The organism is Streptomyces sp. NPDC030820 (assembly GCF_055572075.1).
Map to the genome: position 1 here is coordinate 1 of NZ_JBVIEB010000022.1, position 57,671 is coordinate 57,671.

Here is a 57,671-nt window from a genome sequence, read left to right on the forward strand (position 1 = left end):
GCCGAGTTCGTCCCGGTCAAGGGCACCACCGAGGCCGAGGTCGCCGACGCGGCCCAGCTGTCCTCGCTGGCCGACGAGACGCCCGAGGGCCGCTCGATCGTCGTCCCGGCCAAGGAGAGGTACGGGCTGCGCGAGCGGCACCAGGGCGAGCTGGTCGGCGCCGAGTGGATCGAGTTCACCGCCCAGACCCGCATGTCGGGTGTGGACGTCGACGGCCGGAAGATCCGCAAGGGCGCCACCGCCTCGGTCATCGCCTGGGTCGAGGAGCAGGGCGGCACCGTCGCCAAGGACGCGGACGCGGCAGCCAACCGCATCTCCGAGGCTGGCGGCACCCCGCTGCTGGTCGCCGTGAACGACGACAAGGGCGCCCGCGTCCTGGGAGTCATCCATCTCAAGGACGTCGTCAAGGACGGCATGCGGGAGCGGTTCGAGGAGCTGCGCCGCATGGGCATCAAGACCGTCATGATCACGGGTGACAACCCGCTGACCGCGAAGGCGATCGCCGAGGAGGCGGGCGTCGACGACTTCCTCGCGGAGGCGACTCCCGAGGACAAGATGGCCCTGATCAAGCGGGAGCAGGCGGGCGGCAAGCTGGTCGCGATGACCGGTGACGGTACGAACGACGCGCCCGCGCTCGCCCAGGCGGACGTCGGCGTGGCGATGAACACCGGTACGTCGGCCGCCAAGGAGGCCGGCAACATGGTCGACCTCGACTCCAACCCGACCAAGCTCATCGAGATCGTGGAGATCGGCAAGCAGCTGCTGATCACGCGCGGTGCGCTGACCACCTTCTCCATCGCCAACGACGTCGCGAAGTACTTCGCGATCATCCCGGCGCTGTTCGCGGCGGTCTACCCGGGCCTGGACAAGCTCAACATCATGCACCTGTCCTCGCCCAACTCCGCGATCCTGTCGGCCGTCGTCTTCAACGCGCTGATCATCATCGCCCTGGTGCCGCTCTCCCTGAAGGGCGTGCGGTACCGGCCGATGAGCGCCGACAGGATGCTGCGGCGCAACCTCGGGATCTACGGCATCGGCGGCCTGATCGCGCCCTTCATCGGCATCAAGATCATCGACCTGCTCATCTCCCTCATCCCCGGAATCGGCTGATCGCCATGAACAACTCCGTCACGAACACCGCCCGGTTGCTCGGGGCGGGCCTGCGCGCCCTCCTCGTGCTGACCCTGGTGACCGGTGTCATCTACCCGCTGGTCGTCACCGGCATCGCCCAGGGGCTGTTCCACGACAAGGCGAACGGCTCCGAGATCAAGGCGGACGGCAAGGTCGTCGGCTCGTCCCTGATCGGGCAGTCGTACAACCTGCCGCTGAAGAAGGGGCAGCAGACGCCGGACGTGGACCTGAAGTGGTTCCAGGGCCGCCCGTCGAACGGCCTCGGCAGCAACAGCGTCAACACGCAGTACAAGCTGATCCTGTCGGGTGCCACCAACCTGTCAGCCGACAACGGCGCGATCGACGGCAAGTGCACGGACAAGTCCCCGGAAGGCTCGCTCTGCGCCCAGGTGCGGGACGCCAAGGCCGCCGTAGTGAAGGACAACTCGGTGTCCGGCTACAAGGTGAAGGACTCCGACGTACCCGCGGACGCGGTGACCTCCTCCGGCTCCGGTCTGGACCCGGACATCTCCCCGGCCTACGCCGAACTCCAGGTCCACCGGGTCGCCGCGAAGAACGGCCTGCCGCTCGCGCAGGTGGAGAAGCTGGTCGAGGACCACACCGAGGGCCGGACCCTGGGCTTCATGGGCGAGCCGCGGGTGAACGTCCTGGAGCTGAACATCGCGCTCAAGGACCTTGTGGCGAAGCACTGATGGGATAACGCGATACGCGCGGGAGTCGCCGGGCCGGGAGGCATCCTGGTTCCGTCGGCTCCCGCGGTCTTGACGTCGGTTGCCTCGCGTCCGGCGCCCCCCGGCCCGACGTACGAGAGGAAAGGCACACACCCATGACCAGGGTGCTCGTGGTGGAGGACGACCCGCAGCTGGTGCGGGCCCTCGTGATCAACCTGCAGGCACGTCACTACGGCGTGGACGCCGCCCCCGACGGCGCCACCGCTCTCCGCCTGGCCGCCGCCCGCCAGCCGGACGTGGTGATGCTCGATCTCGGCCTGCCGGACATGGACGGCGTCGACGTCATCACGGCCCTGCGCGGCTGGACCCGTGTCCCGATCCTGGTCCTCTCCGCCCGCCAGGCGTCCGACGAGAAGGTCGCGGCCCTCGACGCGGGCGCCGACGACTACGTCACCAAGCCGTTCAGCATGGACGAACTGCTGGCCCGGCTGCGGGCCGCCGTCCGCCGCACCGAGGACACCCCGCTGGTCCCCGAGACGACTCTGGTCGAGACGGAGCACTTCACCCTCGACCTGCTGGCGAAGAAGGCTGTACGGGACGGGCGGGACGTACGCCTGACCCCGACCGAGTGGCACCTGCTGGAGATCCTGGTGACGAACCCCGGCCGGCTGATCACCCAGAAGCAGCTGCTGCAGGAGGTGTGGGGCGTCTCCCAGAGCAACAAGACCAATTACCTGCGCGTCTACATGGCCCAGCTGCGACGCAAACTGGAAAAAGACCCCTCCCACCCCCGTTATCTCATCACCGAGCCCGGCATGGGCTACCGCTTCGAAGGGTGAACATGGCACGCGGCAAGCTCCGGATCTACCTCGGCGCGGCACCCGGCGTCGGCAAGACCTACGCCATGCTCTCCGAGGCGCACCGCCGGGTGGAGCGGGGCACCGACTGCGTCGTCGCCTTCGTCGAGCACCACAGGCGGCCGCGCACCGAGGTGATGCTGCACGGCCTGGAGCAGGTGCCGCGCAAGGACATCACGTACCGGGACAGCACCTTCACCGAGATGGACGTCGACGCCGTCCTCGCCCGGCGCCCCCAGGTCGCCCTGGTCGACGAACTCGCGCACACCAACGTCCCCGGCTCGCGCAACGTCAAGCGCTGGCAGGATGTGGAGGAGCTGCTCGCCGCCGGGATCGACGTGATCTCGACGGTCAACATCCAGCACCTCGAATCGCTGGGTGACGTCGTGGAGTCGATCACGGGGGTGCGGCAGCGCGAGACCGTGCCGGACGAGGTGGTACGGCGAGCCGACCAGATCGAGCTGGTCGACATGTCCCCGGAGGCGCTGCGCCGCCGGATGGCGCACGGCAACATCTACAAGCCGGACAAGGTCGACGCGGCGCTCTCCAACTACTTCCGCCCGGGGAACCTGACCGCCCTGCGCGAGCTGGCGCTGCTGTGGGTGGCCGACCGGGTCGACGCATACCTGACCGAGTACCGTGCCGAGCACCGCGTCTCCACGATCTGGGGCTCGCGCGAGCGGATCGTGGTCGGGCTCACCGGGGGCCCGGAGGGGCGCACCCTCATCCGCCGCGCTGCCCGGCTCGCCGAGAAGGGAGCCGGTGGTGAGGTACTGGCGCTCTACATCTCCCGCAGCGACGGCCTGACCTCGGCCTCCCCGAAGGAACTGGCCGTCCAGCGCACCCTGGTGGAGGATCTGGGCGGCACCTTCCACCATGTCGTCGGCGACGACATATCGAACGCCCTGCTGGACTTCGCCCGAGGTGTCAACGCCACCCAGATCGTCCTCGGTGTCTCCCGCCGCAAGGGCTGGCAGTACGTCTTCGGGCCCGGCGTCGGCGCGACGGTGGCCCGGGAATCCGGCCCTGACCTGGACGTCCACCTCATCACCCACGACGAGGTGGGCAAGGGCCGCGGTCTGCCCGTCCCCGGCAGGGGCGCGCGGCTCGGCCGGGCCCGGCTCATCTGGGGCTGGCTGACCGGCCTCGGCGGCCCGCTGCTGCTGACCTGGCTCCTGAGCAGCCTCGTCCCCGAGGTGGGGCTCGCCAACGACATGCTGCTGTTCCTGACCATGACGGTGGCGGCGGCCCTGCTCGGCGGACTCTTCCCCGCCCTGGCCTCGGCGGTGGCCGGATCCCTCCTGCTGAACTGGTACTTCACCCCACCGGTCCACACCTGGACGATCGCCGACCCGAAGAACATCGTCGCCATCGCCGTGTTCTTCGGCGTCGCCGTGTCCGTCGCGTCCGTGGTGGACCTGGCCGCCCGCCGCACCCACCAGGCGGCCCGGCTCCGCGCCGAGTCGGAGATCCTCTCCTTCCTCGCGGGCAACGTCCTGCGCGGCGAGACCACCCTGGAAGCACTCCTGGACCGGGTCCGCGAGACCTTCGGCATGGAGTCGGCCGCCCTGCTGGAACGCGAGAGCGACATCGCGCCCTGGACCTGCGCCGGCAGCGTCGGCCCCCGCCCCTGCACCACCCCCGACGACGCGGACGTCGACGTCCCGGTCGGCGACCACATGTCACTCGCACTCTCCGGCCGTGTCCTGCCCGCCGAGGACCGCCGCGTCCTGGCCGCGTTCGCCGCGCAGGCCGCCGTGGTCCTGGACCGCCAGCGCCTGCAGCAGAAGGCCGACGAGGCCAAGGAACTGGCCGAGGGCAACCGCATCCGCACCGCCCTGCTCGCCGCCGTCAGCCACGACCTGCGCACCCCGCTCGCCGGCATCAAGGCCGCCGTCACATCCCTCCGCTCGGACGACGTCGAATGGTCCCCCCAGGACCAGGCCGACCTCCTGGAGGCCATCGAGGAGGGCGCCGACCGCCTGGACCACCTCGTCGGCAACCTCCTCGACATGTCCCGCCTCCAGACCGGCACGGTCACGCCGATCATCCGCGAGACCGACCTGGACGAGGTGATCCCGATGGCCCTGGGCGGCGTACCGGAGGACAGCGTGGACCTCGACGTCCCGGAGACGCTGCCCATGGTCGACGTGGACCGCGGCCTGCTGGAGCGCTCGGTCGCCAACGTGGTCGAGAACGCGGTGAAGTACAGTCCGCCGGGGGAGCGGGTCCTGGTCTCCGCCAGCGCGATCGCCGACCGCGTGGAGGTCCGGGTCGTGGACCGCGGGCCCGGCGTCCCGGACGAGGCCAAGTCCCGCATCTTCGAACCGTTCCAGCGCTACGGCGACTCACCGCGCGGCGCCGGAGTCGGCCTCGGCCTCGCGGTGGCCCGCGGCTTCGCAGAGGCCATCGGCGGCACCCTCAACGCCGAGGACACCCCCGGCGGCGGCCTCACCATGGTCCTCACCCTGCCGACGGCACCCCAACGCCGCCCGGAGGAGCCCGACCGCGCGTCCGCGGTCCCGACATGAGCCGCCGAGCTTCCGAGAGATTCAGGCGCCGGGCGGAACCGTGGCGAACTCCTTCGCCGTGGGCGACGGAACCGTACGACTGGGCCCCGGGGCAAGCGGACGGCTCGCAAGCGACCGGGAGTGCAGATACTCCGCTGAGGGCGCCAAGGCAAGCGCGCGCCTGGGGCGTGACGCTCGTTTGACGCTCCGAGGGTCTGACCGCTCGCGCCGTGCGTCCCGCCTGCGGCTTTGCGCAGCGATACGCGGATGAGGAGTGCTTTCCCTCTGCTTGTGAGGGTGGTTGGGGAAACGTCTTGACGCTCGTTCGACGCTGTCCCTGACGGAAAGTCATAGTGCTCGTTCAGCGACTATCGAGTAGAAGGTCCTGGCTGTCCCTCTGTCCTTCCTTGGGCCGGTCGGCAGGCAGCCGGCATTGCAGGCGCCGGAGTAAGCACCGCCCTGCCGACAGCTGTCGACCGACTGCGGCTTGCCCGACATCGTCCCGGCCCGTCGGCGGGGACGTCATTGACGCAGAACGCAAGCCGTTCCTGTCGTAGGAGCAGCCGATCGAAGACCGGTTGCCGGCTCGGGGCCAGGGAGTCTTGCCGGGCCGCGGTGTTGTTGTTGCGTGCTCGGTCAACCGGTTTGCACGCGGTGCCGATGCCCTCCCCGGCGAGCCGCGGAAGACTGGACGCCTCCTTCTGGACCGATGAGGAGGCGGCGCGCGGTGCGGATCGTCTGTGTCGACGGTGGACGCGAGTGGGACGTGGAGGTGCGCTTCGGCCGCCCGGACGCCACCCTCGCCGATCTGGCCGCGGCCGTGGGAATGCCAGGCCATGTGCTTGCCGTCGACGGCCGGGTGATGCCCCCCGAGACGGTGGTGAACGAGTCCGGTCTCGTGCACGGGTCACGGGTGGCCGGTGCCCGTGGGCCTGTGGCCGGCGGACTACGGAAGCCGGCGGTCATCCTGCGGCTGGTGGGAGGTCTGGAGGCGGGCCGCAGTCTCCCGCTGGCGGCGGGCCGCACGATCGTCGGGCGTGGAGCGGAAGCGGACATCCGTGTTGTGGCCACGGGCGTGTCACGGCTCCATGCCGCGTTCGATGTCCTGCCCGACGGCCGGGTCACCGTCACCGACCTCGGCTCGGCGAACGGCACGGACGTCGACGGCGTGAGGATCCACGATGCGGTCCCCGTCCATGCCGACGACCTGGTGTCGCTCGGCGGTGAACTGCTTGTCCGGGTGCTGCCCGCTGACCGGCTCGGTCCGGTGCAGCGGATCAACGCCGTCCGCGAGGCCGGGCCCGGTGGGTCGCTGCCGTTCAACCGCCCGCCGAGGGGCGGGCGTCCGGCCGGCTCGGTGTCGATCGTCGTCCCCGCGCCGCCGGCTCGCACCCACAAGGCTCCCTTCAGCCTTGCAGCCCTGCTCGGCCCGCTGGCCATGGCCGCCGCGACCGTTGTGCTGACCGGCGATCCGCGCTATGCGGCCATCGCGGCGCTCACCCCGCTGATGTTCCTGGCCAACTTCGCCGAGGAACGCCTGCGCGGCAGGTCCGCGCTGCGCCGGGGGAGTCGTGAATACGCCGCCCGGCTGGCGGAGTTCGAGACGGCGGTGGAGCGCCGGCACACCGAAGAGATACGGTCCCGCCGCGCGGCCCACCCCGATCCGGCCGAGGTGCTCTACCGGGCGACTGCCCCAGGGACCGCGCTGTGGGAGCGGCGCCCGGCCGCGGACGACTTCCTCCAGCTCGTGGCCGGGACGGCCGACCTGCCCTGGGACCCGCCGTTGGAGCAGGGCTCCACCGAGCCGGCACCGGAACCCGCGGCCGTACTCGCGCGCAGGTCCGTACTGCCGCAGGTGCCCGTGGTGGTGGGTGTCTCGGCGGGTGAGGCCGTGGGCTTCGAGGGCAACCGGAAGGCGTGCCTGGCCGTCGCCCGGTCCCTGCTGTGCCAGGCCGTGGTGGGCAGCGGGCCCGCGGACGTCACAGTCGCGGTGTTCACCGATGCCGACCGGCTCGCCGACTGGGACTGGACCAAGTGGCTGCCGCACGGAGCCGACGTACGATCCGGGACGACACGGCTGGTGGCGGTCGGTCCGGAGCAGGCCGACACGCTGGCCCAGCACCTGCTCGCCGCGGGGCCGCCCGCACAGGCCGCGGCCGGTCGGCCGACCACGGGCCCGGTGCTGCTCGTGGTCGTGGACGGGGCCACCTTGCTGGAGGGCCGCCCCAACCGGCTGCGGGACCTGATCGCGGGCACGTCCGTACGCTGCGGGGCGCTGGTGCTGACCACCCGCCTGCCCGCGCTGTGCACCTCCGTGGTCACCGCCTCGCCCGTGGGCATCGGGCAGGTCCGTGACGTGGCCCTGGGCGTCACCGTGGAGCGGGTGCTGCTCGACGGCGTTCCGTTGTCCGAAGCTCGGGACACCGCGCGGGCGCTGGCCCGCTTCGAGGACCCGGAACTGCGGATCGAGGGCGCCGGACTGCCCGACCGGATCTCTCTGCTCCCCCTGCTGGACCTGGAGAGCGTGGACGGCGCCGCGGTGGCCGGCCACTGGAAGAAACGGGTACCCGAGCTCCGGGTCCGGGCGGTGCTGGGCGTCACCGAACGCGACCTGTTCACCGTCGACCTCGATGACGACGGTCCGCACGCGCTCATCGCCGGGACGACCGGTTCCGGCAAGAGTGAACTGCTGCGCACGCTCATCGCGAGCATGGCGGTCGACGCGGACCCGGAGCACCTCACCTTCGCGCTGATCGACTACAAGGGCGGCGGCGCTCTGGACGAATGCGCCGCACTGCCGCACACCGTCGGCCTGGTCACCGACCTCGACGAGCAACTCAGCGAACGTGCCCTGCGTTGCCTGGAAGCCGAACTGCACCACCGCGAACGGCTGTTGCGCGAGACGGGCCTGAGCCACGTGCGCGACTACCAGCGGCTGCGGGATACCGGGCGGACCGAACTCGAGCCGATGCCGCGGCTGGCGGTGGTCATCGACGAGTTCGCCACGCTGGTCAAGGCGCTGCCGGACTTCGTGGACGCCCTCGTCGGCATCGCGCAGCGCGGCCGCAGCCTGGGCGTGCATCTGATCATGGCGACGCAGCGGCCCGCCGGCTCCGTCAACGACGCGATCAAGAACAACGTCAAACTCCGCATCGCGCTCCGGCTGGAATCCACCGGCGACTCGCAGGACGTCATCGACAATCCGGCCGCCGCCGCGATCGGCAGCCGGCAGTGGGGCCGCGCCTTCTACCGGCTCAGCGCTCGTGAAGTTGTACCGGTGCAGACCGCTCTGTCCACCGGCGTCACCCCCGAGACGGCCGTCACGGCCCCGGCGACCGCGGGCCCCTTCCTGCTGGCCCTGCCCGCCGCCGAGCCGAGCACGGCGGAAACCGACGGGGCAACCGACCTGCAGCGCCTGGTCGCGGCCGCCAGGGAAGCGGCAGGGTTGGCCGGTTTCGCCGAGCCACGGCGGCCCTGGCCCGACCCCCTGCCCGCTGTCGTACGCGCCGCCGATCTGCCGCCCCTCGCGGAACGCGGTCTGCAGACGGAGGCCGTCGGCCTCCCCACGTACGCCCTCGCTGATGACCCCGAGCGGCAGCGGCAGTACCCGGTCGGCTGGGATCCCGCAGCGGGAAACGTCCTGATCTACGGCGGCGGCGGTTCCGGGACGTCCACCGCCCTGGCCGCCCTCGCCCTGGCCTACGCCGGCGCCGAGCCGCCGGAGCGGTGCCACATCTTCGCCCTCGACATGGGCGCGGGCGACCTGGCGCCGCTGGCCGGCCTGCCGCACACCGGGGCCCACATCGGGCCGGCCGAACGCGAGCGGCAGGTCCGCCTCGTCCGGTTGCTGCGCCGGGAACTCGACGAGCGCAAGACGCGCGGCGTCGCGGCGTCCGGCCAGGGGGTATCGGCCCCGGACTGGCTGGTACTCCTGGACAACCTCGGGGCGCTGCTGTCGGACTTCGACAAGGACATCGCCGGGATGAACCTCATCGACGAACTGGCCCGGGTCTACGCGGACGGGCCGGCCGTCGGCATCCGCTTCGCCGTCACCGCCGACCGCTCCGGCGCCGTGCCGTCCGCGTGGGCGGCACTGACCCAGCAGAAACTGCTGATGCGCATGGCCGATCCCGGCGAGTACGGCTACTTCGACGTGCCGCGCGGCGCGGTCCCCGGCTACGTACCCGGACGCGCGCTGGTGGCCGCGACCCGCCAGGTGATCCAGATCGCCCTGCCCGCCGAGGACCTCGCCACCGCGGTGGCCGCCTGCGCCGCCCGCTGGCCCGGCGCCGCCACCACCGCGCCCCGCGTCGGCACGCTGCCTGCCGAGGTCACCCTCGGCGCCCTCGCGGCACCGGCTGCGGTGGCCGCCGAGCCCTGGTACATCCCGGTCGGTCTGGACGCGGACACCCTCGGCGGCACGGCCCTGCGGCTGTACGAACAGGAGCACGCGCTGATCGCCGGGCCACAACGGTCCGGACGCTCCAGCGCCCTGTGCACGATCGCCCGCCAGGTGACCGCCGCGGCGGACCCGCCGGCCGTGGTCGCGTTCGCCTCCCGCCGCTCGCCGCTGCGCGAACTGCCCGGGCTGACCGCGCTCGTCATCGAATACGGCGCCCTCGAAGCGGCCCTCACCGCGCTGCCGGGCCCCACCCTCCTCCTCGTCGACGACGCGGACACGGTCGAGGACGACCTCGGCGTCCTGGACCGCTGGCTGTCCGCGGCCGGACCCGGACACCACCTCGTCGCCGCCGGGCGCGCCGACGCCCTGCGCCGTACCTACGGCCACTGGACCCAGCGCGCCCGTGACAGCCGCTGCGGCGTCCTGCTCGCCCCGGACCACGACCTCGACGGCGACCTGCTCGGCACCACCCTGCCCCGGCACGACCGCCTGGCGGCTCTTCCGGGCCGTGGCTATCTGGTCATCGACGGCGTCGCGGGTGGGGTGCAGGTGGCGTGTTGACAATCCCTGCGCGCAGCGTCAACGGGTCTGCGCTGGACATCAACGACAGGGCGAATTCGGCAGCGGAGAATTTTGGCGACAGCAGTGGCCTGTGAGAGGAGTAGGAAATGGCGGTCACGTCCACCGATACCGCACACGCGGAAGCCACGAAGATGATGAGCATCATCACGAACGAGCTTCCCGGAATCATCGGAAAACTCAACAGCCACGGCCGGACCCTCAGCGACCCCAAGCACTGGGACGGCCCACTGGCGCAGAAGTTCCGCGGCGAGGTGTGGCCCCAGGCCAGCAGGGATCTGGACAAGATCCACAACGCGCTGCGTGAACTCCAGCAGCAGGTGCAGAAGATCCTCACTGCCATCGACAAGGCCGGCGGCAAGTAAGCGTCAACAGCCGCGCGGGACCTGCAGATCAGGGGATCACTGATGTCCGAGACAGAGCCGGCGAAGGCCGCGGGAGGCCGGCAGAGGACGACCGAGACGCCGACGGGCGAGCTGTCCGCGGACGACCTGGCGCTGCTCGGTGCCGAATCGCTACGCAGGTCCGACCCGCCGGACATCGGCCCCTACCGGGTGCTCGCCCGGCTGGGCGGCGGGGGGATGGGCCGGCTGTACCTCGGCCGGGAGGCCGAGGCCGAGGGCATGTATGGGGCGCGCTCGCTCGTCGCAGTCAAGGTGATCCGCTCGGAGTACGCCGAGGACGAGCGGTTTCGCCGCCGCTTCGAGCGCGAGGTCGAGGCGGTGCGCCGGGTGCATGGCACGTACACCGCCGAACTCCTCGACTCCGGCTACGACCGCGACGAACTGCTATGGATGGCCACGGCCTACGTACCCGGGCTCAACCTGGGCGACGCCATCGAGCGGTGCGGGTCCCTGCCCGCGCCGGTCGTGTGGCGGCTGGCGTACGAGATCGGGCAGGCGCTCACCGCGATCGCCACTGTAGGCATCGTCCACCGCGACCTCAAACCGTCCAACGTCCTGCTGGGCCCGGACGGTGCGCGCATCATCGACTTCGGGGTCGCACACACCGCCGACGCGAGTTCGCTGACCATGACCGGCCAGCACCTGGGTACACCGGCGTTCATGTCCCCGGAGCAGGCAGACGGCCGGGAGGTGGGCACGGCCTCGGACGTGTTCTCCCTCGGCTCGGTCCTCGCCGTGACGGTCACGGGTTCGGCTCCCTTCGGGGAGGGAAGCACCGGCGACGTCATCCACCGGATCATCTATGCGCCGCCGAGCGAGCAGGTGCTCGCCGAGGTCGCACGCCGCGATCCCGGCCTCGCCGAACTGATCGGCCGGTGCCTGGACAAGGACCCGCGGCGGCGGCCGAGCCCGCAGGACGTCGTCGAGGCCACACGGGGGCATGCTGTCGACGGGGAGTGGCCGGACGCGGTCGCCGAGACCGTCGCCGCACGGGCGGGCTGGCGCGGGACGGCGGTGGCGGTGCCGCCCATGGACCAGTTGACGATTCTGCGCCGCACCAAGCCCGAGGACCCGGGGAAGGAGGCGTCCGGCCGACGCCGGTGGCCGCTGGTGGTGGGCGCGGCGGCAGCGGTCGCGATCGCGGGAGCGGCTGTCGCCCTGGCGGCTTCCGGAGGAGACGCCGCCCGCCAGGTGGCCGCGACCACGTCCGCCGGGTCACATTCCTCCGCCACCGCCACGAGCTCCCCGCGCGCCAAGCCGGCCTCTCCGCGGCCGCAGTCCCGGCCCAGGACGTCCGCGACCGCGACTGTCGCGGCTCCACCCCCGCCGGGGAACCCGCCGGCCGGCGGCGCCACGGACCCTGCCCAGCCGCAGCAGCCCTACGATCCCCCGCCGGCCACGCGGCCCACCAACTCGGCCCCGACCACGAAACCCGCACCTCCGCCCACCACCCCCGCCGAGCCCTGGAAGTCCTGCACGTACTACTCCGGCACCACCCTCACGGTCTACGGCCAGAAGGGCTCCCGCGTGAAGGAAGTCCAGTGCATCCTCAAGGCCCGCGGCTACAACATCGGCCCCAGCGGCGTGGACGGCATCTTCGGCTACGACACGCTGACCGAGGTCAAGAAGTTCCAGAGCAACAACCACCTCCGGGTCGACGGCGAGGTCGGCGTCAACACCTGGGCCGCGCTACGTGCGTGAGATCCGAGGAAGGCCCTTGCCGAATCCGAGCCCGCCAGTCAAATACAGCATCGCCGCAGCTTGTCTCCTGTGCGGTGGCATGGTTCCAGCGGCGGTGGGCCTGGACGGCTTGGTGCTGGTGACGGCGGCGCCGGGCGGACCAGTGCAGGACGTGCCCGAGGTCGCGGCGAACTGCTGGAAGAGCCGTGACGCGGAGCACCGTGAGCAGTTCGCGGGGCCGGCGGGGATGAGCGCGATGCAGGCGGCCGCGGCGGCGGTGCGGGAGCGCCGGTGAGGTCCTTCGCACCCTCGAAGTCCTCTTCACCCACCTGGTGCAGATGATGCCGACGAGGCCGACAAGGCTGACGGGAGTGGTGGATGGCAGCGGTGGAAGGACAGTTCACGGGTGCAGCAGTCGCGGTTGTGCTCGGCCTTGGCGGCCAAGGCGTAGTCGAAACCGAGGGTCCGGGCAGTTCGTCTCAGCTCCTGCCGCACCATGCTGCCTTCGGTCATTTCCCGCACCAGCAGCCGCGCATCACGGCGCGGGAAGCAGTCGGCCGTTCTCACAGAACTTGATTGGAACCTCTGCGGCCTGGGCGCAGGCAGGTAGCGGCGTGTTTCGTACGGCGTCCAGGGCCAGACGCATCAGCCTTACCGTGGGTTGTGCGCTGATGGTCAATCACGCGGCGTTCGCAGTCAATGACGGGTGGATGCCGCTCCAGCAGCATCGTTATCGGCCTCTTTGGCTGAGGCTTCTCAGGATCCGACAGCCGGTGCACGACTTTTCGGACGGATGGTGGGCAGGTGACGCACCAGCAAGGAGAGGTCGCATACGACTTCACCGCGGCGGAAGACCTCAGCTGGGCTCTCACGTATCTCAGTAACAGGCTACGAGAACTGGCGGCGCTCCGAAGCAGGCTCAGGTCGAAGGACCTGGAGTGTCCGGACGCGCCACCTGTCACCGTGCCATGGCGCGGAAGTCATTGGCATGACTTCAGGTCGCATTTCGACACCGAGCAGGCCGCGCTGGCTGGTTTCGCCGAGGATGCGATGAGGCTGAAGGCACGGGTGGACGCGGCGACGGAGGCGGCCCGCAGGGCACGCTCCGGTAAACACTGAGGGGCCCGGCATGGGAACGGCCTCTGCGACCCCCGAAAAGCTCATTGAGTACTCCGTCCAGGCCACCGGTGCCACGGGGGAACTCGCGGCATGGCTACGCGGCGGCTTCAATCAGTATCTCGTCGCCTACCAGGCCGGGGCTGTGGACTTCGGCAACGACATCCTCGGACTCACCGGATCCCATCGCGGGACGGACACCATCGGCGTCGAAGTAGACGCGCTACTGACCCGAATCTACTCGACCGACGAACACGTGAGGGTGGTCGGCAACGCTTTCGCTCTGGCGGGCGGCTATTACCGGTTCGTGCTGCCGGCGCGGAGCGTGGGGCCCGTCAAGACTTTTGACCTGGCGGTCCAGACTCAGGAGTCCACCGCACAGGCCCAGCAGCCAATCGTACCCACCGAAGGCCTTCAGGGTCCGGTAGCGACGCTGAGCGGCCCGGACCCGGGGCTCGCCGGGGACCGGGTACTGACGTACAACGGGCAAGATTATCGGATCAGTGACCGGGAGATTAATAGAGATCCCGTCGAGCGGCAGGTTCTCGACTACCTGAACAACGGTCTCAAGGTGAATGGTAAATACGCGGAAGAGGGTGGAAGCGGAATCCAGTATTTGCCCATGGTGCGCCGTGGCGGCCGCACTGCCGACTTGGTGCGCGTCAGATGGGACGGGCCGAATATCGTTGAAGTGACGAGGGTGGATATCGTTAGCCGGAGCAACAACAAGGTCAACGGTGCCATCATGCGACTCAAGGATAAGGCGGGCCAACTCGGCAAGGCGCGGCAGGCGGATTCGGTGGTGCTCGATCTGCGGGGAGTGAGTGAGGAGGACGCCAACAAAATCCTGGCGGAGGCCCGCAAACAAGGGGTCGATCTCGACGCGGTACGGGTGATCAGGATCGACGGCGAGAGCTCCTACGACATGACGGAGGCACTCAAGAGTGGCGGATCGCGCCTCTCGGACGTCGATCCGGTCGTCGGCGCGGGCGGGAGCAGAAGCGGGAGCGGCATGCTTCCGGAGCAGGGCCGCAGGCCGGGGCGCAATCCTGAGGAAGGCGGATTCCCTGGGGGAGCCCCCGAACCTGTGGAGCCGATAGACCCCATTGAGCCCGTTGAATGACTGCGCTAGGCTCGCCGACCGAGTCGCCGCACTGGAGGAACCGTGAGTATTAAATGCCCCTGTGGGAAGCTGTTCAGTGGATCGGGGAATCCGGGCGAAGAATTCCGAATGGTGCCCGACGAGTTCTTCGATCTGATCGCTTATCCAGAGGCTTCCGAATTGCAGAGCAATGAACGTCAGGCGGCGATCGAGCAATCTTTTTCATCACTCTTCGTCTGCGGCAACTGCGGGCGGCTACTCTGGGAGAACAAGGACGGTGATGTCGTCCCTTACGCCGTAGAGGTGACCCCGCCCCGCGTGTGGGCGGACTTCTCCGACCTCGACGAACTGGGGCGCGTGCGGCTGCGTCACCCCACGAGCCTGGCCGACATCAAACGTCAGAAGCTGCTCTTGAACCCGCCGTTGCGTCTCATCCTCCACGACGGTTCGGGCAACGAACACCCGGGTGAGGCCAATTTCGGGCTCGACGCGTCGGGCAGCCTCGATGAGAACCTATGGGCGGTCACGCTCGACGCCGATCTCCCTTAGCTTCAGCCGTCACGGATCGGCGGGGCGGTTGTTCGCGGGGTACCGGGTGGAATCCGGGATCACGCCACCGGGCCGACCACGCTCTCCGGCTCCTGCTGGCCGACGAGTTGGTGGGAAAACCCGGCACGTCCGGCACTTGAGGCGGCAGCGTCCAGGTACCGCACAGGCCGCAAGACGGCGCTGACCGGATCACCCGCCGCGTCCGTGACCGTGGGACCGGCCCCGGCGTTCGGAATCTCGACGGCGACGGATTCCGAGGGTCCAGTGCGGATGACACGGCGAAGCCGCCGGCTCCGAGACCCTGGACACCGCGGTTATGAAGGCGGGTTCGGCCGTCGTCGCCTTGGACCACTGGGCCGACAGCGTCGGTCGCGAGTTCGAGGAGGCCGGTCGGAATTTCGGTCTCACCCCGTCGGCGGATCTGCGGCTCGGACGGAGCGGTGGCATTCGCCAGGATGTATCCGCCGCAGAAGTTGACGTCGTTGTTCAAAGGCGGTTCCAACGAGCAGCGGGCCGCGTGCCTCGCGTTCTTCAACGCGGACCTGCTGGGCGATCCTCGGCAGGCCGATTCCCTCCCGGCCGGTGGGGCAGCCACGTCACAGGTCACTGCCGTACCCGCCGACCCTGCCCCAGCCGCTGCTCGCGGTACGTGCCCGGCGTGACCCCGTAAGCCGACTTGAACGTCCGGTTGAACACCGCTGGGTCGCGGAAGCCCCAGCGCCTCGCGATCTCGCACACGCTGCGCTGCGCCTTGGCGGGGTCGGACAGATCGGCCCGGCAGTGCTCCAGGCGTCGTTCGCGCAGGAATGCGCCGACGGTGCGCCCGTCCCGCTGGAAGAGGTGGTGCAGGTAGCGCAGCGAGATGTGGTTGGCGGCGGCGATGGAGGTGAGTGACAGATCGGGGTCGTGCAGGTGGTGCTCGATGTACGTCTTGATGTCGCGGAGCAGCAAGTCGGTGGCGGAGGGGGCAGGTTGCGGGCAGGTGGGTAGCGGTTCGGTCGGGCGTGGGCCGGTCCGGCCGCCCCGAAGCAGTGCGATCTCGCTGTCGAGGAAGGCCGTCGCGAGGTTGACGGCGGCGGTGCCCAGCCAGGCGGTGTGTCGGTCCTCGGCGGAAGGCACGTGCGTGGCCAGCCCGAAGACGAAGGACGCGAGGAGGGCCGCCGGGCCCGACCCGGTCGGCGCGGGACGCCCGGAGACGTCGCGCAGCACCTCGCCGGGCAGCGGCAAGGCCGCTTCGGGCAGGTGCAGGACCAGCGCGCGGACCGGGTCGGAGTCGGCGGACGCGACGGCGTAGAGCCGGAACGGCTCGGTGGGCTCCCACAACATCACGCTGCCGGACTCCAGCCGGATGAGCCGCCGATCGCGGCGGAGGACCAGTGGCCCGCGGGGTGCGAAGACCATGTGCCAGGTCAGCGGCAGGCCGCTGGCATACCGGTCTCCCATCTTCTGAACGGCTGGTGGCGCGGGCAGGCTGAGCAACGACAGCCGTACCGGCCCCAGATCGACATGGCGACGGTCCGTGGGGTCGGGCACGGCCGTCCGTACCGGAACCTGAAGCTCGCCGGGCAGGGCGGTTGCCAGAGCTTCCGGGCGGTCGGCGGCGGCGTGGTACCGCCGCCCAGCGCCCAAGCCCGGCCTTCTGGCGGCAGGCGGCCGACGGCGCCTGCCGGGGGTGGTCGACGTGGTGTTCGCGATCTCCAGCTCGTCCGTGCCGGGCGAGCTGCCGTTGGCCGTCATGTCGGAATTCCCCCGCAGCGTGCATAAGTGGCGTGCGCACCCGCAGCGGCCGGACCGGAAGCCCGGGCGTGGGCCGAAGGCTTCCGCGTCCAGGGCGTCACGTGCCGCCGCACGGTTCCTCTCCCGGGGCGGCGAGGGCGGCCGATCCGCGGCCGTCGTGCAGGTGCCTCTCCGAGTCTGGGGCGGGCGGACGGCTGCGGGCCAGAGCCGCCCGCCAGTTGCCTCAATCGTGGGACTGACGCCCTTCTGACCTGCGGAGACGTCCGGCGGATGGGTCGCGGGACGGGACGCCTGTGAGATAGTGGGCCCTGCACGGGAAGGGGGACGCCGTCGTGGGACGCTGGCAGCCGCTGCGGGGCGACCTGCCCGCCGAGGTGGCCCGGCTGGTGCGAGAACTGCGCCAGTACGTGGACCGGTGCGAGATGAACACCATGACCGTCGCGGCCAAGACCGGTTACAGCCGTAGTTCCTGGCTGCGCTACCTCAACGGCCGGAGACTGCCCCCTTGGACGGCGGTCGCCGAGCTCGGACGGCTGGCACAGGTAGACGCCGAGTTCCTGCGTGTGCTGTGGGAATCGGCGGCCCACGCCTGGACGGGAGAGCGCCCGGCCGACGACACCGACCCGTCACCCGCACCGCTGCGTCCGGCAGGTGACGTACGGGCCCCGGATCCCCCGGACGCCGTGCCCACAGGCCCCTTACCGGCTGAGGACCGGCCGTCCTCGCGTGGCTTTCGAGTGCCGCACGCGGGCGTACTGGCCGCAGTCGCCGCTTGCTCGCTGCTGGCCATCCTGCTGCTCGCCCGGCCATGGGACAGCTGGACCAGCGGGACGGAGGCCGGCCGCCTGCCGGCCGGCGCTCCATCCGGAGCGCCGGCCTGGCCGTGGCCCTTGCACAGCGCGGCGGACGGGGCGGCCGCAGGGTGTCGGGCGGCCGGCTGCCGGGGCCTGGACCCCTACCGCGAAAGGTGTGACCGGGACAGTGTCGTCGTCCACCGGCTGCGCGCGTACGGCCGCGTCCTGACGCTTCAGTACAGCCCCGCCTGCCGGGCGAGCTGGGCGGAGGTCGACACCGCGGCGGCGACGGCAGGGTTGCGGATCGCCACGACGGGCGGCGACCAGCAGACGGCCACCGGCGGCGGGGCGTACACGGCGATGGTGGCGAGCGGGCCGGACGCGGCACGTGCCACGGTCGTCGTTCATGGCCGACAACTCGGCGTCGCACAGTACGACAGCTGGATCGACGCCGTCAGCGGCAGCGCGTGAGGGTCACGGAGTCCGTGTGCAGCCGATGGAACCGCCCGGCGTCATAGACCTCGTAGACGCCGTCCGGTGCCTGGCGCAACGGGAGGCCGTAGCGTTCGCCCTGATAGACCATCCACTGCCCGACGGGGACCATACGCTCCGCTGCGGCGCCCCAGGTGGCCGGCCCGACGATCCCGTCCGCGGACAGGTGGTGATTGCTCTGCCAGACGCGGGTGGCCTCGGCCGTCGCCTCGTCGTACGTGCAGGTGACCCCGGAGCGTGCCGAGTATCCGTCGGCCCACAGCACGCTCTGCCACAGGCCGATCAGGTCGCTGCGCCGGCTGCGGCCGACCGCCAACTGCTGTGTGGCTCCAAGCCCGTCGGCGACGAGCACGCCGCCACGCCGGTCGCGGGACTGGTGGTCCCGCGGGGCTCCGGACCCCGCACATACCACCGCCAGAATCACTACGCACAGCGCGGCGCGCGCCGTCGTCCCTTCGCCCATGGCACCGCCTCACCGTCGTGACGTCAAATGCGTTGTATGCGCGCCCAGTTGTGCAAAACCAGCGGTTCCGCGATCGCCCGCGTAGATACAGTAGGGAAGAAAGTGATGATCCCGGAGAGCACTGGCCCGGAGGGCGTACGTGACTGACTGGAAGCCGTTACCCGGCGGCCTCGCCTCGGACGTCCGGCATCTGGTCGCCGAACTGCGGAACTTGAAGGACCACGCCGGGCTGAGTCTGGCCGTACTCGGCGGCCGCACCCCGTACAGCAAGTCCTCCTGGGAACGCTATCTGAACGGCAAGGCACTGCCACCGCAGCACGCGGTGACCTCCCTCGGAAAGCTGGCCGACGCCGATCCCGCCCGGCTCGTGGCGCTGTGGGAACTGGCGAACACCGCTTGGCACGACCATGGAACCAGTGAAACGGACGGGCCCCGCGATGCCGCCGACGGCCACGACCGGCCGTTCGAGGAATCCGCTCCCATAACGGAGCGCGCTCCCGCCGCACAGGCCGAAGAGCCGCCGTCCGTGAGCCGTCGGTTCGGCCGGCGGCAGCTGATCCGGACGGTGGTCGCCCTGGCCGCCGTCGTTGGCCTGTCCGTCTCGCTTTACGGCGCTTTCGGCCGGCATTCGGGCGCGCACGGCGACCGGGACGGCGCCGTGGTCAAGGACGCACCGACCAGGCAACTCGACGTGAACTGCTTCGCGGACAGCTGTGCCGGAAAAAACCCCGGACAAACCGGCTGCGGCGGCGACGCCTGGACCGCTGCCCTGTACAAGGTCGCCGGGGTCTACGTGGAGCTGCGCTACAGCGATGCCTGCAAGGCTGCCTGGTCCCGTATCAGCTGGGGACACCCCGGCGACATCGCCCGGGTTGTCGGCGAGGGGGGCCGGACATACCAGAACAAGGTCCACTACGACACCGACACGTTCAGCGCTATGGTCGCCGCGCCGAGCCCCTCAACGGCCAAGGCGTGTGTTCTGCTCACCTCCGGGGTGCACGCCTGCACCTCCCCGGGCGGCACCCAGCACCTCACCGAGCCCCCGAACCCGCCCACCCCGGCCACCACCTCCGTGACGGACGGCCCGAGGTAACACTCCGGCGGGGGCGTTACACATCCGTTAGTAGGCGTGCCGGTCGGGCTTCGTCTCCCAGGCTTCGTACGCGCTCGCGCCCAGCTCCGGATGGATCTGCTCGATGTGGATCCGGCGCTGGTCCAGCGGCTTCTGGAAGTCCTCGTACTGGAAGATGTCATCGAAGCCGATCTTCCGCGTGGCGTCCAGGTCGCAGCTGAAGTAGACGTTGTCGATGCGCGACCAGTAGATGGCGCTCATGCACATGGGGCACGGTGCGCCACTGATGTAGATCGAACAGCCCTGGAGCATCCGGGCCCGCTCCGGGACCGGGTCGGGGGAGCCTTCGGGGCGCGGCACGTATTCCAGGGTGCCCTCGTTCTGGTGCTCTTCCGAGATGGTGGGCGCCTCCTCGTTGAGGAGCTGGGACGCCTTGCGGATGGTCTCTATCTCGGCATGTGCGGTCGGGTCGCCGGTCAAAAGGACGCGGTTCTGGCCGCGGGCGATGATCTCGCCGTCCCGGGTGAGCACGGCACCGAACGGGCCGCCCCAGCCGTGCTCCACCGACTCCGTGGCCAGCCGTACCGCTTCCGCCATGCACTCCTTGTGACCCATGACGACCTCCACTCCGCACCGGCTCGGGCATTCCGATCGATTGCACAGGATTCGGGGAGCTTGATGACATTTTCTCCATTTGTCTCATAAGTCCCTTTATGGCTACGCTACTCCGTATGAGCGCCAGCGCAAACCGCGGCCGTGGCGCCGCCGGAGCAACCGTGGTGACCTCGCAGAAGGTCGTGCCCGGTCGCGAGGAGGACTACAAACGCTGGCAGGAGCAGGTGAACCGGGCCGTACGGGCCTTCGACGGCTTCGAGGGATCGGAGCTGTACCCGCCCGACTCCGCCGAGGACGACCAGTGGGTCGTGGTGTTCCGCTTCTCGGACGTCGACCGGTTGAGCGCCTGGCTCGGGTCGGCGACTCGCCGGGAACTCCTCGACGCCAGCCGCGACTTGTTCGAGGAGGAGCCCTCCCAGGAGGTTCTGCGCGGAGGGCAACCGGCTGAGGAAGCCGTGACGGCCGTCGTCTCCCACACGGTGCGGCGAGGTCGCGAGCAGGACTTCGAGCGCTGGCAGGACAAGGTCCTGAGGGCCCAGCACAAGTGCCCGGGTTTCATGGGGGCCGAACTCTTCTCGCCCGTCGAGGGCATCCAGGACCGCTGGGTCGTTGTGTTCCGGTTCGACACCCGCGAACACCTCGACCAGTGGCTGCAGTCGGATGTCCGCAGGAAACTGCTGGACGAGGGGCGCGACTACTTCGCCGACTACGACGTGCGCAAGATCGCGTCGGCCTTCAGCGGATGGTTCCGCTTCGGCGAAGGGGAGCAGGCGGGTGTCCCGCCCAACTGGAAGCAGGCCATGTCCGTTCTTCTCGCGCTCTACCCCACCGTCATGGTGCTCAACCTCACCGTAGGCCGCGCCCTCACGCATGCCGGCGTTGCGGGGTACCTCGGCCTTTTCATCTCGAACGTGCTGAGTGTTTCGCTTCTGACCTGGCTTCTGATGCCACGGGTCGTCAACCGTGCCCTGGCCTTCTGGCTGGCACCCGACCGACCGCGTTCGCGCCGCACCGATCTGGTGGGTGCGGCCGTCGTGGCGGTGTGTTACGCGGCGCTCCTCGCGGTTTTCGGTCTCACCGGCTGAGATCAGAGGGCGTATCGCCCACCCTCAACCGCCAAAGTGAATCAGCGGCTTGATGATGCCGTCTGCCCTGGCTTCCATCATCCGGAATGCCCTTTCGACCTCGTCGAAGCCGAACGCGTGGGTCGTCATCGGGGTGGGGTCCACCCTGCCGTGCTCCATCAGCCGGAAGATCCGCCTCAGGCGCTCCCTGCCTCCTCGGTTCAGCCCGCCGTGGACATGCTTGTCGGACATCCCGTATCCGAAGGGCTCCAGCGGGATCCTCAGTGGTTCAGGAACCTCGCCGTGGTAGCCGACATTGGAGATGTGGCCGCCCGGCTTGGTGACGCGGAACGTCGCCTCCCAGGTACCCGGTGTGCCCAGCGCCTCGATGGCCGCGTCCACACCCTGCCCGTCCGTCAGTTCAAGGATGCGCTCGACGGGATCGCAGTGCGTGTGATCGACGATCACATCGGCACCGAAGTGACGGGCCAGTTCCTGGCGTTCGGGCCGCGATTCGACGGCGATGATGAATCCGGCGCCGCGCAGCCGGCACCCGATGGTGGCCGAAAGACCCACCGCTCCCTGAGCGAAGACGGCGACGGTCTGCCCGAAGTCGAGCTCAGCGTGTTCGGCGGCGACGAACCCGGTCGACAGCATGTCCGTCGCGTACAAAGCCTGGTGGTCGGACAGTGTCTGGGGAATCGGAGCGAGATTCGCCTGTGCGTCGTTCACCAGGAAGTACTCCGCCAGGTTGCCGTCCCGCTGCACGGTGAACCTGGCTCCACCCATCATTCTGCCTCCGCATTGCGAGGACAGACCGCGCTGACAGAATTCGCATTGAAAGCAGGGCGTGACTCCGCCCACCGCCACGCGTTCACCTTCGGTGAGTCCTTCCACCGCGGAGCCGAGCGCATGGATCGTTCCCACGGCCTCGTGCCCCAGGGTGACATCCGGGGCTACCGGGATCGCTCCCCTCACCGTATGGACGTCGGAACTGCAGATCATCGCGGTGGTCGTACGCACCACGGCCTCATTCGGTCCCGGTTCCGGAACACGTTTGTCGAGGACGGCGACCTCGCCGACGTTCCTCATGACGAAGCATTTCATGGTGTCTGTGGGCCATCCCTGCCGGTCACGAGTCGTTTCCCCGCGGGCTCCGCGGTAAACTGTAAAGGCCCGAACCGCCCTGGCTCATCACTGAACAGCGACGTCCTTTCAGCGTCGTGTACATCGGCGGTCTCCGCAACTCCTCTGCCCGAGGGCGTGCAGACCGCGGGTGACGGGGCAAGGAGTGCAGGATGAGCCGCTACACGCAGATTCGCGGTCTCGGGGAACTGTCGGTACGGCGGAAAGACGCCGGTTACGAGGACATCCGCAGGGCCGTCGTATGGAACGCGCTCACACCGGCGCGGTTCCCGGACGTCATCGTTCGCGTGGCGTCGGCCGGTGATGTCGTGGAAGCGGTGCGCCTGGCCCGGTCCCAGGGCCTTCAGGTCGCCATACGGTCGGGGGGACACAGCTGGTGCGGGTCGGCCCTGCGCGACGGGGGCATGCTCATCGACCTGTCCGGGCTGCGCGGCTGCGCCGTCGACCCCGCCTCCGCGACGGCGACGGTGCAGCCCGGCGTCACCGGCGTACAGCTCAGCTCGGAACTCGGCCGTCACGGACTCGCTTTCCCCACAGGCCACTGCGGGTCCGTCGCCGTCGGCGGATATCTCCTCAGCGGAGGGCTCGGCTGGAACTCCGGGGCCCGTGGGCCGGCGTGCGCCAGTGTCGAGCAGATCGAAGCCGTGACCGCGGACGGGGAGCCGGTCACCTGCAGCGAGAACGAGCACAGGGACCTGTTCTGGGCGGCCCGGGGAGCGGGTCCCGGCTTCTTCGCCGCGGTCACCGCCTTCCGCCTCAGGCTGTATCCCCACCCCGGCGCGATCACGAGCACCAGCTGGACCTTCTCCCTCGCGAACGTCACCGAGGTGACGCAGTGGGCCACCGAGCTGGCCGTGGGGCTCTCCCCGAACGTCGAGTTGAGCTTCTCCCTCGGCACGGTGGACCCCGGCACAGAGCCGGGCCGCAGAGCGGTGACCGTCACCGGTACCGCCTTCGCCCCGTCGCGACAGGAAGCAAGCGAGTTCCTCCTGCCGCTGCGCGACTGTCCCCTGCGCCGAGGCTCCCTTTCCCATCAACTGGACGAGCCGACGACGTTCGAGGCCCTGTACGACTCCTCCGCCGCCCTGTGGCCTCCGCAACTCCGCTATGCAGCGGACACCCTGTGGTCGGACGCCGGCTTCCCCACACTGCTCGGCGAGCTCGCGGATGTCGTGGACTCGGCCCCTTCGAACAGATCGCTGGTCCTCGCACCGTTCTCGCCCGCAGGCCGGCCGCCGCCGGACATGGCCTTCTCGGTGCTCGGGGAGAGCTATGTCGTGCCCTACGCCGTCTGGGACGACCCCCGCCAGGACGCCGCCAACATCGGCTGGCTGCGGGAAGCGATACACAGGGTGGAACCCTTCGGAACGGGGCACTACATCGCCGAGGCGGACCTCACCGCGGCATCGTCCCGTGCCCGCCGCTCCTTCACCGCGGACGACTGGCAGCGCCTGGGGAACCTGAGAACGCGGTACGACCCGGACGGCGTCTTCTGCTCCTACCTGTCACCGGACGAGGCCGCGCCGTAGTCGACCCCTCTGTGCGACGGCCACATCTCGCGCCTGCGCAAGGGGGGAGAGATTCCTCCCAGGAAGTTTCCCTCCCGGGATGGATTTCTCCGCTTTTCGCGGCGCGCTGAGCACCTCCGCCTTCAACACGGGCATCGCCGCCGGATCCGCGATCGCCGGTACGGCGCTGGAGTCCTCCCTCGGCCCGACCGGACCGCCCCTGGTCGGCGCCGGCATCGCCGTACTCACCCTGCTGCCGCTGACCGCCCTCGCCGTGCGCGGCACCGCCACCACGACACGGATCGTGGCCCAGCGCACCCCCGCCCCCGAGCAGACCGGCGAAACCGCCCGGACACCGGCACACCGCTGACCGCACCCGACAGGCCACACCCAGCGAAACCACCGCGTGTCGGCAACCGAACCGGACTCCTGCACAGCCGAGGGTCAGGTTGCCGGTCCAGCCGTCCTGTCGGCCGTCGGCGGAGCCGTACGCCCCCCGAACGCCTCCAGAATCCGTTCCGCCGCCAGTGTCGCCGTCAACCGGCCTTCCCTGACCTGTCGTTCGAGGTCCGGCGCGGCCTCCCGCACCGCCGGGTCGGCGTGGAGGCGGCCCAGCAGTTCGTCGCGAACCATCGCCCAGGTCCAGCGGACCTGCTGGTCGCGCCGCTTGGCGGTCAGCCGGCCGGTGGAGTCGAGCAGGGTGCGGTGCTGTTCCAGGCGCTCCCAGACCGTGTCGAGGCCCGACGACTCACGGGCGCTGCAACTGAGCACCGGCGGGCTCCAGAACGCCTCCTTGCCGTGCATCAGACGCAGCGCGCCCGCCAGTTCACGGGCGGCGGCCTTCGCGTCGCGCTCGTGCGGTCCGTCCGCCTTGTTGACGGCGATCACGTCGGCCAGTTCCAGGACGCCCTTCTTGATGCCCTGCAGCTGGTCGCCGGTGCGGGCCAGGGTCAGCAGGAGGAAGGAGTCGACCATCTCCGCGACCGTCGTCTCCGACTGGCCCACGCCGACCGTCTCGACGAGGATCACGTCGTAGCCCGCCGCCTCCATGACCACCATCGACTCCCGGGTGGCCTTCGCGACCCCGCCCAGCGTGCCCGCGCTGGGGGAGGGGCGGACGAAGGCCGCGGGATCCACCGCCAGGCGCTCCATCCTCGTCTTGTCGCCGAGGATGGAGCCGCCGGTGCGGGTCGAGGAGGGATCGACCGCCAGGACCGCGACCCGGTGGCCCAGCGAGGTGAGCATGGTGCCGAACGCGTCGATGAAGGTCGACTTGCCGACACCCGGCACCCCACTCACGCCGATCCGCCGCGCCCGGCCGCTGTGCGGGAGCAGCTGGGTCAGCAACTCCTGCGCCAGCGACCGGTGCGCGGGGCGCGTGGATTCCACGAGCGTGATCGCGCGGGCCACGATCGCTCGCTTTCCGTCCAGCACGCCCTTCACATACGTGTCGAGATCGATCACCGCCACCCCGCAAGCCCCCGCTACAGCTCGTGGCCGAGGTCGGCCGACAGCCGCTTCACCAGGCCGTACGCAGCGTCCGGGATCACCGTCCCGGGCAGGAACACCTCCGCCGCGCCCATCTCCCGCAACGTCGGCACGTCCTGCGGCGGGATCACCCCGCCGACCACGATCATGATGTCCTCGCGACCCTCCTCCGCGAGCTTCTCGCGCAGCGCCGGGACCAGGGTGAGGTGACCGGCGGCCAGCGAGTTCACGCCGACCACGTGCACGTCCGCCTCGACCGCCTGCCGGGCGACCTCCTCCGGGGTCTGGAACAGCGGGCCGACGTCGACGTCGAAGCCGAGGTCGGCGAAGGCGGTCGCGACCACCTTCTGGCCGCGGTCGTGGCCGTCCTGGCCCATCTTGGCGACCAGGATGCGCGGGCGGCGCCCCTCGGCCTCCTCGAAGGCGTCCACCAGGGCACGGGTGCGGTCCACGGTCGGGGACTGGCCTGCTTCGTTGCGGTACACGCCGGAGATCGTACGGATCTGGCTCGCGTGCCGGCCGTACACCTTCTCCAGGGCGTCGGAGATCTCGCCGACGGTGGCCTTGGCGCGGGCCGCGCGCACGGCCAGTTCCAGCAGGTTCTCCTTGCCCTCGGCGGCCCGCGTCAGCGCGTCCAGCGCGTCCCGGCACGCGGTCTCGTCCCGCTCCTCCCGCAGCCGGCGCAGCTTCTCGATCTGCTGGGCGCGTACGGCGGAGTTGTCGACCTTGAGGACCTCGATCGCCTCGTCGTTCTCCACGCGGTACTTGTTGACGCCGATCACCGGCTGACGGCCCGAGTCGATGCGGGCCTGGGTGCGGGCCGCGGCTTCCTCCACGCGCAGCTTCGGGATGCCGGCGTCGATGGCCTGCGCCATGCCGCCCGCCTGCTCGACCTCCTGGATGTGCGCCCAGGCCTTGCGCGCGAGGTCGTACGTCAGCTTCTCCACGTACGCGCTGCCGCCCCACGGGTCGATGACCCGGGTGGTGCCCGACTCCTGCTGGATGAGCAGCTGGGTGTTGCGGGCGATGCGCGCCGAGAAGTCGGTCGGCAGGGCCAGGGCCTCGTCGAGGGCGTTGGTGTGCAGCGACTGGGTGTGGCCCTGGGTCGCCGCCATCGCCTCCACGGCCGTACGCGTGACGTTGTTGAACACGTCCTGCGCGGTCAGCGACCAGCCCGAGGTCTGCGAATGGGTGCGCAGGGACAGGGACTTGGTGTTCTTCGGGTCGAACTGGGAGACCAGCTTCGCCCACAGGAGCCGGGCCGCCCGCAGCTTGGCGACCTCCATGAAGAAGTTCATGCCGATCGCCCAGAAGAAGGACAGTCGCGGTGCGAACGCGTCCACGTCCAGGCCCGCTTCCCGGCCCGCGCGGAGGTACTCGACGCCGTCCGCGAGCGTGTACGCCAGCTCCAGGTCGGCCGTCGCGCCCGCCTCCTGGATGTGGTAGCCGGAGATGGAGATGGAGTTGTAGCGGGGCATCCGCTGCGAGGTGTACGCGAAGATGTCGGAGATGATCCGCATCGACGGCTTCGGCGGGTAGATGTAGGTGTTGCGGACCATGAACTCCTTCAGAATGTCGTTCTGAATGGTTCCGGCCAGCTTCTCGGGCGGTACGCCCTGTTCCTCCGCCGCCACGATGTACAGCGCGAGCACCGGCAGCACCGCGCCGTTCATCGTCATCGACACGGACATCCTGTCGAGGGGGATCCCGTCGAACAGCTGCCGCATGTCGTAGATCGAGTCGATCGCCACGCCCGCCATGCCGACGTCACCGGTCACGCGCGGGTGGTCGCTGTCGTACCCCCGGTGCGTGGGCAGGTCGAAGGCGACCGACAGGCCCTTCTGGCCGGCCGCCAGGTTGCGCCGGTAGAACGCGTTGGACTCCTCGGCGGTGGAGAAGCCCGCGTACTGGCGGATCGTCCAGGGCTGGTTGACGTACATCGTCGGGTAGGGGCCGCGCAGATACGGCGCGATGCCCGGGTAGGTGCCCAGGAAGTCCAGGCCCTCCAGGTCACGGCCGGTGTACAGCGGCTTGACCCCGATGCCCTCCGGGGTCTCCCACAGCGGCTCCTGTACCCCGGTCGCCCGCTCGACGGCTGCGCGCCAGTCCTCGGCACTGCCGTCGGCGACCGGCGTCCCCAGCTCGATGCCGGAGAAGTCGGGGATTCCCATCAGGACACTCCCATGCGGTCGAGGGTCGCGGACAGCACGTCGATGGCGTCGCAGCCCGCGAAGACGTACGAGTCGATGCCGGCGTACGCGCCCCGGCCCGCCAGGAACACATGCCGGGCCCCGGCCGCCCTGAGCGACTCGGCGGCCTGCTCGGCCTGTTCGGCGTAGAGCGCGTCGCTGGAGCACAGCACGGCTTCGGTGGCGCCGCTGTCCTCGAAGGCGCCCTCGGTGACCGGCTCGATGCCGCCGGCCTGGAAGAGGTTGGCGGCGAAGGTCGCGCGGGCGGTGTACTCGGCTGCGGAGCCGAGGGTCGCCAGGAAGATCCGGGGGCGGGCGCCGGTCGCGGCGAGGTGGCCGTCGGAGCGGGCGCGCAGCTCCTCGTAGGCCTCGTCCCGGCGCACCCGGGGCAGACCGCCGGACGGCGGCTCGGGTGCGGGCTCGCGCTCCACCGGCTTCTCGGTCAGCAGCGGGAACTCGCTGACGCCGGTGATGGGTTCGCGCCGCTTGGCGAGCTTCTTGGAGCGCTCCGCCCAGGTCGTCGCGAGGTCGGTGCGCAGCCGGCCGGAGCGCAGTACGGCCGCCTGGCCGCCGTCGCGCTCGATCGTACGGAAGAACTCCCAGGCGGCCTGGGCGAGTTGGTCGGTGAGCTGCTCGACGTACCAGGAGCCGCCCGCGGGGTCGATGACCCGGGCCAGGTGGGACTCCTCGATGAGGATCGTGGAGGTGTTGCGGGCGATGCGGCGGGCGAACGCGTCGGGCAGGCCGAGCGCGTGGTCGAACGGCAGCACGGTCACGGAGTCGGCGCCGCCGACCCCGGCGGCGAGTGTCGCGACGGTCGTGCGGAGCATGTTCACCCACGGGTCGCGGCGGGCCATCATCACCGGCGAGGTCACCACGTGCTGCACCTGTGCGCCAGGGGCCCCGCAGACCTCGGCGACCCGGGCCCACAGCCGGCGCGCGGCGCGCAGCTTGGCGATGGTGAGGAACTGGTCGGCGGTGGCCGCGTAACGGAACTCCAGCTGCCCGGCGGCCTGTTCGACGCTCAGCCCCGCCTCGGTGAGCTCCCGCAGATACGCCACACCGGTGGCGAGCGAGGCGCCCAGCTCCTGCGCGGCCGAGCCGCCCGCCTCGTGGTACGGCAGCGCGTCCACGGTGAGGGCGCGCAGCCCGGGGTACTGCCCGGCGCAGCGTGCGGCCAGGGCGGCGTACGGCGCGAAGTCCAGCGCCGTACCGGTGCGGGCCTCGTACCCGAGCGGGTCGCCGCCCAGATTGCCGCGTACGGCCTCGGCGGCCACGCCCTTGTCCGCGGACAGCCGCAGCAGCGCCTCGGCGGCCCGCCCGGTGTCCCGGCCCGCGTCCAGGACGACCGGCGCCAGGTCGAGGTAGACCCCCTCCAGCGCCCGGCCCAGCCCGTCCACCGGGATGCCGCCCTCGCCCAGCACCAGCCACAGCGAGGTGCCGCCGTTCTCCAGGTCGGCCAGGACGGCACCGTCCGCGAGGGCGGTGTGCCGCTGCCGCACGTCCCAGCCGCCCGCGGTGTTGCCCTCGGGGCGGCTGCCGCGCACATACGGCGCGAAGCCCGGCAGACCGGGGTCGGGCGCGGCGTCGCGCGCGGTGTAGAGGGGCCGGGTGCGCAGCCCGTCCTCCAGCGTCGTGGACAGGGCGTCCTCAGCTGCCGCGCCCGAGACTTCCTTGCCCGACTTGCGCAGCACGCCCTCGACCAGGCGTTGCCACTGCTCGTGCGTCGCGTCAGGGAACTCGGCGGCCAGTGAGAGCCCGTCGTCAGGCAGGACCGTCATGGCTCGGATGCTAGGGCAGCATGCTCAAGTGAGTGCAGCGCGGGGGCTGTGAGGTTTCCCTCCTTGCGCTTGTGACCTGCGCCGCTCAGCCGCCGGAGGGCTCCTCGTCGAGGTCCGGGACCAGCGCGCACATGGCCGCGCGCTGGTCGGGGCCCATGGAGTCGGCGAGGGCCTGGCGGACGGTTCCGGCGAGCAGGGTGGACGTCTCGTCGAGGAGGTCGCGCGCCTTGTCGGTGAGGGCGACCTGAACGCCGCGCTTGTCGCCGCACACCGAGGTGCGGACGACCAGGCCGGCCCGCTGGAGGCAGGCGATCTGGTAGGTGAGCCGGGTCTTGGGGCGGCCGAGGAGGTCGGCGACCTGGGTCATGCGCAGTCCGGTGCGGGGCTGTTCCGCCAGCAGGCACAGGATCAGGAACTCGTCGTGCGAGACGTCGAGGGTCTCCTTCACGACCGACCGCAGCCGCTGCTCCACGGCGCCGGTGGCGGCCAGCAGGATCATCCAGGCGCGCAGCTCCGGGGGCAGCAGGCTGCCCGCGGAGGCGGGGCATTCGAGCCGGTCGGCGGGGTGCGCGTCGGATGTGGACATGGATCGAGTCTACCTGTTGTCCAATTTTGGACCAGAAGGTTGTTCAGTTTTGGAGGAGTGGGTTGTTCAAATTTGGATGACGCGCTAGCGTGACTGTCAGTCATCCAAATTTGAACCACTCGAATCAGGAGTACGACCATGACCGTCGCCGTGCAGACAGGCACCTGGCAGCTCGACCCGGCCGCGTCCACCGTGGGACTGCGGCACAAGACCATGTGGGGACTCGTCACCGTGAAGGGCACGTTCACCGCGGTCGCCGGCGGGGGCGAGGTGCACGCCGACGGCTCGGCCACCGGCACCGTGACCCTGGAGGCGGCCTCCCTGGACACCAAGCACGCCAAGCGGGACACCCACCTGCGCTCGGCCGACTTCTTCGACGCCGACAACCACCCCGAGATCACCTTCGCCGTCCGCGGTGCCGACCGCCTCGACGGCGACGGCGTACGGGTCACCGGTCAGCTGACCGTGCGGGGCGTCAGCAGGCCCGTGACCCTCACCGCGCGTCTGACCGACGCCGGTGCCGACGCGCTCACCCTGGACGCCGAGTTCAGCGTCGACCGCGACCAGTTCGGCATGGGCTGGAACCAGCTGGGCATGATGCGCGGCCTGACCACGGTCACGGCGCAGCTTCGCTTCACGCGGGCGCGGGCCTGAGACGCCCGCTCAGCCCTTCATGCCCAGCTCGGCCCGGCTCACGTCCTTGGTGGAGAGCGTCTGCGGGGTTGCCGTGAAGGCGCGCAGCCGGATGTGCGTGGCCTTCTTCCCGGGCAGGGGGAAGCCGCCCTTGGGCGCCCGCAGCTGGACGGTCGCCGTGGTGTGCGCGGGGATCGTGGCCGGACCGTGCGCGAGCGACCAGTACCGGTTCATGCCCTGGCCCCTCGTCAGCATGTAGTGCGGGGTCAGCGCGCTGCTCCCGGTGTTGGTGACCTTCACCGTCAGTGCCGACAGAGTGTGCGCCGAGGCGTGCCGGGCCGCCGTGATGTCCATCCGCAGCGGCGGCTTCCCCGACACCGCGAGGGTCGCGCTCACCAGCGCGGGCAGCACCAGCAGCGCCACGGCGGCGGCCAGCGCGGGCCGACGGCGCCGGCCCGTCAGCCACCGGGGGCGCGGCTGCCACGCGTTCCTGAACTCCGACAGGGGGACGGTGATCGCCGCCGTCAGCCACAGCGGCGTGTACATCAGGTAGTAGCCGTCCTGGGACCGGGTCGCCAGGTAGAAGGCGCACCAGGGCAGCACGGTCGCGGCCGGGCCCAGCCGCCGCACGAACAGTACGAACAGCACCAGCAGGGCCGCGGCGAGCAGCATGCTCGCGTGGCCGTACCAGTCGAGCCGGTCGCTGCCGTGCGTGAAGTACAGGGAGATGTCGACCAGACCCTGGCCGTGCAGCACCGCGCCCTGGGTCAGCGGCAGCGCGATGCCCCGGAACCACGGACCCGGCTCGGTCACGATGAAGTACGCGTTGATCAGCACCCAGGTGAGGGCCGCGATCCCGGCGATCCGCAGCACCACCCGCGTGGCCGCCCGGCCGCCGAGTTCACCGCGGCGCACGGCGTAGATCCCGGCCAGCAGGAACGGTGTGACGAACCAGGGGAGTTGCTGTGCCGCGCACGCGGCCCCGATGCACGCGGCCCGTGCGATCCCGGCGGGACCCAGCCGGCCCCCGGCGCCGAACCGCGGCCAGCGCACCACCACCGGGACCAGCAGGACCAGGCCGATGATCGCCGGGTAGCCCTGACGGGCGTACATCGGCAGGAAACTGAAGCCCAGGCAGACCATCGTGGCCGCCGACCGCCATGGCGTCGGCAGCAGCCGCCACAGCACCACCGCGCCCACGATCAGTACGACCGTCACCGCCAGCGTCGCCGGTGCCCCGGTGTGGCCGAGCCACAGGAAGGGCACGGTGAGCAGCGGTGCCAGCGGGGGATAGCCGTACGTGTAGTCGTAGCCGCCGGTCGTCGTCGCCGTCAGGGCGACGCCCTTGATGTGGAAGAGCCACGGCCACGGCTGGTCGTAGACCAGGTGCCCGCCGACGATCTGTTTCGCGGCCTGCGTGGTCAGGACCGCCTCGTCGCCGCCCGCGTGGTTCAGCGCCCAGGTGCACAGGGTGAGCGCGATCGCGGTCACCAGCACCACGGCGTCGAGACGGGCCAGCGAACGCGCCCGGCGGACCGTCAGCGTGAGCACGCCGGTCACCAGGATCGAGGCGTAGCAGACGGAGATGACCCCCGCGAGGGCCACTCTGTGCGTGGCCGCCTGCGTCCACACCGCGCGCGTGCCGATGAACAGGCTGACGTCGGCGAGCAGCGTCAGCACGCGATGCCACTGCGCGGGTGGCTCATGGAGCTCCGCGCGGGCGACCGGTACGGCGGACACCGCCGACTGAGTCCGCCGGCCGGCTGTCACCTGCTGTGTTTCTGCCAAGTGCACGGCACTGGACGCTAACGGCAGCCGGTGAGCGGGGCGTGGCGGCATGTGAAGAGTCGGGTATGAGGGCGGTAAGAAACGGACGTAATCGTACATGTGACGCAGGTCGCTTCCGGCCGTGCGGCACCGGATCGGTCGCGCAGTGTGTCGCTGTTGGGCCGAACGGGTGACTTGGCGTAAGAATTGGCTGGTGCAGGCATGGAGTGAGAGTCAGGTCGGGGGGAGCCGGTGAGCCGCTACGACGTCACCGATGAACAGTGGGAAGGGCTCGCCCAGGTCGTGCCGCTGCGGGGCCGGGACGCCTGGCCGTCCGCGGTGAACCACCGCTCGCTGCCGGACGCCGAGACCGAGACGCGGCGCCGGTTCGTCGTGCTGCGCGTCAACGTCTTCGCGGACGCCCGGGAAGTCGCCGAGACCCTGATGGCCGGCGCGCCGGTCCTGCTCGACCTGACCGGCGCGGAGACCGAGGTCGCCAAGCGCGTCCTGGACTTCAGCACGGGCGTGGTCTTCGGCCTGGGCAGCGGAATGCACCGTGTCGACCGCAATGTGTTCCTCCTCACCCCACCCGGCACCGAGGTCAGCGGCCTGATGGAAGGGGCGGGGGTGTCGGGCGGCTGACCCGCCGCCTCCGGCTGCCGAGCGGGGTGGTCTTCGGGGTGAGTGTGGGGCCAGGGCGTTCGTGGTCGGGTGGCTGGGGGGTGCGCCTGGTGGTCGTGTGGGGTGCTGGGCGCGGTTGAGGCTGGGGTCTTTGGGGTGACGTGGGGCGCGGGTGTTCGTGGTCGGGTGGCTGGGGGGTGCGCCTGGTGGTCGTGTGGGGTGCTGGGCGCGGTTGAGGCTGGGGTCTTCGGGGTGAGTGTGGGGCGCGGGCGTTCCCGGCCTGGTGGCTGAGGGGATGCGTGGCGGTCGAGTGCGGCGGCTGGGTTCGCGGCGGTGTGTGGTGGTGTGCGTGTCCGGAGGTCGCGGCGTCGGTCGTCCGGTGTCACCCGACCGAGTGTCCCCTCGTCCCGTTCGCGCCCGCCCGACCGCCCGTTCGTAGGAAGGTGCCGGCAGGAAACGGTTCGGCAGACGGGCCGGGTTCTACGGTCCGGACATGGCCGTGCCTTCCGTGTCCGCTCAGCCCCCCGCCGCCGGGACCGTTCCCGCGCAGTCCCGGCGGTCCCCCGATGTACGTGCCCGGATCACCGAGCTGCGGCTGTCGGCCTTCGCCGGGCATCGGCGGGCCGGCTTTCCGCTGGGGTCCGTCACCTTGTTCGCCGGGCCCAGCGGAGCGGGGAAGACGAACGCGCTCACGGCGTACGAGGCGCTGGCCCGGCTCGGTGGCGGAGCCTCGCTCTTCGAGGTGTTCCCGGACCCGGTGGCCTGTGTACCGCAGCGGGCGCGTCCCGATGCCGGAGGGCGGCGCGGCTTCCGGATCGGCTGTACGGCCGACGGTGCCGAGGGACCGGTCCGGCTCGACGTCGCCGTACAGGCCGAACCGGACCTCAGGATCGTGGGGGAGCGGCTGACCGCGGGCGGGGTGGTTCTGCTGGAGACCGCCTTGCGCGATCCCGGGCGCGGTACCGTCCAGGCCGCCTGGCACACCGCCGGCTCCGCCCCGGTGACCCGGGGCCCGCTCCCCGACGACCGCCTCGGCACCGCCCTGCTGCCGCTGCGCGTGGCCGGCAAGACCGACGGGCAGCGCCAAGTGCTCGCCGCGGCCGAGCAGATGGTGGTCGCCCTGCGCTCCGTCTTCCCCTGCGACCCCCGCCCCGAGTGCATGCGCACCCCCGTGCCCACCGGCTCCGGCCGGCTGCTGTCCGGCTGCGGCAACCTCGCCGACGTGCTGTGGCGCACCCGCGCGGAATGCGCCCGCCGGCACGGCCTGCTGGTCGACGTCCTGCGCGCGGGCTGCGCGGGGCCGGTGACCGATCTCGTCGCGGAGCCGCTGCCGGACGGCACGGTACGGGCGCTGCTCGACCGCGGCGACGGGCTGCGCACCGAACTCGCCCGGCTCGGCGACGGCGAACTGCGCTATCTCGCGCTGGCGCTGGTGCTGCTGACCGGGCCCGGCGTCCTGGACGTGGACACCCCGGGCGAGGTGCCCGACGCCCTGCGCACCCTCACCGTCCTCGCCGACGGCTTCGACCGCGGCCTCGACCCCGCCCAGCGCCGGGAGCTGCTGCGGACGGCCGTCCGGATGGGCGAGCGCGGCCACATCCGGTGGGTGGGCGCGGTGAGCGACGCCTCGTGGGCAACCGGGACCGAGGGCGTCGCAGTGGTACACCTGGACGCGTGACGGAACCTCTTGACCTGGCCCGACTCCAGCGCAGGCTCGCCGAGTTCGCGGCCGCGCGGCACTGGCAGCCCTACCACACCCCCAAGAACCTCGTCGCCGCGCTCAGCGTGGAGGCCTCCGAACTGGTCGAGATCTTCCAGTGGTTGACGCCGGAGGAGTCCGCACACGTGATGGACGACCCGGACACCGCGCACCGGGTCACCGACGAGGTCGCCGACGTCCTCGCCTATCTGCTGCAGTTCTGCGATGTCCTCGGCATCGACCCGCTGGCGGCCCTGGACGCCAAGATCGACCGCAACGAACGGCGCTTCCCGGTGCCGGGGGCGCACGGCGCGTCCGAGCGCCCTCAACCGCCGGAGGGCTGAACTCCACTATTACTCTCCGGAGTTGAACTGCCTGTCGAATCCGAATTGTTGTCCACAGATTTCCGTCTACCTCTGGCTTTTCACCCCGAGCGGTTTCACTCTGGGTAGTGACCAAGGGAGTTCAAGCGGGCGTGCGAGGAAGCACGCGGAAGGACGGGGGCGACGCATGGATGCGATAGGGCTCATCCTCACGAGCAGGCGTGCGCTGGCGTGCGGTGCCGACGCGGCCGAGCTCATGTCGGAGGTGTGGCAGGCGCAGGCCCTGGCCCAGGCGATCGGCAGCCGGCTCGCGGTCTCCGGCCCGCCCGAGCTGCGCGGCGAGGCGCTCGGCCTGACCGAACTGGCGGGCCGGGGCTGCGGAGTCCTGGACCCGCCCGCACTCGATCTGGGCGACCTGCGCGCCGCCCAGCTCACCGAGCTGGCCGACGCCCGCGAGACCCTGCTCTGCCTCGGGGATCTGCTCGGCGAGGTCGGCATGGCCCTGGTCGGCATGGCGAGCGCGGCCGACGACGAGACGACGTACTGGCAGTGCATGGAGGCCATCGACGCGGCCGACGAGTCCCGCGACCGCGTCCTGGAGATGCTGCGCAAGCTGGCGGCGCGGGAGGAGGCGTTACAGGAGAACGGCAACCGGAACAGCCCGTCGGGCGTGTGACTCGGCCGAGGCCGGCCGCTGCGGCGCCGGCGCCGGACGGTGCCGATGAGGTCGGGCCGGAGGCCGCCGCCGTGCACCACGGCGGCGGCCCCTCAGCTACCTCAGCCGCTCTGCGCGAAGCCGTAGTCGAGGATCTTCGTCGCGTCCTGGAAACGCTGGTCCGCCGAGGTGTCGGCGAGCACCGTGCCCACGACCGTGCGGCCGAGCCGGGTCGCCGCGAACACCAGGCAGAACTGTGCCTCCGGTCCGGATCCGGTCTTCACGCCGATCGCGCCCCGGTAGGAGCCGAGCAGCTTGTTGGTGTTGTCCCACGGCTGCATCGCGTGCGTTCCGCCGCCCGGCCGGTAGGACTGCATGTCCTTGTACTGCTTGGTGCCGACGACCTTCTTGAAGGTCGCGTTCTTCAGCGCGACCCCGGCCAGCTTCGCCAGGTCGCGCGGCGAGGCGTAGTTGTTGCCGTTGGACACCCCGTCGAAGGAGTCGAAGTGGGTGTTGGTCAGGCCCAGCTCGCCTGCCTTGGCGTTCATCTTGGCGATGAACGACTTGGTCCGCTGGGCCGTCGTCGACCCGGTGCCGTAGGTGTCCGCGAGTGCATAGGCCGCGTCGCAGCCCGAGGGCAGCAGCAGCCCGTACAGCAGGTCGCGCACCTTCATCGAGTCGCCGAGGATCAGGTGGGCGCTGGAGTAGCGCTGGGTGTGCGTGGTGGGGTCGATGACGTAGTCCGTGTACTCCTTCTTGATCTGCACCTTGCGGTCGAGGTTCACATGCGGCTGGGACAGCACCACCAGCGCGGTCATGATCTTCGTCGTGGATCCGGTCCGCAGCCGTCCGTCCGGCGCCTTGCCGAACAGCGCCTTGCCGGTGGCCGGGTTCAGCGCGAACGCGCCCTGGGCCGACACCTGCGGTGCCGTGGCCGCCTGGGCGGGAGCGGCCGCGAGTACCCCCGTACCGAGCACCGCACCCGCCAGTGCCGCGACGACGGCTCTTCTGCCGGCGCGGGCTCCGTGGCCGTGGGACATGGTTCCCCCTTCAGTCAGTGGTCAGTTGACGGTCGATCACTATGCCGCAGATATGAACGACTTGTGTCGGAACTGTGGGCTCCGCCACAGCGCAACGGATCAATGCTTGATCGGATGGCCGGGTGCGCAGAATCCTCCCTCTCGCCCTCACCGGCCTGTTGACCCTGTCGGCATGCGGCCTCGCCGACCACGACGACCCGGCCGAGCAGGCCCGCCGCCTCAACACCATGGCGTCCTTCCCGCTGCACGCCTATCTCCCGGACCCCGAGTCGGACGGCGGCAAGGACGTCAGCAGGGCCCAGTGGATCCTCGGGAAGCAGTGCATGGTCCGGCTCGGGTTCACCGGCTTCGCGGTGCTCGACCCCGAGTCCCTCGGGTCGACCTACCCGGTCCGGGAGGGAACGCTCACGAGCGAGGGCACACCCGGTGACGACAGCCCGTACGGCGTCGTCGACCCCGACCTGGCCGCCGAGCACGGCTACCACAACCGGAAACCGGACGGGTCCGCCCAGCCCCAGGAGTGGCCCGCCGACCAGTACGCCGCCCTCACCGGCACCTTCGCATCCGGAGACAGCCACTTCGCGCACGGCCACCGCATCCCCGAGGGCGGCTGCCTGGGCCAGGCGACACGGAGGATCTACGGTCCTCCGCCCGAGGCGACGAAGATCAACGGCGTCAAAATGTCCGGCTATTACTCGCTCGCCCTCGAACTCTGGTACGAGTCCCACAAGAAGGCGAGCAAGGACCCGGCGTGGAAGAAGGCCGACCGCGCCTGGTCGGCCTGCATGAAGAAGAAGGGCTTCCACTACTCCGACCCGGACCAGGCGGCCACGGACATCGCCTGGTACCGGAACGAGAAGCCGTCGGGCAAGGAGCAGAAGACGGCGGCCGCCGACGCCCGGTGCAAGCTCGACACCGGCTACGTCCCGGCCGTGCACGCCCTCGAAGCGCGCACGCAGAAGGCCGTCATCGGCGGGAACAAGGAGAAGCTGGACGCGATGCGGGCGGCGGACGAACGGGCGATGCGCAAGGCCCGGACGATCACCGCGCACGGATCCTGAGCGCGGCCCGGGGCGAAAGGCGGCTCACGATGAGAAAACCGGTGGTCAGCGGGCCCTGATACCGGAAGAATCGGTCATGTGTTCCTGACGATCTCCACGCGCGGCGACGCCGCCCACCCGGCCACCGACCTCGGGTACCTGCTGCACAAGCACCCCGACAAGGCGCAGCGGTTCTCCACGTCCTACGGGACTCCGTAGATACGTAGGTTGAAACTGCCCTACGCTCTGCCTCATGGCAGAGACACAGAGGGCGCTACTCGCCGCACGGATCAGCGTGGACACCGACGAATCAACGTCCATCCCAAGGCAGTTGGAACACCTCCACACGTGGGCTAAGGGACTCGGCTACCCCGTGGCCGGTGTGGTGGAGGACAGGTCGGTGTCCGGCTCTGTAGACCTCCCTGAGCGCCCTTCTATGGGTCCCTGGCTCACCGAGGAAGGGCGGGAGAAGTGGGATGTGCTGGCAGTCACCACACAGGACCGCCTGAGCCGTGATGACCTCCACTTCATGGCGTTCGTCAAGAACGTTCTGGACTGGAGGAAGAAGATCGTCGTTCTCGATGATCCGTCGCTCGATATCTACAGTACGAACGGACGGCTCATTGCCTATGCCAAAGCCACTCAGGCAGCAGCAGAGCTAGAGAAGATCCGGCAACGTGTCTCTGACGCACGTGACTACCTACGCCGGAACGGCCTGTACGCGGGTGGTATTACGCCGTTCGGCTACGTCTATGCGGACTCACCGGACGGGAAGCATTACGTCCTGGTCCCGGAAACCAAGTACGCCAAGCTCTTGAAGGAGATCTCAGAGCGGGTGCGTGCTGGAGTCTCCACGAACCAGATAGCCCGAGAGCTGAACGCCAAGGGAGTACTTACGTGGCGTGACTATCTGCGGGTACTGAGAGGGAAGGACCCAAAGCGCAGGAACGGGAACGCTCTGACAGAGCCCAAGGGAACCAACTGGACTCCCAGGGTTGTTCAGAACATCCTCAAGCACCCTGCCTGTGCTGGCTTCCTCGCATACAAGGGTGAGCCGTACGAGGATCAAGAGGGAAACCTCGTAATGGCTACGGAGTACCCGATTCTCACTCATGCCGAATGGCAAGCCACCGTAGCGGCAGTCAAGTCACGTGGCGTATCGAACATCCGGCGTACCAACCAAGCCTCTCTGCTGACAGGGGTTGCACGGTGCGGAAGCTGCGGAGCACGGATGTTCTGTCACCGACTGAAGAAGACTCTGGCAACGGGGGAAGTCAAGATCTACCGGCACTACTCCTGTACGTCCCGTTCCAAGGGAATGCCCTGTAACGCGCCCGCTCGGATTCCAGAGGACTTCCTGAATGAGATCTTTGAGGGAGTCCTCTTGGACAAGCTGGGAAGCCTCCCGGAAGTCGTGAAGGTGACCGAGCCGGGGGAGGACCACACAGCAGAGCTGGAGCAGGTCACAGCACGTCTGCTCAGGCTGGAGAAGGACTATGAGAACGGCCGGTACGACGAGCCAGAGAAGGAAGAGTCCTACTGGCGTATGCACGGGAACCTCACCAAGAAACAGGCGGAGTTGAAAGCCAAGCCTGTGCGTCCCTCAGTGACTCGATACGTAGAGACTGGTCTGACGTGGGCTCAGAAGTGGGGAGGCATGCGCACCGAGGAACGTAGGGATTACCTCACAGGCAGGGACGTACGGGTCTACGTCTGGAAGAGCGCACTTCTCAACGCGAGTCACGGCGTAGTCGTGTTCCTCGGTGACCTACAGGAACTTGCCAAAGCTGCGGGACTGGACTCCGCCTCTGTTGAGGGATGGCAGTTGAACGGCTGGAACGTACCGGCGCACTGGACGAACCCGGAACTCAGGGACTTCCCAAGCAAGTTGGTGGACACGTCTGAGGTTCCAGAGGTCATTGACCAGCTACACCAGAAGCTCTTGAGCGCCCCTGAGAGCGTCTGAGAACCCGAGAGAGCCCGAGAGAGCCCCTGGATACCTTCCCGAGTTGGGAGGGCGTCACAGGGGCTTTTCTGTGTCTTCTGGAGCCCTCTTCCGGATACTGGTCTGGGTAGTGACTCGTCTAACTCGCGAATGACCAGGCAGGGCAAAACCTTAATAAAGTTTCTTAAGGGTGGGGTACCTCGAAATTCAAGTTTGTCAAGTCTTTTTCGGAAAATCTTTGCAGTAATCTTTTGGGTATAAATTCCATAAAAAATTCCCCCCGGTCCAAGACCAGAGGGAATTGATGGAGCGTCAGTTCTGGCTCTCGTCATGAGCCTGGAGAGCCTGAGAGATGGCACCGACGGACGGGTTACGGCTCTCTCCACTCCCCGTCTTGTAGGTGAGGTGCGGCTGAATCTGCCGGATGGTGAATCCCTTGTCTCTCAACGCCACAGCCTGAGCCGTCAGAGCCTCGTTCATGACCGGTCGGCGTCCACCTACCCGACCACGCTTCTTCGCAGCCTCAAGACCGTTCTTCGTCTTCTTCACGATGTCCCTGCGCCGGTCCTCTGCCAGAGCGAAAGCAAGGTCAAGGATCAGGCTGCGCTCTGTGTGCTCACCCTTGGCCACACCATCCAGCACCTTCACGGCTACGCCACGCTCGAACAGCTCAGTCAGCATCAGCAGACCCTCAAGGAGGTTCCGGCCGAGCCGGTCAACTTCCTGGACCGTGAGCATGTCTCCCTCGCGCATGTACTCCAGTGCCGAGACGAGACCAGGGCGCTCCGAGACAGTCAGCTTCCCAGAGATCTTCTCCTCAAAGACCTTCACGCACCCTGCCTCATTCAGTGCGTCGTGCTGCCGAGCCGTCTCCTGACGGTCGGTGCTCACTCGAACCAGGCCCACAAGTGCCATGACTACCCCTCCGTGTTCATCAAACCCCTGCCCTAACAAGATGAACACTACCAGATAGATGAACGGGTTGATGAACAGATTCAGCTATCCGCAGGGTCAACCTGGGCTGTGTCGGCACGGGTTCAGCAAACGACCGTTTGATGAACAGCAATCTTGCTACAAACCTTGAGACAATGGAGAGGGAGAGAGCGGGAGGCCACACACAGAGAAAGGCAGAGAGCCAATGAGCGATCCAACAGCAGCAGTCATGCCGGACCTGGGAGCGATAGACGACGTGGCCGACACAGCCACGGACTCACCGCTAGGCGACACCCTCAACGCGTACAAGGAAGGTTCCGGGCGCGCCCGTGAGTTCCTGCACGGTTACGGCAGTGCACGCGGCACCACGCCAGCAGGGAACACCCCTGGAAGAGCCACCTTCTCCGGCCCTGATGGGATCACAGCATGGGGCGGAGCCAAAGAAGTCATAAACCCATACGCATAACGACCGAACAAAAACCAGAAGGCACTTAGCTGGAATTAACCGGCTGAGTGCCTTCGGTGTTTCTAGGATTCCGTCAATGAAACGGAGTGATTCCGTTGATGGAACGGAATGTTGATATAATTAGATGTGTGAGCGAGAAACCATATCCACATTCCCTGAGTTTTTTAGGAGTCCTAGCCATGGAATTTTTAAAGAGAACAGATCTATCACTTGGAGCAAGGGTCTTATATGCCCTCACGAGAGCCGACCAAGCATCCATGACCAAGTCCCTTAGAGATGCGCTGGCGGAGCCTTACAACGTCATACAGAGCCGTCTAGGCGCATACGAGGCCGAGCTACAAGAGGCAGGTTTCTGATGGCGCTTCTACTGCTCTCCGCATCCCTGCAAATTCTACTACTTCTAGCGTACGTCATCACCGAGAGAAAGAAGGTCAAGCAAAATGCCGCTGTCAGATAAGAACGGATGGTATCCGTCAGAAGTTCTGGCGCTCTTATTCGATGAGAGAGTGTCTGTCTACACCAAGCTCTTGGTTTGGTTTCTGGCTATAGCTCCGGACGGCATCCAAATAGCCCAGCAAGAGCTAAGCCGCGTTTTGAGCACTAATAGTGGCAGTAAGACAGTTCAAAGAGCCATTGAAGAGGCGGAGCGCTTTGGCTACCTAGAGGTAGACCGCAGCCTTAAGCCATATTGGTACCAAGTGAAGTAACCGACAGAGGAGAAGAACTATGAGCAACACACAGTTTTCACAGTCAGCCGGAAACCAGGCTTTCAGCTTCGGCGCGCAAGAGCGCTCCTGGTGGGCAACCAACCTGGACCCAGAGGTGCAGGCAGAGCGTAAGGCCATGGAGGAGGAGAAGCAGAAGTTAGTAGCTCAGATGGAGGAAGAACAGAGAATCCGCGAGCTGATGGAGATCTCCGGAGCTGGATTAGTTGCCATCATCCGACAGTTCGATCACGAGGACCCGCGCGAGCGACGTCCGGCCGAGACAGGGAAGGTGCAGGCAGAGTTCAACGCTGCTTTTCCTGGTGTGGACTTCAGAAACGTTCTGGAGCAGCTAAAGGCTATGGGAATCGTCCATGAGCTGACTGCAAGTACCCAAGGCTTCATGGGAGCGCGTACAACTCACCTCCACCTGCTGTGAGCCGCTATGGACCTGAGCACACCAGCGATTGCGCTACTCACCATGCTGCAAGACGGGAATGACTCAGATTCGCTCTACCTACGTGAGCACTTCTCCCGAGAGTTCCCAAGCAGCGATTACGATGCATGCCTAACGGAGCTGAAGGATTCTGGGATGTACCCCGAGTCGGCTGAGCTAGTGCGGGAAGAGAGAAGGAAGGTCAGATTCACATTCCGCAGTGAGATTCCAATGAGGTTCGACTAAATAGAAGAACCCCCTAGGCTTGACCGGTGCGCCTAGGGGGTTTCTTTCCAGAAAGAGAATATAGTTACATTCTATCTGGAAATAGAAGAAGCTCCGCAGAGGGGAATCTACGGAGCTTCATTCCAGAAAGGTCTTATCCCAGCAGGGATAATGAATAGGAGGGAGTCAACAGATATGACCGATAGCCAGAGAAAGGGTATTCCAACTAGTACCGAAAGGATGCGAAGCATGGCCGACGAGCCAAACGAATTATTACATCTATTAGAGAGGATATCAGAAAATGTCTGATACCACAAAGCCCAAGAATGGGCAGACTGTATTACTCCCAGTCCCGAACGGTTTAATCCGTGGAGATTTAAAGCCAGACGTTTTCGTTTGCTGGATCTTCCTATCCTGGGACATGGGTTCACTCGACTATGCCGACCGCTCATGGGAAAGCCTGCAATGGCTCTTCAGCATCGGTCGAGACACTGAGCTAAGCCGTAAGCAAGTCCAGCGAATCATCAAGTCCTTAGAAGACTCTGGGTGGCTCTCTACGGAGAAGATCAGAGACGGAGTGCGTATCTACCTCTTCCCTTCCAATGACGTGCCAAAGGAGCACTTAGGGGCCATTAAGGACCGAGTGAACTACTCCCGTGCGTACCATAAAATTGTCGGCGAGCGCCGTAATGCTCTTCCGTATCGAGTCAAGCACATGACCGAGAATGGCAATTTCACCAGGATTCCGGTTCTAGTGGTGGAAGATCCACGGTTCACCAGAACAGACAAGGGTGTTTACGCGGTAATCCGCTCGTATGTCAACGCATCCTATGGCAGATCAGTCCTGACTATGGCTAAGGAGATCAACATAACCAAGAGTCCGGCAGAGAAGAGCCTGAAGAGATGGAAGGATGCCGGGTATATCGTCTATGACGGCCGCCGCAGAGTGGTGAATCAGTATGAGTTCAACGACTCCCCTGGACATCAGGAATGCATTAGGGGACATGAGGAATGCATTAGCAGTGCCCAAATGGACATGACGAATGCAATAGAAACAAGAAATATTAAAACTAGTAACCAACCTAGTAACCTGCGGAGCGCAGCGACGGGTTACCAGGATCAAGAGATTCCAGAAGGAACCAAGGGAATGGCTCTTGGCTCGACAGAGACGCTACGCGCCTCCGTCTCACTCTCTGCTCCTCTGGTGACCGCATCGGCGCTCTGCGCCTCTGCTCCTATCTCTTCTGGAGAAGGGAACTCCGCAGTTATGCACAGTATTCCCGCGCATCGTGGTACACAGGAATTGCCAGAGCTAGACAGGCTGCGCCAGGAGCGCCAGGAGAAGGAGCAAGCGGCATACCGCCAGGAACTACAGGAGCGCCTAAACAGCTACGCCAATCCAAAGCCTCTGGCCAAGAAGCGTCCCATGAATTACGCTCTGGCGGCTCAGCAACTAGCAGTAAGCCAGAACGCAGCCTATGAAGACGAGATGGATCAGCTAAGAAAGGATGCAATGAGATGAAGACATGCCAGCAGTGCCAGGAGTCCAAGCCTCTGGAGAGATACGGCAGAGACCGCAGAACCAGCGATGGATTACGAAAGGTGTGTGAGGACTGTAGAAGCGCCTCTAAGCGCTCTGTAGCCCCTCATAAGGGTAAGGAGACCAGGGAGCAGCAGAATGGCTCTCAGGGAGCCACACAGCCCCTTTCAGCGGCCTTGGTAGAGGAGAGCTTCCAGGACATGACCAAGGATCTAACGTTGCCGATTAGGGCTATCCCTTGGGCTGGAGACAACGACCTTGACATGACCGAGGAGCAATTCGAAGCAATCTCCGGAATCCTCATTGCCCTTGTCCGCAAGGATTGGTTTGAATCCAAGTTCCTGATGTCTCAGGTATGTACAACCTTCCAAGAGGCTATGCACCTATCCGCAATCATCATTCGGGCACTGATCGAAAGCATGGACGCGGAAAACACGGATCTCGTTATCCAGGTGGAGGAAGCTTTGATCCTGAATAGAATTACCCAAAGCTAGGCATCAGGAATGTATTAGAGGGGATAATGCGGGATTCCACATTAACCCCTCTAATTCCATTACCATCAAAAACGGGTATGCTATTTCGACCCAGTATCCGGATTTAGGATACGAATTATGGAATTAAATCAAAGAATTGGCCGAGACTCCTGGTTTTAGTGGGTATCTTTTACAAGAGGAGTAACTCCCCGAGTAGCCATTTTGGCAAGTAATGGATTTTCCGTTTTTGGAAAAACCCAAGAAATTCGCTTCGAGTTACTACTCCAGCAGGACTTTTCCTAGCTACTTCTTCTCCTTGACTGTGACTTCCAGGGTGTAATCCTTGGCTTTCTTCACTCCATCACTGAATCCCCTCTTGTATGCATCCTTCTTTCCCCATGTGTACGCAACCCACAGAGCTACGGCTATAGCAACGAGTACCATCATTCCTTCTTTCGTTTGGTTTCAACTTGCTTCGATCGTCCCATGGGGTACTGACAAACGAGAGGGACGGATTCCGCTTCTGGAAACAGAGGAGCGCCCCAAGCCTCATAGGGCGTTAGAGCGCTCCTCTGTTGACGCTTAGAGGCCGTTACTCCTCGTACGCCGGAATCCTCTCCCCCCGGCTCTCAGCGATGTTCAGTACGTCTGTCAGGCTCTCGATGAGCCGAGTGCAGATCCAGCGGAGTTCATCTGCTGTGAGCTTGGCTTCTGCTGCAACCATCGGGCGTGCCAACTCCACGATGACCGTTGCCGTTTCGATCTGCTGGCTCTCGATCCTGTCTGCCAGCAGAGACAGGGGAGTCGGTGATCCGTCAGTGATCAGGTGCGCCCTCTTCCCTTCCGGCCCAGAGAACGGCAACAGCCGGACAACGCTACGCTCTGCCATGTCATCCCTGCTTTCGTCAGGTGTGGCCACGCCCCCGGACAGTTCGCCCTGTCGCGGGGGTCCTTTCTTGGCTCACCAGACTACCTGGGTACCTGACTACCTCGATAGCGCGTTGGGTGAATCTCTCGCACGCTGAATAGGTGGAGATCAACAGGGCAGAGCCGCATTGGCCACAGGTGGCAGAGGAGATCCGGCGACGCATCCGTGAGGGCATGTACGCCCCTGGTGCGCGCGTACCGGGCACGGTGACGCTGGCAGCAGAGTTCGACGTGTCGCAGTCAACGGCATCCCGAGCACTGGCCAGGCTCCGCGCTGAGGGAGTTGTGTACGTGATCAGTGGACGTGGCTACTTCGTCTCAGAGCCCACGTAATCCAGTACCAACCTGGCCCAGGGACACCCATACTCGATCACGTGTTCCTGACGATCTCGACTACTGGCGACGAGCAGCACCCGGCCACCGACCTGGGCTTTCTCCTCTACAAGCACCCTGACAACCCGTTCTCAACCAAGCTGTCCTACGGCACGGCGCACGTCTTCTACCCCGAGGCGGACGACCTGCGCTGCACGGCCGCGCTGCTGCTGGAGATCGACACGCTCGCCCTGGTCCGGCGGGGCAAGGGCAAGGGCCGCGGCGGCGCCCCCGACGCGGCGCTCGCGCAGTACGTCAACGACCGCCCCTACGCGGCCTCCTCGCTGCTCGCGGTCGCGCTCAGCGGCGTGTTCTCCAGCGCGATGAAGGGCACCTGCCACGCCAGGCCCGAACTCCCGGCACAGACGCGGCCGCTGCGCATCGAGGTGCCGGCGCTGCCCGCCCGCGGCGGAGCGGAGCTCGTACGGCGTCTCTTCGAGCCGCTGGGCTGGACGGTCTCCGTCGAACCGGTCGCCCTGGACGCCGAGTTCCCCGAGTGGGGCGACTCGCGCTATGTGCGTCTCGTCCTGGAGGCCGAGGCGCTGACCCTCGCCGAGGCCCTGCGCCACCTCTATGTCCTGCTGCCGGTCCTCGACGACGCCAAGCACTACTGGGTCTCCTCCGACGAGGTCGACAAGCTGCTGCGGGCCGGCGAGGGCTGGCTGCCCGCCCACCCGGAGCAGAAGCTGATCACCAGCCGTTACCTCTCCCGCCGCTGGTCGCTGACCCGGCAGGCGATGGAGCGGCTGGAGCTGGTGCGGCTCGCCGAGGCCGACGACAGCGAGGTCGAGGAGATCGACAACGCGGTCGAGGCCGAGACCGAGGAGGAGGAGCGGCCCACCCCGCTCGCCGTCCAGCGCCGGGAGGCGATCCTCGCCGCCCTGCGGGACCGGGGTGCCGCGCGCGTCCTCGATCTCGGCTGCGGACAGGGCGAGCTGGTGCGGGAGCTGCTGAAGGACGTGCGGTTCACCGAGATCGTCGGCCTCGACGTGTCCGTGCGGGCGCTCACCATCGCCTCCCGCCGGCTGAAGCTGGACCGCATGGGGGAGCGGCAGGCGTCCCGCGTCAAGCTGGTGCAGGGCTCGCTCGCCTACACCGACAAGCGGCTGAGGGGCTACGACGCCGCCGTGCTCAGCGAGGTGATCGAGCACCTCGACCTGCCCCGGCTGCCCGCCCTGGAGTACGCCGTGTTCGGGCACGCCCGCCCCCGTACGGTCCTCGTGACCACCCCGAACGTCGAGTACAACGTCCGCTGGGAGACCCTGCCCGCCGGACACGCCCGGCACGGCGACCACCGCTTCGAGTGGACGCGCGAGGAGTTCCGTACCTGGGCGGCGAAGGTGGCCGAACGGCACGGCTACGACGTGGAGTTCGCCCCCGTCGGCCCGGACGACCCCGAGGTCGGTCCGCCCACCCAGCTGGCACTGTTCACGATCAAGAGCGAGAAGGAGGCGAAGGCGGCATGACCGGGGCAACAGCGAACAAGGGGCGGATCCTCCCCGTCACCGACCTCTCCCTCGTCGTCCTCGTCGGCGCCTCCGGCTCCGGCAAGTCCACGTTCGCCCGACGGCACTTCAAGCCCACCGAGGTGATCTCCTCGGACTTCTGCCGCGGTCTCGTCTCCGACGACGAGAACGACCAGAGCGCGACCCGGGACGCCTTCGACGTCCTGCACTACATCGCGGGCAAGCGGCTGGCCGCCGGCCGCCGCACCGTCGTGGACGCCACCAGCGTGCAGCAGGACGCCCGGCGTCAGCTGATCGAGCTGGCCAGGAAGTTCGACGTGCTGCCCATCGCCATCGTGCTGGACATGCCGGAGGAGGTGTGCGCCGAGCGCAACGCGGCCCGCACCGACCGCGCCGACATGCCCCGCCGGGTCATCCAGCGGCACATCCGCGAACTGCGCCGCTCGCTCAGACACCTGGAGCGCGAGGGCTTCCGCAAGGTACACGTCCTGCGCGGCGTCGAGGAGGCCGAGGCCGCCACGGTCGTCACCGAGAAGCGCTTCAACGACCTGACCCACCTCACCGGCCCCTTCGACATCATCGGCGACATCCACGGCTGCTCCGCCGAACTGGAGGCGCTGCTCGCCAAGCTGGGCTATGCCGACGGCGTGCACCCGCAGGGCCGTACCGCCGTCTTCGTCGGCGACCTGGTCGACCGCGGCCCGGACACCCCGGGCGTGCTGCGCCGGGTGATGTCGATGGTCGAGACCGGCAACGCGCTGTGCGTGCCCGGCAACCACGAGAACAAGTACGGCCGTTATCTCAAGGGCCGCAACGTCCAGCACACCCACGGGCTGGCCGAGACCATCGCGCAGATGGAGGGCGAGAGCGAGGAGTTCAAGGAGCGGGTACGCACGTTCCTGGCGGGCCTGGTCAGCCACTACGTCCTCGACGGCGGAAAGCTGGTCGTCTGCCACGCCGGCCTGCCCGAGAGGTACCACGGCCGCACCTCCGGCCGGGTCCGCTCGCACGCCCTGTACGGCGACACCACGGGCGAGACCGACGAGTTCGGGCTGCCGGTGCGCTACCCGTGGGCGGAGGACTACCGGGGCCGCGCGGCGGTGGTCTACGGCCACACCCCGGTCCCCGAGGCGACCTGGCTCAACAACACCATCTGCCTGGACACCGGCGCGGTCTTCGGTGGCAAGCTGACCGCGTTGCGCTGGCCGGAGCGCGAGCTGGTCGACGTACCGGCCGAGCGGGTCTGGTACGAGCCGGCGAAGCCGCTGCGCTCGGAGGCGCCCGGTGGACACGACGGCCGCCCGCTGGACCTGGCGGACGTGCACGGCCGCCGGGCCGTGGAGACCCGGCACGCCGGCATGGTGGCGGTCCGCGAGGAGAACGCGGCGGCGGCCCTGGAGGTCATGAGCCGCTTCGCGACCGACCCGCGCCTGCTGCCGTACCTGCCGCCGACCATGGCACCGACGCCGACGTCCCGGGTGGATGGCTACCTGGAGCATCCGGCCGAGGCCTTCGCGCAGTACGCGGCGGACGGCGTCGAGCGGGTCGTGTGCGAGGAGAAGCACATGGGTTCGCGGGCCGTGGCCCTGGTGTGCCGGGACGCGGAGGCGGCGCGCAAGCGGTTCGGTGTGGACAGCGCCACGGGGTCCCTCTACACCCGTACCGGCCGCCCGTTCTTCGACGACGAGAAGGTGACCGAGGAGATCCTCGGCCGGCTGCGCTCGGCGATCACGGAGGCGGGCCTCTGGGACGAACTGGCCACCGACTGGGTGCTGTTGGACGCCGAGCTGATGCCGTGGTCGCTGAAGGCCTCGGGGCTCCTGCGCAGCCAGTACGCAGCCGTCGGCGCCGCGTCCGGCGCGGTGTTCCCGGGCGCGCTGGCCGCGCTGGAGGCGGCCTCGGCCCGGGGCGTCGACCTCACCGGCCTGCTGGACCGGCAGCGGGACCGGGCCGCCGACGCGGCCGCGTTCACCACCGCCTACCGCCGCTACTGCTGGACCACGGACGGCCTCGACGGCGTACGCCTGGCGCCCTTCCAGCTGCTGGCCGTCCAGGGCCGCAGCCTCGCCGCGTTGCCGCACGACGAGCAACTGGCCCTGATCGACCGGCTGGTGGAGCACGACGGCACCGGACTGCTGCAGACCACCCGGCGGCTGTACGTCGACACCGGCGAGCCGGAGTCGGTGCGCGCGGGCGTCGACTGGTGGCTGGAGATGACCGGTCGCGGCGGCGAGGGCATGGTCGTCAAGCCGCTCGGGGCGCTGGTCCGGAACACCGAAGGCCGGCTGGTGCAGCCCGGCATCAAGTGCCGGGGCCGGGAGTACCTGCGGATCATCTACGGCCCCGAGTACACCCGCCCGGACAACCTCGCGGGGCTCCGGCAGCGGTTCCTGAACCACAAGCGGTCCCTCGCTCTGCGCGAGTACGCCCTCGGCCTGGAGGCGCTGGACCGCCTCGCGGACGGGGAGCCGCTGTGGCGGGTGCACGAGGCGGTGTTCGGGGTGCTGGCCCTGGAGTCGGAGCCGGTGGATCCGCGCCTGTAGCCCGTCACGCCGCAGCTCGCCCGGCACGGAACGCCCTTGTGTCCGGCTCACCACCGAGGAAGAACTCGCCGACCTGGTCCATCCGTTCGACACCGAGGACGCCGGGGGCGCGGGCCCGGGCGAGCGCCGGCTCCAGGCCGCCGTCGCCGCCTGGCGGGCCGGGCACGCCTACGGCAGCCTCTGTCACCGGCGGCCCGGGTTTGTGACGGTCCTGGACCGCAGGGAGCAGGGCATGGCCGTACGGCTCACCCTGGACCACCCCTATCTCCTCGGCGCCTTCCTCTGTCGCCGGCGGCTGGGCGGTGGCGCTGACCCCGCGGGTGCGACGTTGGCCGGTCCCGTGCACCGCGATCTGACCGCACTTCTCGTCAGAAGAACGAAAACAGGAGGAGTCGGAAACGGTCAACAAGGGCGTGAAGACGGGCGCGGACGGCCAGGATGGAGGCATGGCATACCACGTCGACTCCGAGGCCGGGCGGCTGCGCCGGGTGATCCTGCACCGGCCCGACCTGGAGCTCAAGAGGCTCACCCCCAGCAACAAGGACGCCCTGCTCTTCGACGACGTGCTGTGGGTGCGCCGGGCGCGCGCCGAGCACGACGGGTTCGCCGACGTCCTGCGGGACCGCGGGGTCGCCGTCCACCTCTTCGGCGACCTGCTCACCGAGACCCTGGACGTGCCCGAGGCCCGCGCCCTCGTCCTGAACCGGGTCTTCCACGAGAAGGAGTACGGCCCCCTCGCCGCCGACCATCTGCGCGCCGCGTTCGAGGCCCTGCCCGCACGCGAGCTGGCAGAGGCGCTCGTGGGCGGCATGACCAAGCGCGAGTTCCTCCAGGCGCACGCGGAGCCGACCTCCGTCCGCTTCCATGTGATGGACCTCGACGACTTCCTCCTCGGCCCCCTCCCCAACCACCTCTTCACCCGCGACACCTCCGCGTGGATCTACGACGGGGTCGCGATCAACGCCATGCGGCTGCCCGCGCGGCAGCGCGAGACCGTCCACTTCGAGGCGATCTACCGCCATCACCCGCTGTTCCGTGCCGAGACGTTCAACGTCTGGTCCCAGGGGCAGGCCGACCATCCCTCCACCATCGAGGGCGGCGACGTCCTGGTGATCGGCAACGGCGCCGTCCTGGTCGGCATGAGCGAGCGCACCACCCCGCAGGCCGTGGAGATGCTGGCGTACAAGCTGTTCGCGGCCGGCTCGGCACGCACCATCGTCGCGCTCGACATGCCCAAGCGGCGTGCCTTCATGCACCTCGACACCGTGATGACCATGGTCGACGGCGACACCTTCACCCAGTACGCGGGGCTCGGCATGCTGCGCTCGTACACCATCGAGCCGGGGGTCTCCGAGAAGGAGCTGAAGGTCACCGACCATCCGCCGGAGCACATGCACCGCGCGATCGCCGCCGCCCTCGGCCTCGGCGAGATCCGGGTGCTGACCGCCACCCAGGACGTGCACGCCGCCGAGCGCGAGCAGTGGGACGACGGCTGCAATGTGCTCGCCGTCGAGCCCGGGGTCGTCGTCGCCTACGAGCGCAATTCGACCACCAACACGCATCTGCGCAAGCAGGGCATCGAGGTGATCGAGATCCCGGGCAGCGAGCTGGGCCGGGGCCGGGGCGGCCCGAGATGCATGAGCTGTCCCGTGGAGCGAGACGCTGTATAGATTTGTGAATGGTCGTATAGACTTCCATTGTCATTCGTAGTCGTACGTCTGGAGCGCGCCCCCATGGCGACAGTCCCGACCGCCCTCGCCGGCCGCCACTTCCTCAAGGAGCTGGACTTCACCGAGGAGGAGTTCCGCGGCCTGGTCGAGCTGGCAGCCGAGCTGAAGGCCGCCAAGCAGGCGGGGACCGAGACGCAGTACCTGCGCGGCCGGAACATCGCGCTGATCTTCGAGAAGACCTCGACGCGCACCCGCTGCGCGTTCGAGGTCGCCGCCGCCGACCAGGGCGCCCACACGACCTACCTGGACCCGTCCGGCTCGCAGATCGGCCACAAGGAGTCCGTGAAGGACACCGCGCGGGTGCTGGGCCGGATGTACGACGGCATCGAGTACCGCGGGGACAGCCAGGCCAAGGTCGAGGAGCTGGCGGCGCACGCCGGCGTGCCCGTCTACAACGGGCTCACCGACGACTGGCACCCCACCCAGATGCTCGCCGACGTGCTCACCATGACCGAGCACAGCACCAGGCCGCTGAAGGAGATCGCCTTCGCCTACCTCGGCGACGCCCGCTTCAACATGGGCAACTCCTACCTGGTCACGGGCGCCCTGCTCGGTATGGACGTGCGGATCGTCGCCCCGAAGGCCTACTGGCCCGCCGAGGACGTCGTCGCCCACGCCCACAAGCTCGCCGAGGCCAGCGGCGCCCGGATCACCCTCACCGAGGACGTCCGGGAGGGGGTCTCGGGGGCCGACTTCGTCGCCACCGACGTGTGGGTCTCCATGGGCGAGCCGAAGGAGGTCTGGGCCGAGCGGATCAAGGCCCTCGCGCCGTACGCCGTGACCATGGACGTCCTGCGCGCCACCGGCAACCCGGACGTGAGGTTCCTGCACTGTCTGCCGGCCTTCCACGACCTCGGCACCAAGGTCGGCCGCGAGATCCACGAGACCTACGGTCTCGACTCGCTGGAGGTCACCGACGAGGTCTTCGAGTCCGCGCACTCGGTCGTCTTCGACGAGGCCGAGAACCGGCTGCACACCATCAAGGCGGTGCTGGTCGCCACACTCGCCCGCTGAGTTTGGCCCACCGCCCCGACCTGCCCTTATCCTGACCGGCGGCCCCGCACCACCCCAGCCCGGGCCGCCGCCGCGACCTCACCCGGTCGCCCGCACCACCCAGAAACGAGCACCACCCGCAATGCCCGCTCCCCGCATCAAGTCCCCGCACCTGCTCGTCGCCGAATCCGGCGCCGACCGCGAGGGCCACGGCCTCAAGCGCACGATGGGCCTCTTCCAGCTCATCTGCTTCGGCGTCGGCGCCATCGTCGGCACCGGCATCTTCGTCGGCCTCTCCGACTCCGTCGCCCAGGCCGGCCCGGCCGTCGTCGTCTCCTTCGTCCTCGCCGCGATCACCTGCGTCTTCACCGCCTTCTCCTTCGCGGAGCTGGGCGGCGCGATCCCGGTCTCCGGCTCCTCGTACTCCTTCGCCTACGCCGGACTCGGCGAGTCCACCGCCTTCCTGGTCGGCTGGTGCCTGCTGCTGGAGTACGGCATCTCCATCTCGGCCGTCGCCGTCGGCTGGAGCCAGTACGTCAACGAGCTGCTGCACAGCCTCACCGGCGTCCAGCTCCCGGCCGCGCTGTCCGCGGGTCCGGGCGACGGCGGGATCATCAACCTCCCCGCCGTGATCGTCATCGCCATGGCCTCCGTGCTGCTGGTGCGCGGGGTGCGCGAGAGCGCCCGGGCGACGGCCGCCATGGCCGCGGTCAAGCTCGTCATCCTGCTGGCCTTCTGCGCCATCGGCTACAGCGCCTTCAAGCACGGCAACCTCACCCCGTTCTCCCCGGCCGGCCTCGGCGGCATCGGCGCGGGCACGACGGCCGCGTTCTTCTCCTACATCGGCTTCGACGCGATCACGACCGCCGGCGAGGAGGCCAAGAACCCGCGCCGGGACATCCCGGTCGCGATCATGGTCTGCATGGGCATCGTGACCCTGCTGTACTGCGCGGTCGCGCTGGCGGCGATCGGCGCCATCGGCGGCAGGCAGGTCGCCGGCCGCCCCGCGGCCCTCTCCTACGTCGTCAACCAGGTCACCGGCTCGGCCGTCGGCGGCGGGGTGATCGCCTTCGGTGCGGTCGTCGCCATCGCCTCCGTGGTCCTCGCGGTGATGTACGGCCAGACCCGCATCCTGATGTCGATGTCCCGGGACGGCCTGATCCCGCGGGTCTTCGAGAAGGTGAACCCGAAGACCTCCACCCCGGTCGCCGGCACGCTGATCGTCGCGGTCGTCTTCGCGCTCCCGGCGGCCTTCGCCTCCCTCGACGCCGTGATGAACCTGTGCACCATCGGCACCCTGGCGATCATGGCCGTGGTGAACATCGTGGTGATCGCCCTGCGCCGCCGCGAACCGGGCCTCACCCGCGGCTTCCGGGTGCCGCTCTACCCGGTGGGCCCGCTGCTCGGGGTCGGCTTCTGCCTGTACCTGATGTACGAGACCGGCTGGCAGACCTGGCTCCAGTTCGCCGTGTTCCTCGTGGTGGGCCTGCTGATCTACGTCGGCTACGGCCGCCGGCACTCCACGCTGGCCCGGTCGGCCGCGCCGGAGGTCACGCCGAGCGCCGCCGCTGAGCGGGAACCGCAGGCAGTCTGAACCACACCGCCTTGCCCGACGGGGTGGGGCGGTGACCACAGGACGAGCTGAGGGCGCGGATCAGCAGCAGCCCGCGCCCGCCCTCCTGCCAGACGTCGGGCTCCTCGATCACCGGCGCGGTCAGCCGGCCGGGCGGCGCCGGGTCAGGGTCGTGCACCTCGACCTGGCAGCCGGTCGGCAGCAGCTCCACCACCAGCTCTATCGGGCCGCGCCCGGCGGTGTGCTCCACCGCGTTGGCCACCAGCTCCGCCGTGAGCAGTTCCGCGGTGTCGCTGTCGGCCGGGTGCTCCACCTCGGCGAGGGCCGTGCGCACCAGGGCACGAGCCACGGGCACCGCCGCTGCGGTGTGCGGCAGTGCGATGCGCCAGGAGGCCGGTTCGGTGGGGCGTTCGTGCAAGGCGAGTCCGTTCATGGAGCAGGCTGTCCTGCTTTCGACTGTAGGAATGGTACGGGCCCGGCCACTTCGGACCGTCGGCGGGCTTCGACCGGGACCTTCGGCCCCGGTACCGGGCGGCTTACCCCGGCGAACGCCCTGCCTCGCCCGCCCGGGCCCCTTGTTACGGCGCTGTCGAGAACCGGTGACCATGTGACCGGATCCGGCCGATGAGCCGCCCTCTGTCGCGTACTCGTGACGACAGTCACAAACAAGTGATAACTTCATGGGACAGCGCAACGTACGGCACCGCCGCCCTAGGAGGCCGCACGTCATGAGTCCCTTCACCGGCTCCGCCGCCCGCACCTCCGACTGGGAGCATCTGCGGGTCCGGCTCGCCGACGGTGTCGCCACCGTCACCCTCGCCCGTCCCGACAAGCTCAACGCGCTCACCTTCGGCGCCTACGCCGACCTGCGCGATCTGCTGGCCGAGCTGTCCCGGGAGCGCGCCGTACGCGCCCTGGTGCTGGCCGGCGAGGGACGCGGCTTCTGCTCCGGTGGCGATGTCGACGAGATCATCGGCGCCACCCTCGGCATGGACACCGCCCAGCTGCTCGACTTCAACCGGATGACCGGCCAGGTCGTACGGGCGATCAGGGAGTGCCCATTCCCGGTGGTCGCCGCGGTGCACGGCGTGGCGGCCGGTGCCGGAGCGGTCCTGGCACTGGCCGCCGACTTCCGCGTCGCGGACCCGAGCGCCCGCTTCGCCTTCCTCTTCACCCGCGTCGGCCTGTCCGGCGGCGACATGGGCGCGGCCTATCTGCTGCCCCGCGTCGTCGGCCTCGGCCACGCCACCCGGCTGCTCATGCTGGGCGACCCGGTCCGGGCCCCCGAGGCCGAGCGCATCGGCCTCATCAGCGAGCTGACGGAGGACGGCCGGGCCGACGAGGCGGCTGGGGCGCTGGCCCGCCGCCTGGCCGACGGCCCCGCACTGGCGTACGCCCAGACGAAGGCCCTGCTCACGTCCGAGCTGGACATGCCCTTGGCGGCCTCCGTCGAGCTGGACGCCTCGACCCAGGCGTTGCTGATGAACGGCGAGGACTACGCGGAGTTCCACGCGGCCTTCACGGAGAAGCGCCCGCCGAAGTGGCGGGGGAGGTGAGCTGCCATGAGGGTGGCGATCATCGGTGGCGGCCCCGGCGGCCTGTACGCCGCAGCGCTCCTCAAGCGGCTCGATCCCACCCGTGAGATCACCGTCTGGGAGCGCAACTCCCCGGACGTCACCTTCGGCTTCGGCGTCGTCCTCTCCGACGAAACCCTCGGCGGCATCGAACACGCCGACCCCGTCGTCTACCAAGCCCTGCAACGCGACTTCGTCCGCTGGGACGACATCGACATCGTCCACCGGGGTGTCACCCACCGCTCCGGCGGCCACGGCTTCGCCGCCCTCGGCAGGCGCCGTCTGCTGGAGATCCTGCACGAGCGCTGCCGCTCCCTCGGCGTGGACCTGAGGTTCTCCACCGAGGCACCCCGCCCGGACACGCTCTGCGCCGAGTACGAGCTCGTGATCGCCGCCGACGGAGTCAACAGCACGACCCGCGCCGCCTATGCCGAGGTGTTCCGCCCGAAGGTGACGACACACCGCTGCCGCTACATCTGGCTCGCCGCCGACTTCGCGTTCGACGCCTTCCGCTTCGAGATCGCCGAGACCGAGCACGGCGTGATGCAGCTGCACGGCTACCCCTATGCGGCCGACGCCTCCACCGTGATCATCGAGATGCGCGAGGAGGTCTGGAAGGCGGCGGGATTCGACGACATCACCCCGCACGAGTCCATCGAGCGCTGCGCCAAGATCTTCTCCGACGCCCTCCGCGGCCGCCCCCTGCGCTCCAACAACTCGGCCTGGACCACCTTCCGCACGGTGGTCGACGACCGCTGGTCGCACGGCAACGTCGTCCTCCTCGGCGACGCCGCGCACACCGCCCACTTCTCCATCGGCTCCGGCACCAAGCTGGCCGTGGAGGACGCGCTGGCGCTGGCCGCGTGCCTGGAGGAACAGCCGGACGTGTCAAGCGCGTTGGCGGCCTATGAGGAGGAGCGCAAACCCGTCGTCGCCTCCACCCAGCGGGCCGCCCGGGCCAGCCTGGAGTGGTTCGAGAACCTGCGGCTGTACCTGGACCAGCCGCCCCGCCAGTTCGCCTTCAACCTGCTCACCCGCAGCCGCCGCGTCACCCATGACAACCTCCGGCTGCGCGACGCCCACTTCACCGAGGCGGTCGAGCGCGAGTTCGGCTGCCCGCCCGGCACACCCCCGATGTTCACCCCGTTCCGGCTGCGCGGTCTGACCCTGCGCAACCGGGTCGTGGTGTCGCCGATGGACATGTACTCCGCCACCGACGGCGTCCCCGGCGACTTCCACCTCGTCCACCTCGGTGCCCGCGCGCTCGGCGGGGCCGGTCTTGTCATGACCGAGATGGTGTGCGTCAGCGAGGAGGGCCGGATCACGCCGGGCTGCGCCGGGCTCTACACCGGCCGGCAGGCCGAGGCGTGGCGGCGGGTCACCGACTTCGTGCACACCCAGGCACCCGGCACCGCGATCGGCGTGCAGCTCGGGCACTCCGGCCGCAAGGGCTCCACAAGGCTGATGTGGGAGGGCATGGACGAGCCGCTGCCACGCGGCAACTGGCCCCTGGTCGCCGCCTCCCCGCTGCCGTACAAGCCGGGCAGCCAGACCCCGCGGCAGCTCACCCGGGCCCAACTCACCGATATCCGCGAGCAGTTCACCGCCGCCGCCTGGCGGGCCGCGCGGGCCGGCTTCGACCTGCTCGAACTGCACTGCGCGCACGGCTATCTGCTCTCCGGCTTCCTCTCCCCGCTCACCAACCGGCGCACCGACGCCTACGGCGGCTCGCCCGAGCGGCGGCTCAGGTTCCCGCTGGAGGTCTTCGACGCCGTACGCGCGGTGTGGCCGGCGGAGCGGCCCATGACGGTGCGCATCTCGGCGACGGACTGGGCCGAGGGCGGTACGACCGCCGAGGACGCGGTGGAGATCGCCCGCGCCTTCGCCGCGCACGGCGCCGACGCGATCGACGTGTCCACCGGGCAGGTCGTGGCCGAGGAACAGCCGGAGTTCGGGCGGTCGTACCAGACGCCGTTCGCCGACCGGATCCGGCACGAAGCGGGTGTCCCGGTGATCGCCGTCGGCGCGATCTCGTCCTGGGACGACGTCAACTCCCT

The 57,671-nt window shown here is 68.6% G+C and carries 48 protein-coding genes and 1 pseudogene (1 of these 49 running past the window's edge); 35 read left to right on the forward strand and 14 right to left on the reverse strand.

Features of this window, described 5'->3' with window-relative positions; translation table 11 throughout:
• The 11 genes from kdpB to ACZ418_RS38970 form a co-directional block, all read left to right on the forward strand.
• Positions 1 to 1,110: potassium-transporting ATPase subunit KdpB (kdpB, locus tag ACZ418_RS38920; RefSeq protein WP_468372548.1), on the forward strand; the 1,110-nt coding region annotated here is incomplete at its 5' end.
• A 5-nt stretch (positions 1,111 to 1,115) separates the two neighbouring features.
• Positions 1,116 to 1,823 (forward strand): potassium-transporting ATPase subunit C, encoded by a 708-nt coding sequence (locus tag ACZ418_RS38925; protein WP_468372550.1) that lies wholly within the window; start codon positions 1,116 to 1,118, stop codon positions 1,821 to 1,823.
• A 134-nt stretch (positions 1,824 to 1,957) separates the two neighbouring features.
• The gene (locus ACZ418_RS38930) at positions 1,958 to 2,641 is read left to right on the forward strand and encodes a response regulator (protein ID WP_468372552.1); all 684 of its coding nucleotides are present in this window, start codon (positions 1,958 to 1,960) and stop codon (positions 2,639 to 2,641) included.
• A 2-nt stretch (positions 2,642 to 2,643) separates the two neighbouring features.
• Positions 2,644 to 5,190, forward strand: coding sequence for a DUF4118 domain-containing protein (locus ACZ418_RS38935; protein ID WP_468372554.1), 2,547 nt, complete (start codon positions 2,644 to 2,646; stop codon positions 5,188 to 5,190).
• A gap of 706 nt (positions 5,191 to 5,896) precedes the next feature.
• The gene (locus ACZ418_RS38940; protein ID WP_468372556.1) at positions 5,897 to 10,132 is read left to right on the forward strand and encodes an FtsK/SpoIIIE domain-containing protein; all 4,236 of its coding nucleotides are present in this window, start codon (positions 5,897 to 5,899) and stop codon (positions 10,130 to 10,132) included.
• Between the two features lie 107 nt (positions 10,133 to 10,239).
• Positions 10,240 to 10,515, forward strand: coding sequence for a hypothetical protein (locus ACZ418_RS38945; protein ID WP_468372559.1), 276 nt, complete (start codon positions 10,240 to 10,242; stop codon positions 10,513 to 10,515).
• A gap of 42 nt (positions 10,516 to 10,557) precedes the next feature.
• A complete protein-coding gene (locus tag ACZ418_RS38950) occupies positions 10,558 to 12,255 on the forward strand; it encodes a protein kinase domain-containing protein (RefSeq protein WP_468372560.1) in 1,698 nt (565 codons plus the stop codon).
• A gap of 79 nt (positions 12,256 to 12,334) precedes the next feature.
• Positions 12,335 to 12,529: a hypothetical protein gene (locus ACZ418_RS38955; protein ID WP_468372563.1), complete on the forward strand. Its 195-nt coding sequence runs from the start codon at positions 12,335 to 12,337 to the stop codon at positions 12,527 to 12,529.
• 509 nt (positions 12,530 to 13,038) lie between these two features.
• The gene (locus ACZ418_RS38960; RefSeq protein WP_468372566.1) at positions 13,039 to 13,353 is read left to right on the forward strand and encodes a hypothetical protein; all 315 of its coding nucleotides are present in this window, start codon (positions 13,039 to 13,041) and stop codon (positions 13,351 to 13,353) included.
• Positions 13,354 to 13,363: 10 nt separating this feature from the next.
• Positions 13,364 to 14,473, forward strand: coding sequence for a hypothetical protein (locus ACZ418_RS38965; RefSeq protein ID WP_468372568.1), 1,110 nt, complete (start codon positions 13,364 to 13,366; stop codon positions 14,471 to 14,473).
• 108 nt (positions 14,474 to 14,581) lie between these two features.
• Complete coding sequence (locus tag ACZ418_RS38970; RefSeq protein ID WP_468372571.1) at positions 14,582 to 15,001, forward strand: hypothetical protein; 420 nt, start codon at positions 14,582 to 14,584, stop codon at positions 14,999 to 15,001.
• 603 nt (positions 15,002 to 15,604) lie between these two features.
• Here the strand turns inward: ACZ418_RS38970 and ACZ418_RS38975 are convergent.
• Positions 15,605 to 16,738 (reverse strand): helix-turn-helix transcriptional regulator, encoded by a 1,134-nt coding sequence (locus tag ACZ418_RS38975; protein WP_468372573.1) that lies wholly within the window; start codon positions 16,736 to 16,738, stop codon positions 15,605 to 15,607.
• A 332-nt stretch (positions 16,739 to 17,070) separates the two neighbouring features.
• Between ACZ418_RS38975 and ACZ418_RS38980 the strand changes: the two genes are divergently transcribed.
• A complete protein-coding gene (locus tag ACZ418_RS38980) occupies positions 17,071 to 18,003 on the forward strand; it encodes a helix-turn-helix domain-containing protein (protein WP_468372576.1) in 933 nt (310 codons plus the stop codon).
• On the opposite strand, the gene ACZ418_RS38985 is transcribed toward ACZ418_RS38980, so the two are convergent.
• Complete coding sequence (locus ACZ418_RS38985; protein ID WP_468372579.1) at positions 17,987 to 18,487, reverse strand: peptidoglycan-binding domain-containing protein; 501 nt, start codon at positions 18,485 to 18,487, stop codon at positions 17,987 to 17,989. The two genes, ACZ418_RS38980 and ACZ418_RS38985, sit on opposite strands and share 17 nt — an antisense overlap.
• Before the next feature lie 139 nt (positions 18,488 to 18,626).
• Between ACZ418_RS38985 and ACZ418_RS38990 the strand changes: the two genes are divergently transcribed.
• Positions 18,627 to 19,580 carry a helix-turn-helix domain-containing protein gene (locus ACZ418_RS38990; protein WP_468372581.1) on the forward strand — a complete coding sequence of 318 codons (954 nt, stop codon included), beginning with the start codon at positions 18,627 to 18,629 and terminating at the stop codon, positions 19,578 to 19,580.
• Positions 19,581 to 19,607: 27 nt separating this feature from the next.
• Here the strand turns inward: ACZ418_RS38990 and ACZ418_RS38995 are convergent, their stop codons facing one another.
• Positions 19,608 to 20,174 (reverse strand): nucleoside deaminase, encoded by a 567-nt coding sequence (locus ACZ418_RS38995; protein WP_468372584.1) that lies wholly within the window; start codon positions 20,172 to 20,174, stop codon positions 19,608 to 19,610.
• Between the two features lie 116 nt (positions 20,175 to 20,290).
• Between ACZ418_RS38995 and ACZ418_RS39000 the strand changes: the two genes are divergently transcribed.
• Complete coding sequence (locus ACZ418_RS39000; RefSeq protein WP_468372586.1) at positions 20,291 to 21,259, forward strand: antibiotic biosynthesis monooxygenase; 969 nt, start codon at positions 20,291 to 20,293, stop codon at positions 21,257 to 21,259.
• A gap of 24 nt (positions 21,260 to 21,283) precedes the next feature.
• On the opposite strand, the gene ACZ418_RS39005 is transcribed toward ACZ418_RS39000, so the two are convergent.
• Positions 21,284 to 22,330, reverse strand: coding sequence for a zinc-binding dehydrogenase (locus ACZ418_RS39005; RefSeq protein ID WP_468372589.1), 1,047 nt, complete (start codon positions 22,328 to 22,330; stop codon positions 21,284 to 21,286).
• A gap of 206 nt (positions 22,331 to 22,536) precedes the next feature.
• On the opposite strand from ACZ418_RS39005, the gene ACZ418_RS39010 reads away from it, so the two are divergent.
• The gene (locus ACZ418_RS39010; protein WP_468372591.1) at positions 22,537 to 23,913 is read left to right on the forward strand and encodes an FAD-binding oxidoreductase; all 1,377 of its coding nucleotides are present in this window, start codon (positions 22,537 to 22,539) and stop codon (positions 23,911 to 23,913) included.
• A 79-nt stretch (positions 23,914 to 23,992) separates the two neighbouring features.
• Positions 23,993 to 24,262: a hypothetical protein gene (locus ACZ418_RS39015; RefSeq protein ID WP_468372594.1), complete on the forward strand. Its 270-nt coding sequence runs from the start codon at positions 23,993 to 23,995 to the stop codon at positions 24,260 to 24,262.
• A 74-nt stretch (positions 24,263 to 24,336) separates the two neighbouring features.
• Here ACZ418_RS39015 and meaB read toward each other — a convergent pair whose 3' ends face one another.
• The 4 genes from meaB to ACZ418_RS39035 form a co-directional block, all read right to left on the reverse strand.
• Positions 24,337 to 25,356 carry a methylmalonyl Co-A mutase-associated GTPase MeaB gene (meaB, locus tag ACZ418_RS39020; RefSeq protein ID WP_468372596.1) on the reverse strand — a complete coding sequence of 340 codons (1,020 nt, stop codon included), beginning with the start codon at positions 25,354 to 25,356 and terminating at the stop codon, positions 24,337 to 24,339.
• 20 nt (positions 25,357 to 25,376) lie between these two features.
• Positions 25,377 to 27,551, reverse strand: coding sequence for a methylmalonyl-CoA mutase (scpA, locus tag ACZ418_RS39025; protein ID WP_468372598.1), 2,175 nt, complete (start codon positions 27,549 to 27,551; stop codon positions 25,377 to 25,379).
• The gene (locus tag ACZ418_RS39030; RefSeq protein WP_468372600.1) at positions 27,551 to 29,350 is read right to left on the reverse strand and encodes a methylmalonyl-CoA mutase family protein; all 1,800 of its coding nucleotides are present in this window, start codon (positions 29,348 to 29,350) and stop codon (positions 27,551 to 27,553) included. Before ACZ418_RS39030 ends, scpA begins: the two co-directional genes overlap by 1 nt.
• A gap of 85 nt (positions 29,351 to 29,435) precedes the next feature.
• A complete protein-coding gene (locus ACZ418_RS39035) occupies positions 29,436 to 29,936 on the reverse strand; it encodes a MarR family winged helix-turn-helix transcriptional regulator (protein ID WP_468372603.1) in 501 nt (166 codons plus the stop codon).
• A 138-nt stretch (positions 29,937 to 30,074) separates the two neighbouring features.
• Here ACZ418_RS39035 and ACZ418_RS39040 point away from each other — a divergent pair, with 138 nt between their 5' ends.
• Positions 30,075 to 30,590, forward strand: coding sequence for a YceI family protein (locus tag ACZ418_RS39040; RefSeq protein WP_468372605.1), 516 nt, complete (start codon positions 30,075 to 30,077; stop codon positions 30,588 to 30,590).
• Positions 30,591 to 30,599: 9 nt separating this feature from the next.
• Here the strand turns inward: ACZ418_RS39040 and ACZ418_RS39045 are convergent, their stop codons facing one another.
• Entirely contained in the window at positions 30,600 to 32,408 is a 1,809-nt protein-coding gene (locus ACZ418_RS39045) for a hypothetical protein (protein ID WP_468372608.1), read from the reverse strand.
• Positions 32,409 to 32,588: 180 nt separating this feature from the next.
• Between ACZ418_RS39045 and ACZ418_RS39050 the strand changes: the two genes are divergently transcribed.
• From ACZ418_RS39050 to ACZ418_RS39065, 4 genes are all read left to right on the forward strand, one after another.
• Complete coding sequence (locus tag ACZ418_RS39050; protein WP_388624753.1) at positions 32,589 to 32,978, forward strand: cell division protein SepF; 390 nt, start codon at positions 32,589 to 32,591, stop codon at positions 32,976 to 32,978.
• Between the two features lie 472 nt (positions 32,979 to 33,450).
• On the forward strand, positions 33,451 to 34,635 hold the full coding sequence (locus tag ACZ418_RS39055; protein ID WP_468372612.1) for an AAA family ATPase: 1,185 nt from the start codon (positions 33,451 to 33,453) through the stop codon (positions 34,633 to 34,635).
• Complete coding sequence (locus ACZ418_RS39060) at positions 34,632 to 35,000, forward strand: nucleotide pyrophosphohydrolase (RefSeq protein ID WP_468372615.1); 369 nt, start codon at positions 34,632 to 34,634, stop codon at positions 34,998 to 35,000. The genes ACZ418_RS39055 and ACZ418_RS39060 overlap by 4 nt, the downstream gene beginning before the upstream one ends.
• A 166-nt stretch (positions 35,001 to 35,166) precedes the next feature.
• Positions 35,167 to 35,655 (forward strand): DUF6099 family protein, encoded by a 489-nt coding sequence (locus ACZ418_RS39065; RefSeq protein ID WP_468372618.1) that lies wholly within the window; start codon positions 35,167 to 35,169, stop codon positions 35,653 to 35,655.
• 101 nt (positions 35,656 to 35,756) lie between these two features.
• On the opposite strand, the gene ACZ418_RS39070 is transcribed toward ACZ418_RS39065, so the two are convergent.
• Positions 35,757 to 36,674 (reverse strand): D-alanyl-D-alanine carboxypeptidase family protein, encoded by a 918-nt coding sequence (locus ACZ418_RS39070; RefSeq protein WP_468372620.1) that lies wholly within the window; start codon positions 36,672 to 36,674, stop codon positions 35,757 to 35,759.
• 122 nt (positions 36,675 to 36,796) lie between these two features.
• Here ACZ418_RS39070 and ACZ418_RS39075 point away from each other — a divergent pair, with 122 nt between their 5' ends.
• From ACZ418_RS39075 to ACZ418_RS39085, 3 genes and pseudogenes are all read left to right on the forward strand, one after another.
• Positions 36,797 to 37,735 carry a hypothetical protein gene (locus ACZ418_RS39075; protein WP_468372623.1) on the forward strand — a complete coding sequence of 313 codons (939 nt, stop codon included), beginning with the start codon at positions 36,797 to 36,799 and terminating at the stop codon, positions 37,733 to 37,735.
• Between the two features lie 78 nt (positions 37,736 to 37,813).
• A pseudogene (locus ACZ418_RS39080) lies at positions 37,814 to 37,927 on the forward strand (hypothetical protein); the annotation flags it as partial.
• A gap of 40 nt (positions 37,928 to 37,967) precedes the next feature.
• The gene (locus ACZ418_RS39085; RefSeq protein WP_468372626.1) at positions 37,968 to 39,680 is read left to right on the forward strand and encodes a recombinase family protein; all 1,713 of its coding nucleotides are present in this window, start codon (positions 37,968 to 37,970) and stop codon (positions 39,678 to 39,680) included.
• A gap of 291 nt (positions 39,681 to 39,971) precedes the next feature.
• Here ACZ418_RS39085 and ACZ418_RS39090 read toward each other — a convergent pair whose 3' ends face one another.
• Entirely contained in the window at positions 39,972 to 40,574 is a 603-nt protein-coding gene (locus ACZ418_RS39090) for a recombinase family protein (RefSeq protein WP_468372628.1), read from the reverse strand.
• 1,210 nt (positions 40,575 to 41,784) lie between these two features.
• Here ACZ418_RS39090 and ACZ418_RS39095 point away from each other — a divergent pair.
• The 3 genes from ACZ418_RS39095 (at position 41,785) to ACZ418_RS39105 (ending at position 44,457) form a co-directional block, all read left to right on the forward strand.
• On the forward strand, positions 41,785 to 42,201 hold the full coding sequence (locus ACZ418_RS39095; RefSeq protein WP_468372631.1) for a hypothetical protein: 417 nt from the start codon (positions 41,785 to 41,787) through the stop codon (positions 42,199 to 42,201).
• Between the two features lie 643 nt (positions 42,202 to 42,844).
• Entirely contained in the window at positions 42,845 to 43,945 is a 1,101-nt protein-coding gene (locus ACZ418_RS39100; protein WP_468372634.1) for a hypothetical protein, read from the forward strand.
• Positions 43,942 to 44,457 (forward strand): hypothetical protein, encoded by a 516-nt coding sequence (locus ACZ418_RS39105; protein ID WP_468372636.1) that lies wholly within the window; start codon positions 43,942 to 43,944, stop codon positions 44,455 to 44,457. The genes ACZ418_RS39100 and ACZ418_RS39105 overlap by 4 nt, the downstream gene beginning before the upstream one ends.
• A gap of 571 nt (positions 44,458 to 45,028) precedes the next feature.
• Here ACZ418_RS39105 and ACZ418_RS39110 read toward each other — a convergent pair.
• Positions 45,029 to 45,325, reverse strand: a complete 297-nt coding sequence (locus ACZ418_RS39110) for a hypothetical protein (RefSeq protein ID WP_468372638.1) — start codon at positions 45,323 to 45,325, stop codon at positions 45,029 to 45,031.
• Positions 45,326 to 45,501: 176 nt separating this feature from the next.
• Here ACZ418_RS39110 and ACZ418_RS39115 point away from each other — a divergent pair, with 176 nt between their 5' ends.
• From ACZ418_RS39115 to ACZ418_RS39125, 3 genes are read left to right on the forward strand one after another with little or no spacing between them, the layout of a single operon-like run.
• Entirely contained in the window at positions 45,502 to 45,696 is a 195-nt protein-coding gene (locus ACZ418_RS39115; protein ID WP_468372758.1) for a winged helix-turn-helix domain-containing protein, read from the forward strand.
• 41 nt (positions 45,697 to 45,737) lie between these two features.
• On the forward strand, positions 45,738 to 47,201 hold the full coding sequence (locus ACZ418_RS39120; protein ID WP_468372639.1) for a 3' terminal RNA ribose 2'-O-methyltransferase Hen1: 1,464 nt from the start codon (positions 45,738 to 45,740) through the stop codon (positions 47,199 to 47,201).
• Complete coding sequence (locus tag ACZ418_RS39125) at positions 47,198 to 49,744, forward strand: polynucleotide kinase-phosphatase (protein ID WP_468372642.1); 2,547 nt, start codon at positions 47,198 to 47,200, stop codon at positions 49,742 to 49,744. The genes ACZ418_RS39120 and ACZ418_RS39125 overlap by 4 nt, the downstream gene beginning before the upstream one ends.
• Before the next feature lie 4 nt (positions 49,745 to 49,748).
• On the opposite strand, the gene ACZ418_RS39130 is transcribed toward ACZ418_RS39125, so the two are convergent.
• Positions 49,749 to 50,003, reverse strand: coding sequence for a hypothetical protein (locus ACZ418_RS39130; protein WP_468372644.1), 255 nt, complete (start codon positions 50,001 to 50,003; stop codon positions 49,749 to 49,751).
• A gap of 187 nt (positions 50,004 to 50,190) precedes the next feature.
• Here ACZ418_RS39130 and ACZ418_RS39135 point away from each other — a divergent pair, with 187 nt between their 5' ends.
• From ACZ418_RS39135 to ACZ418_RS39145, 3 genes are all read left to right on the forward strand, one after another.
• Positions 50,191 to 51,414 carry an arginine deiminase gene (locus ACZ418_RS39135; RefSeq protein ID WP_468372647.1) on the forward strand — a complete coding sequence of 408 codons (1,224 nt, stop codon included), beginning with the start codon at positions 50,191 to 50,193 and terminating at the stop codon, positions 51,412 to 51,414.
• Between the two features lie 63 nt (positions 51,415 to 51,477).
• The gene (gene argF, locus ACZ418_RS39140) at positions 51,478 to 52,488 is read left to right on the forward strand and encodes an ornithine carbamoyltransferase (protein WP_468372649.1); all 1,011 of its coding nucleotides are present in this window, start codon (positions 51,478 to 51,480) and stop codon (positions 52,486 to 52,488) included.
• A gap of 121 nt (positions 52,489 to 52,609) precedes the next feature.
• Entirely contained in the window at positions 52,610 to 54,061 is a 1,452-nt protein-coding gene (locus ACZ418_RS39145) for an amino acid permease (RefSeq protein ID WP_468372652.1), read from the forward strand.
• Here ACZ418_RS39145 and ACZ418_RS39150 read toward each other — a convergent pair.
• The gene (locus ACZ418_RS39150) at positions 54,018 to 54,473 is read right to left on the reverse strand and encodes an ATP-binding protein (protein ID WP_468372654.1); all 456 of its coding nucleotides are present in this window, start codon (positions 54,471 to 54,473) and stop codon (positions 54,018 to 54,020) included. The genes ACZ418_RS39145 and ACZ418_RS39150 overlap by 44 nt on opposite strands.
• 295 nt (positions 54,474 to 54,768) lie before the next feature.
• Between ACZ418_RS39150 and ACZ418_RS39155 the strand changes: the two genes are divergently transcribed.
• Together ACZ418_RS39155 and ACZ418_RS39160 are read left to right on the forward strand one after the other, a co-directional pair.
• Positions 54,769 to 55,596 carry an enoyl-CoA hydratase family protein gene (locus ACZ418_RS39155; protein WP_468372656.1) on the forward strand — a complete coding sequence of 276 codons (828 nt, stop codon included), beginning with the start codon at positions 54,769 to 54,771 and terminating at the stop codon, positions 55,594 to 55,596.
• A gap of 6 nt (positions 55,597 to 55,602) precedes the next feature.
• Positions 55,603 to 57,671, forward strand: partial view of a bifunctional salicylyl-CoA 5-hydroxylase/oxidoreductase gene (locus ACZ418_RS39160; protein ID WP_468372659.1) — the 5' portion only. 199 nt of this gene lie beyond the right edge of the window; 2,069 of the gene's 2,268 nt are visible here — the first part of the coding sequence; the start codon lies at positions 55,603 to 55,605; its stop codon lies beyond the right edge, outside the window.

Coding starts and splice junctions, on each gene's coding strand:
- ACZ418_RS39090 (WP_468372628.1), bottom strand. CDS start 40,574: ATGGCACTTGTGGGCCTGGTTCGAGTGAGCACCGACCGTCAGGAGACG.
- ACZ418_RS39125 (WP_468372642.1), top strand. CDS start 47,198: ATGACCGGGGCAACAGCGAACAAGGGGCGGATCCTCCCCGTCACCGAC.
- ACZ418_RS39110 (WP_468372638.1), bottom strand. CDS start 45,325: ATGGCAGAGCGTAGCGTTGTCCGGCTGTTGCCGTTCTCTGGGCCGGAA.
- ACZ418_RS38930 (WP_468372552.1), top strand. CDS start 1,958: ATGACCAGGGTGCTCGTGGTGGAGGACGACCCGCAGCTGGTGCGGGCC.
- ACZ418_RS38955 (WP_468372563.1), top strand. CDS start 12,335: ATGGTTCCAGCGGCGGTGGGCCTGGACGGCTTGGTGCTGGTGACGGCG.
- ACZ418_RS38935 (WP_468372554.1), top strand. CDS start 2,644: ATGGCACGCGGCAAGCTCCGGATCTACCTCGGCGCGGCACCCGGCGTC.
- ACZ418_RS39040 (WP_468372605.1), top strand. CDS start 30,075: ATGACCGTCGCCGTGCAGACAGGCACCTGGCAGCTCGACCCGGCCGCG.
- ACZ418_RS39065 (WP_468372618.1), top strand. CDS start 35,167: ATGGATGCGATAGGGCTCATCCTCACGAGCAGGCGTGCGCTGGCGTGC.
- ACZ418_RS38985 (WP_468372579.1), bottom strand. CDS start 18,487: ATGGGCGAAGGGACGACGGCGCGCGCCGCGCTGTGCGTAGTGATTCTG.
- ACZ418_RS39150 (WP_468372654.1), bottom strand. CDS start 54,473: ATGAACGGACTCGCCTTGCACGAACGCCCCACCGAACCGGCCTCCTGG.
- ACZ418_RS39005 (WP_468372589.1), bottom strand. CDS start 22,330: ATGAGGAACGTCGGCGAGGTCGCCGTCCTCGACAAACGTGTTCCGGAA.
- ACZ418_RS39045 (WP_468372608.1), bottom strand. CDS start 32,408: ATGCCGCCACGCCCCGCTCACCGGCTGCCGTTAGCGTCCAGTGCCGTG.
- scpA (WP_468372598.1), bottom strand. CDS start 27,551: ATGGGAATCCCCGACTTCTCCGGCATCGAGCTGGGGACGCCGGTCGCC.
- ACZ418_RS38975 (WP_468372573.1), bottom strand. CDS start 16,738: ATGACGGCCAACGGCAGCTCGCCCGGCACGGACGAGCTGGAGATCGCG.
- ACZ418_RS38925 (WP_468372550.1), top strand. CDS start 1,116: ATGAACAACTCCGTCACGAACACCGCCCGGTTGCTCGGGGCGGGCCTG.
- ACZ418_RS39010 (WP_468372591.1), top strand. CDS start 22,537: ATGAGCCGCTACACGCAGATTCGCGGTCTCGGGGAACTGTCGGTACGG.
- ACZ418_RS38945 (WP_468372559.1), top strand. CDS start 10,240: ATGGCGGTCACGTCCACCGATACCGCACACGCGGAAGCCACGAAGATG.
- ACZ418_RS38995 (WP_468372584.1), bottom strand. CDS start 20,174: ATGGGTCACAAGGAGTGCATGGCGGAAGCGGTACGGCTGGCCACGGAG.
- ACZ418_RS38965 (WP_468372568.1), top strand. CDS start 13,364: ATGGGAACGGCCTCTGCGACCCCCGAAAAGCTCATTGAGTACTCCGTC.
- ACZ418_RS39095 (WP_468372631.1), top strand. CDS start 41,785: ATGAGCAACACACAGTTTTCACAGTCAGCCGGAAACCAGGCTTTCAGC.
- ACZ418_RS39070 (WP_468372620.1), bottom strand. CDS start 36,674: ATGTCCCACGGCCACGGAGCCCGCGCCGGCAGAAGAGCCGTCGTCGCG.
- ACZ418_RS39035 (WP_468372603.1), bottom strand. CDS start 29,936: ATGTCCACATCCGACGCGCACCCCGCCGACCGGCTCGAATGCCCCGCC.
- ACZ418_RS39085 (WP_468372626.1), top strand. CDS start 37,968: ATGGCAGAGACACAGAGGGCGCTACTCGCCGCACGGATCAGCGTGGAC.
- ACZ418_RS38970 (WP_468372571.1), top strand. CDS start 14,582: ATGGTGCCCGACGAGTTCTTCGATCTGATCGCTTATCCAGAGGCTTCC.
- ACZ418_RS39100 (WP_468372634.1), top strand. CDS start 42,845: ATGGGTTCACTCGACTATGCCGACCGCTCATGGGAAAGCCTGCAATGG.
- ACZ418_RS38950 (WP_468372560.1), top strand. CDS start 10,558: ATGTCCGAGACAGAGCCGGCGAAGGCCGCGGGAGGCCGGCAGAGGACG.
- ACZ418_RS39030 (WP_468372600.1), bottom strand. CDS start 29,350: ATGACGGTCCTGCCTGACGACGGGCTCTCACTGGCCGCCGAGTTCCCT.
- ACZ418_RS39105 (WP_468372636.1), top strand. CDS start 43,942: ATGAAGACATGCCAGCAGTGCCAGGAGTCCAAGCCTCTGGAGAGATAC.
- ACZ418_RS39015 (WP_468372594.1), top strand. CDS start 23,993: ATGGATTTCTCCGCTTTTCGCGGCGCGCTGAGCACCTCCGCCTTCAAC.
- ACZ418_RS39055 (WP_468372612.1), top strand. CDS start 33,451: ATGGCCGTGCCTTCCGTGTCCGCTCAGCCCCCCGCCGCCGGGACCGTT.
- ACZ418_RS39135 (WP_468372647.1), top strand. CDS start 50,191: ATGGCATACCACGTCGACTCCGAGGCCGGGCGGCTGCGCCGGGTGATC.
- ACZ418_RS39000 (WP_468372586.1), top strand. CDS start 20,291: ATGAGCGCCAGCGCAAACCGCGGCCGTGGCGCCGCCGGAGCAACCGTG.
- ACZ418_RS39145 (WP_468372652.1), top strand. CDS start 52,610: ATGCCCGCTCCCCGCATCAAGTCCCCGCACCTGCTCGTCGCCGAATCC.
- argF (WP_468372649.1), top strand. CDS start 51,478: ATGGCGACAGTCCCGACCGCCCTCGCCGGCCGCCACTTCCTCAAGGAG.
- ACZ418_RS39155 (WP_468372656.1), top strand. CDS start 54,769: ATGAGTCCCTTCACCGGCTCCGCCGCCCGCACCTCCGACTGGGAGCAT.